This is a genomic window from Arthrobacter sp. Alg241-R88, assembly GCF_900537115.1.
Classification (GTDB): Bacteria; Actinomycetota; Actinomycetes; order Actinomycetales; family Micrococcaceae; genus Arthrobacter.
Genome location: NZ_UNRG01000003.1, coordinates 229,879 through 287,549, shown reverse-complemented (window position 1 = coordinate 287,549; position 57,671 = coordinate 229,879). Strand labels below are relative to the sequence as shown.

The window sequence follows — 57,671 nt, the reverse complement described above, 5'->3', positions numbered from 1 at the left end:
GGCCGTCATCACCAACGGCCTCCCGGCCATCGTTTCAGCCGGGAACAACGCCGTGGACGCTTGCACGGCGTCTCCAGCCCGTATGCCCTCCGCCGTCACGGTAGCGGCAAGCGATTCCTCCGACCGGCAGGCCTCCTTCTCAAACTTCGGCAAATGCGTGGACCTCTACGCGCCGGGTGTTGGCATCCTCTCCGCCTGGCACACTTCCGCCACGGCCACGGCGTCACTCGGTGGAACGTCCATGGCTACTCCGCACGTGGCTGGTGCTGCCGCCCTCCTCTTATCCGGCAACCCTCTGTTAACACCCACCCAAGTGACCGATCGGCTCGTCTCGTCCGCCATCGGAGGAACCATTTCAGGAACTGGAAGTGGAACGCCAAACCGTCTGCTGCACACCGCATCAGCTTCAGTCAACAACTTCTCGGTGGGTGGCGCGATCGGGGCCAAGTACAACTCAATGGGTGGACCGGCGTCGCAGCTGGGCGCGGCCACCAGCCAGGAACAAACCGTTCCAGGCGGGGCGCAGCAACAGTTCCAAAATGGGATAATTTTCTGGTCGCCGGCAGGTGGGGCACACCCGCTCTGGGGTGCCATTGAGAAGAAGTGGTACATCGGCCATGACGCGGGCTACCCCATCCGCGACGAGGAGCCTTTGGGCGGCGGAGCCATAGCCCAGCACTTCACGAACGGAACGATGTACTACACACCGCAAATTGGCCTCCACTACATCGGCGCCGGAATCCGGGAGGCTTGGTGGAATAAGGGCGGCCAGACCGGAGTTGCCGGTTACCCGGTGTCCGATGAGAGCCGCTGGCTTGAGGGGGGTGCGGTCCAGGCTTTCCAGGGTGGAACCTTTTATTTCACACCTCAATATGGAACCAGGCTGCTGCAGGGAGCCATCCGCTGGGAATATGAGCGGAGGGGAGGCTACTCCTTCATCGGACGCCCGGTCACCGACGAGTACTCCTTGAATACGTCCACTCGCGCCCAGCGCTTCGAAAACGGCATCATCTACTGGTCTAACGGGAACATATGGACCGAAAGGTTCTGAGTGAAGGCTTGTTGCGGGTGCGAATTTCAGCACGGCTGACATCAAAGAACCCAGTAAGGCTACCCTTAGCTGAGAGCCCGATCACAAAGTGCCAAGATGTTGCCATGCGCATGGATCACGTCTCTTACGCCTGTGAACACGATGGCCTGGCTGCCACCACCGAACGTATTTCGTCTGCCCTCGGCGTTGAGGCAGTGAAGGGCGGGGTACACCCGCGGTTCGGAACCCGCAATATGATCATCCCCCTCGCGGGGCACAAGTACCTCGAAGTCGTCGAGGTCCTGGACCACCCCGCTTCCGACAAGGCTCCCTTCGGACAGGCAGTGCGTGCACGGTCTGCGGCCGGGGGCGGTTGGATGGGCTGGTGCGTGGAGGTTGATGACCTGCTTCCCTTTGAAGAACGGCTCGGTCGCTCCGCCGTCAACGGAAACCGTAAGTTTCCTGACGGCCGCGAACTGGTCTGGAAGCAGATCGGTATCCTGGGGTTGATTGCCGACCCGCAGGTTCCGTACATGCTGAAGTGGGAGGGCGACCCGTCCCTGCACCCCTCCAACGCGTACGAGAGCAACGTCAAGATGAGCTGCCTCACCATAGCCGGCTCTGCAGCACGGGTTACCGAGTGGCTGGGCGAGCCGGTGGAGAAGCCGCTCGAAGATGTTGCCGTGGAGTGGGTGGCACCGCACGGGACCCCCGGAATCCTTTCGGTGACGTTCGAGACCTCCAGTGGAGCTGTCACTATCTAATCCTGCTTCATAGGCCCGGGCAGTCCTGCCCGGGCCCCGGCTGGGCAGGACTGCCCTTCTAAACTTCGGCCGCCATCAGCTTGTGACAACGGCGTCACCTGCCGATGGCGGCCGAATCCATTTCCATCAGCGCTCTCCGGAATGTCGCACCCCCTTGTCATGATTGGTTTATGGGGAAAGCGGCGGTGGCGAAGGCGTTTGAGGACATCGATGCCGCTCTTGCTGTGCTCAATGCCGAAGCGGAGGGGATGGGTTCCGAGCCATTTTCGGAGGCTGATCCGTTAGCCGGCCTTGCCGATGGCTGCCTGGAAATCCTTGCCGGCGGGGCCAGGGTCCAGGCCCGGGTGTCGGGATTATTGGCCAAGGCCACAGGGACATACGCCGACTCTGCGCGCGCCGCTGCGCCGGACGCGCCCGTGCAGGCACAGGAGATGGCGATCGCGGCCGAAATCGGGTGCGTCCTGGCCCTCAGTGACCGGGCCGCCGGCGGGCTGCTGGCCCAGTCCTACGCCCTGACCACTTCCTTGCCCCGGACGCTGGCTGCCCTGCAGGAGGGAACGATCTCCTGGCAGCACGCCAGAGTGATGGTGGATGAGGCCGCCACCCTGGACCCGGCCGGGGCCGCCGCCTTGGAGGCCCATTTCCTGGACCCGGACACACCGAGACCGGCCGCCGCGGCGATGATCGGGGGGATGCCGGCGTACCGGTTCAAAACCAAGGCCAGGACCTGGCGGGAACGCCACCACGCCGAGTCCATCGAAAAACGCCACGCTCAGGGCCTGGCGGACCGGCGGGTGGAATACCGGCCGGATCAGGACGGAATGGCCTGCATCGCAGCCTGCCTGCCCGCTGACCAAGCGTCCGCCATTTGGGATCGGCTCACGGTGGCAGCGCGGCGCTTGCAAGGCCCGGACGAACCCCGGACCCTCACCCAGTTACGAGCGGACCTCTATAGCAACCTGCTCCTCGGTGGGACCACCAGCGGCGGTCACGACGCGGCGGCAGGAACAAATGCCGGCCCGTCGTCGTCGATCCGGGCACAGGTCCTGGTCACCGTGCCCGTGTTCTCGCTGCTGGGCCTCACCGACGAACCGGCGATGCTGGACGGGTCCGGACCCATCCCACCGTCCATGGCACGCAGACTCATCGCCGACGGCGCCGGCTCGTTCTACCGGGTCCTGGTCGATGCGCGGGACGGGGCGCCGTTGGAGATCGGCCGCACCAGCTACCGGCTGACCAAAGCGATGCGGAACTGGCTGCTGCTGCGGGACGGTAAATGCCCGTTCCCCGGCTGCAGCAACATCTCCCTGGACAACGAAGCGGACCACATCCTCGCCTGGCACAAAGGCGGCACCACCGGCATATCCAACCTCGGCCAACCCTGCCCCAAACATCACAAACTCCGCCACATCAGCGGCTGGAAACCAACACCAGCCACCAAAAACGAATCAGCCGGCTGGATCTCACCCACGGGCCGGCACTACAAAAGCGAACACCAGGACTGGGAACCACCCCACTGGCCAGATTCTGCCGTGCCAGAGAGCATCCGCGCCTTTGATGACCTCCTGGAACTATGGCCCCCACCCGATGACCCGTCAGAGCTGTGGCCATTGCTCGATAACCCTTCAGACTTAAGGCCTGCGCGAGATGGTTCCTTCCAAAGGCCGCCGTCCGATGACGTGCAGATCGCACATACCGGGCAGGGGCACAGGGGGCCGGGCGGATCAGCGCTGTGACACGGGATGAACTGCCGTCGACCGAACCCTTACCGCGTCAGCTTGGCTGTGGCAGCTGCCCTGTTTCAACTCGGCTGAGGCAGCTGAGCCGCATCACGCTGGCCTCGGCACCTGGGCCCATCAGGCTGGCCTCGGCACCCGGGCCGCATCACGCTGGCCTCGGCACCCGGGCCGCATCACGCTGGCCTCGGCACCCGGGCCGCATCACGCTGGCCTCGGCACCCGGGCCGCATCACGCTGGCCTCGTCAGCTTGGCCGCCCTACCCCAGCCCCACAGCCTTGCCGAACAGGCTGAAGCCAACGAATGCGACGATGTCCAGCAGTGCATGGGCAATCACCAGGGGCATCACCCGCCGCGTGCGGGTGTACAGCCACGCGAATACGATGCCCATCACCACGTTGCCGATGAATGGACCGAACCCTTGGTACAGGTGGTACGTGCCGCGCAGCAGCGAGCTCACCATGATTGACAGCGGAATGCTCCAGCCGAACTTTCCGAAACGGTTCAGGAGGTAACCCACCACGATGACTTCCTCCACCACGGCATGGCGCATTGCGGACAGGATCAGCACCGGGACCGTCCACCAGTACGCGTCCAAAGCGCTGGGAATGATCGCCGTCGTGATTCCGAGAGCCCTGCCCGCCGCATAAAGGCCAAGGGACGGTATACCAATCAACGCGGCCAGCCCCAGCCCCTGAAGCATGTCCCGCCCAGGCCGCTCGAAGTTGAAACCGAGTTTGCGGAAAGCCGAACCGGCGTTGCTGCCGTCGCCCGAGGAGGCCTGCCGCTGGTCGGTGAGGAAGTAGATCACCAGCAGCACCGGCACCAGCGCAAAGATGATGTCCAGCAGCTGGTACGTCAGGTCGAAGTACTCGCGTGTGCTCTGCGACCGGTTGAGCGTGGAGGTGCCTTCCGCCAGCGGTGCGCGGGTCATCTTGTCCAGGAGCTGCACCACTGAGTACACGGCAGACTGGCCCAAGGACAGGCCCAGGACAATCCAGACTTCTATCCGCAGTCGACGGCGGGAGGGAACCAGCATGTACCCATCTTGCCTGCAGTTTCTGGATCCGGCCTGATTGCCCTGCAGTGTCCGGCCTGCACAGGCGGACCCTCGCGCCGGATGGCTCGAATCCCAGCTACAACCGGATTCAGCCCGCTGCGACGATCACTTCCGTGCCGTTGGCCTCAAACGCCGCCTTGTCGCGCGCCGAGATCCCCGCATCCGTGATCAAGCGGGTGAAGTCGTAACCGTCCATGGTGGCAAAGGCGCGCACCCCAACTTTGGACGAGTCAGCCAGCACGTAGGAGACACGCGCCCGGCTGGCGAGCAAGGCGTTCACCGAGGCCTCCCCCTCCCCCGTATTGGTTGGCCCAACTTCGGGATCGATGCCGTTGACGCCGATGAAGGCGATGTCCAGCACCACCTTCTGCATAATGATGTCCGTGTACGGCCCCACCAGTTCGTACGACCGCGGATTGAGGATCCCGCCGGTGACCATGACTTTGATGTTGGGCCGCACCGCCAACTGTCCGGCGATGTTGATGGCGTTGGTAACCACGGTGAGGGTGGGCTGGTTGGAAGGCGCGTTGAGGTCCTCGCGGGTGGCCAGGATCTGGGCCAGCGCAGTGCTGGTGGTGCCGCCGCAAAGCCCGATTACGGCGCCGGGGGCAATCAATGCAGAGGCCGCCTGGGCAATCTGCTCCTTCGCCTCGGCGTGATCGTCGCGGTTGTACCGGCCAGGCAGGTCGTAGGCCAACGCACCTGTCGTGGCACCACCCCGGGTCCTGGTGAGCAGCCGCCGCTTTGCGAGGCTGTCCAGGTCGCGGCGGGCGGTGGCCGGGGACACGTTGAGGGTGCTGACGATCTCTTCGACCTCCACCTGGCCGGTCCTGGCCAGGAGATCGAGTATGGCCGTCAGCCGGTCAGTGCGGGTCATGCAGGGGCCTCCAGATACTCCCGCCATCGGGTGAGATGACGCTTTCTGATCATAACAGAACCCTAATGATCAACTAACGTCAGTCTGCCGCCGGATTTACCTGGCCCTCCCACCCGCACGCCAAACAGCGTACGTCAGCGGCATGCCCGGACGGTAAGCCAGATGGGTAGCCGACGGCGCATTGAGCAGGTGAAGATCCGCCCGGTGCCCGACGGCAATTGAACCGACCGCGCGTTCGCCATCGGCGTCGTTTCCCTTGTCCTTGCGCAGTGCAAGGGCGCCGCCGTAGGTCGCCGCCCGAACAGCTTCATGGACACTGAGGCCCATCTGCAGCACCGCGGTGGTGACGCAATACGCCATCGAGCTGGTGTAGGACGTGCCAGGGTTGCAGTTGGAGGCCAGCGCCACCTGGACGCCGGCGTCGAGCAGCGCCCGTGCGGGGGCAAGGGGCTGGCGCGTCGAAAGATCACAGGCGGGCAGGCACGTTGCCACAGTCCCCGTCGCACCCGTTCCGGAAGCGGCATCCCACCCGCTCCAGGTTCCGGCCAGGGCGTCAACATCCTCATCCGCGAGGTAATTCACGTGGTCCACGCTCGCAGCTCCGAGTTCGACGGCGAGCTGCACGCCCGGGCCTTCACCCAGCTGGTTTCCGTGGACGCGCAGCCCCAGGCCTGCGTCACGGCAGGCCAGCAGGACCCGCCGGGATTGTTCAGCGTTGAAGGCCCCCTCCTCGCAAAATACGTCGGCCCACTGCACGTACGGCCGGACGGCGGCGAGCATTGGGCCGCACACGAGGTCGGTGTACTCGTCCGCGTCCTGTCCGGCAGGGACCAGGTGCGCACCGAGGTACGTCACCTGATCTGCCACGGTGGAAGCGATGCGAGCGCTCCGGGTCTCATGTTCGAGGTCCAGGCCATAGCCGGTCTTCGTCTCGATGTAGGTGGTTCCCTGCGAAACGGCTTCGTCAATGCGGGACAGCGCCAGGCGGGTGAGGTCGAAATCGGATGTGGCACGGGTGGCGTTCATGGTGACGGCGATACCCCCTGCGGAGTACGACTCCCCCGCCATCCGCGCCTCGAACTCCGCCGTCCGGTCACCAGCGAAGAGCAGGTGCGTATGGGAGTCCACCCAGCCAGGGATCATGGCCCGGCCGCCGGCGTCTACGGCGTCATCGGCAGCGGGAGCCTCCGCAGCGGCGCCGATCCACGAAATCCGCTCCCCCTCCACCACCACCGCAGCGTCCCGCAGGACCCGGCGCTCCAGATCCTGCGTCATCAGCTCGGCGATATTGGTGATCAGCGTACTCATACGACCATTCTTCAGCGCCGGACTGACCAGCGGGTGGCCGCGAGCGCCTGAGCTGTCCGGGATGCCGGACCATCCTCAGCTGCCTGGGCAACATTGCCGGCAGATTCGAGTCCGGCGAGGATTTGCCCAGCCGCGAGCTCCGCCATGGCGGACGATGTCTGGAAGCCATAGCCACCCTGGCCGGCGAGCCAGTAGAAGCCGGGGGCTTCCGCATCGAAGCCGGCCACGGGGACGCCGTCGGCCGCTTCGGTCCGCAACCCGGTCCAGGCTCGGCGGACGTCCGTGATGCCCAACGTGGTCAACTGGTTGAGCCTGGCCACCAGGCGCTCCACGTCTCCCGGGCGGGGCTTGGCATCCTCTGGACCGCTGGGCACCGATTCGGACGGGGAAATCAGCACGTCGTTACCCTCGCGCCGGAAGTAGAACGTGTTATCCGCAGCCGCCACCATGGGGCTTTGCGGCGGCAAGGGACGTTCGACGGCGGCAATGGCCGCGGTGCGCCGGTATGGCTGCAGCCCGAGCTTCTCCACTCCGCTGATCACAGCCAGCTCGTCTGCCCAGGCGCCGGCCGCGTTAACCAGGACGCCGGCTCCGAATGCCTCCATCCCGGCCCCCACCTGCCAGCCGGATCCAAGGCGCTGCGCGGAGTGGACCCGCGCGCCCGTAATGATGTCCACCCCGGCTGCAAGTGCCCGCTGGCGGTGGTCCGCGAGCAGCAGTGGTGCGTTACAGCCAAAGGATCCCGTGTCCAGCCCGGCGGCGGTGAACGACTCCGGGACCAGGGCCGGGCAGAGTTCCAACGCCTCGGCCGGGGTGATGGAGCGCATGTGGCCGCTGGCTTCCGCCGCCACCGCCTCCTCGGTCCCGATCAGCATAAAGCTGCGGGGCGTGAGCACGGGTTCGGGCAGCCCGGCATCGCGGGCTGCGATCAGTTCCAGGGTGCGGACCGTCAGTTCCTGGACCACGGGCGGGCCGTAGCTGGGGATGAGCTGGCGGGCTGAGCGGGAGGAGGTGTGGTACGCCAGCTCCTGCTCAGCCTCCACCAACGCCACGCTGCAGGTGCCCGCCAGCGCCGAAGCCAGGGAAAGCCCGGCAATTCCGCCGCCGACGATCAGGACGTCATAGTGTGCTGCCATGGCACCATCCTTGCAGAGTTAAGGGCGGGCGGTGACTGCCGTCACGCTGCCACCTCGGCACGGCTGGCGACGAAGGCACGCACGCAGGCTTCGACGTCGTCCGCTGAATGCGCAGCCGAAAGCTGCACGCGGATCCTGGCCGCCCCGCGCGGAACCACGGGAAAGCTGAAAGCGGTAACGAAGACGCCGTGCTGCAGCATCCGGTCAGCCACCTTCGCGGCCAGGACGGCGTCGCCGAACATCACCGGGACGATGGCATGCTCGCCGGGGAGGAGGTCGAATCCTTCCTCCGTCATACGGCGACGGAAGAGTGCGGCGTTGTCAAAAAGCGTGCGGCGCAGCTCCGCCGAGTTCTCCACCAGGTCCAGTGCCTTGATGGTGGCGGCGACGATAGCCGGGGCCAGGGAGTTGGAAAAGAGGTAGGGGCGGGCCTTCTGCCGCAGCATGGCCACCACCTCCGCACGGCCGGAGACGTATCCCCCTGATGCCCCGCCCAGTGCCTTGCCGAAGGTCCCGGTATAGATATCCAGCCGCTGCGACACGCCTGCATGCTCGGGTGTGCCTGCGCCGGTTGCGCCCATGAAGCCGACGGCGTGGGAATCGTCCACCATGACAAGGGCGTCGTGCTTCTCGGCGAGGTCGCAGATGGCCTCCAGCGGCGCCAGGTACCCGTCCATCGAGAAGACCCCGTCGGTGACGATGATCTTGCGGCGGGCATCCTTTGCCTCAACGAGCTTCGCCTCGAGGTCAGCCATGTCCTGGTTGGCGTACCGGTAACGCTGCGCTTTGCACAGGCGGATGCCGTCAATGATGGAGGCATGGTTCAGTGCATCGGAAATGACAGCGTCCTCCGGGCCGAACAGGGACTCGAAAACGCCGCCGTTGGCGTCGAAGCAGCTGGAGAACAGGATGGTGTCCTCGGTTCCCAGGAACCGCGAGACGCGGGCTTCGAGCTCCAGGTGCAGGTCCTGGGTGCCGCAGATGAACCGCACGCTGGCCATGCCGAAGCCACGTTCGTCCATGGCCCCCTTCGCTGCGCTGATAATTTCAGGATGGTCCGCCAGGCCCAGGTAGTTGTTGGCGCAGAAGTTCAGCACGTTGGCATCCTGCTGGCCGATGAGGCCTGCGGTGATGTGGCTGGACTGCGGCGAATTGATGCTGCGCTCGGTTTTGAAGAGCCCCGCGGTGCGGATGTCCTCCAGCTCGGTGCTCAGCTGTTCCTTGATCGAGGTGTACATGGTGTTCCTTAGAGTTGGGTCCAGTCGAGGACAACTTTTCCGCCTGCACCGCTGCGGGCCAGGTCGAAGCCTTTTTCCCACTGTGCGGCAGGGAGCGTATCGGTGACGACGGCGGAGATGCCTGCGTGCAGGACGGGATTGGACGACAGCATGGCGCTCATCGCGTACCAGGTCTCGTACATCTCCCGGCCGTAGATGCCCTTGAGCGTGAGCATGTGGGTCACTACTTTGCCCCAGTCGATGGTGATGTCCTGGCTGGGCAGCCCCAGCATGGCGATCCGGCCGCCGTGATTCATGTTGTCGATCATCTCCGGCAGGGCCGTGGGGTGGCCGGACATTTCCATCCCGATGTCGAAACCCTCGCGCATCCCCAGCTCCCGCTGGGCCTCCCGGACGCGGGTGGTGGAGACGTCAATGGCAAGGTCTGCGCCGAGCTGCCGGGCCAGGTCCAGCCTTGGCCGCGAGACGTCCGTGATGGCGATCTTGCGGGCTCCGGCGTGGCGGGCGACTGCGATGGCCATCAGCCCGATGGGGCCGGCACCGGTAATGAGCACGTCCTCCCCCACCAGCGGGAAACTGAGGGCCGTGTGCACGGCATTGCCGAAGGGATCGAAGATGGCGCCGAGCTCGGGGGTAACAGACGGATCGTGATGGACCCAGACGTTGGTTTCCGGGATCACCACGTACTCGGCGAACGCGCCGTCGCGCTGCACGCCCACACTGACGGTGTGGATGCACATTTGGCGTCGACCCGCGCGGCAGTTCCGGCAAATTCCGCAGACCACGTGGCCTTCGCCGGAGACCCGGTCGCCGACTTTGACGTCACGGACGTCCTCGCCGATGTCGACTACTTCACCGTAGAACTCATGGCCGGGGATCAGGGGAGCTTCGATGATCCCCTGCGCCCAGGAATCCCAGGACTGGATGTGGAGGTCGGTGCCGCAGATGCCGGTGGTCATGACCCGGATTTTCACGTCCGCGGGCCCTGCTGCCGGTTCGGGGCGGTCCACCAGCTCGAAGCCGGCCTGTGGGCCGGCCTTGTACAAAGCCTTCATCGGCTTCCTTACTCTTTGTGCGTCGTTGGCAGGTCCTGCCCTCCTCATTACAGCGAGGAAGAAGCTTTAGCACAACAGCGAAGTTCTCAATCGACGATGTAGCCATGGCTAACGCGTAGACTGGGCCCGTGGAGATACACCAGCTTGAAATCCTGCGTGAACTGGGAGCCCTGGGCAGCGTCAAGGCAGTGGCGGAGACCCTGATGGTCACCCCCTCTGCCGTCTCCCAGCAGCTGGCCCTGCTGCAGCGGAAAGTCGATGTTCCGCTCACCCGCAAGGAGGGCCGCAACCTGGTGCTTACCGACGCCGGGCAGGTACTGGCCGACGCCGGAGCCGCCGTGGTCAGCGCGATGGCTGATGCCCGGGACGCCATCGGCAATTACCACGGCTCCGCGGCGGGCCGGGTAACCCTGTGCGGGTTCCACAGCGCGGGACAGGCGGTGTTCGCGCCGCTGGCCAGGATTCTCGATGCCCCCGGCCAGCCGCGGATCGAGCTCTCGGATGAGGACGTCGCCCAGCAGGACTTCCCCGCCCTGACGGCACGCTACGACCTGGTCCTTGCCCACCGGATGGACCACAGCCCGCGGTGGCCTGCGGAGCGGGTGACGGTGATTCCGCTGGCTCACGAACCGCTGGATGTGGCCTTGCCCGCGGGCCACCCCCTTGCCGGGAAAGCGGCCGTGACGGCAGACGACGTCGGCGGCGAGGCGTGGGTGACCAGCCACACCGGTTACTCCCCCGCGGATGTGTTGTCCGCCGTCGCCGCTGTTTCCAGCCGCGAACTGAACATCGTGCACCGGATCAACGACTACTCCACAGTGGCGGCGCTGGTGGCAGCGGGTGGAGTAGTGGGGCTGCTGCCGAGGTACACCGCAGGACCGGTTCTCAACCCGGACATTGTGCTGCGGCCCCTGGAGGGGATCAGCACCCGCCGCCGGATTGACTTGTTGGCGCGGCCCGAGAATCTGAAGCGCCGTTCCGTCATGACAGTCGCCGAAGCACTGCAGGGCATCATGGCGGGGCTGGTGGAGCAGGGCTGACCCAACTGGGTAGCACTAAGTGCCGTTTTGAGCGTCCAAAACGACACTTGCCGCTACCTACTTTGAGTGGCCCTTGCCGTGGCCGTGCCCGCGGCCCATCCCCAGACCCGGTCCGTCGTCGGCACCCTCAAGGATCCGCTCCGCCGTGACCTGATCCCCGCTTTTCACCCCGGAGATCCGGACAACGTCACCCGTGGCGATGTCCGCAATAGACCCCGCTGCCGGCTTGGGCCGCTTGCCGCCGTCGGCCATCCCCGGGGTGCTGTCCGCCGGCGGCACCTGAGCAATTTTCGTTTCGGCGTTCACGGTGTAGGCCTGCGAGTAGCCGTCCTCGCTCTTGACCGTGATGGACGTACCGCTGACGGCCTGCACCGTGCCGCGCTGGCCAAACTCTGTTACGAACGTGCCGTCGGCCTTCTTGACCACGCTTTCCCCGTGCAGGTGCTGCGGGCGCTGGGCTTTGTCCGGCTTGTTGTGCCCCTGAGCTTTGTCCGGCTTGCCGGACCCCTGCGCCTTGTCCGAATTCCCCGGAGCCGATGACGACGGCGGGGACGGCGCGGGCGGGTCGGCGGCCCAGGCGATGGCGACGCCGGTGCCCGTCAGCGCGAGTGCCACCGCGCCTGCAAGCGCGGCCTTGCGGAGTTTCAACGGTTCCCGGATGGACATACCCATACCTCCCACAGCGACGGCAGGGCCTGTTTCCCGTCAAGCGGCGCCCTTGGAGCTTCAGTGTAGGGCCGGGTGCGCCGCCGCACACGAGTACTCCGCGGCAAGTGGAAAGTGAGTACTACTTAAACCACAACCGGGCCGCAGCCAACGCCGCGAGAAAGGAATTTCGCGGCGCTAACTGCGGCCCGGCCGGGGACGACGGGCTAGACGGTGACGCCCAGCTTTTCCAGGATCAGCTCCCGGACACGGGCGGCGTCAGCCTGGCCGCGGGTGGCCTTCATCACGCCGCCCACGATGGCCCCGATGGCCTGGACCTTGCCGCCGCGGATCTTGTCCGCAACATCAGGCTGCGCGGCCAGCGCGGCGTCAATTGCTTCGAGCAGCGGCCCGTCGTCGGAAACCACGGCCAGGCCGCGCTTCTCCACGATCTCCGACGGCGTGCCTTCGCCGGCCAGGACGCCGTCGAGCACCTCCGATGCCATCTTGTTGTTGATCTTGCCTTCTTCCACCATGCGTGCCAGCTCCACGATGGTGGCGGGCTGGACGCCAAGCTGGCCCGGGTCGACGTCGGCATTCTTGGCGCGGCCGACGATCTCACCCATCCACCACTTGCGGGCAACCGAAGCCGAGGCACCGGCGGCGATGGTTTCCTCAATCTCGTCCATCACGCCGGCGTTTACGACGTCCCGGAATTCGAGGTCTGAGTAGCCCCAGTCAGCCTGCAGTCGCTTGCGGCGCGCGGCCGGCGGCTCGGGCAGGGTGGCCCGGAGTTCCTCAACCCACTCCCGCGACGGAACCACGGGAACCAGGTCAGGTTCCGGGAAGTAGCGGTAGTCGTCGGCGTCGGACTTGGCCCGGCCGGACGTGGTGGTGCGGGTGTCCTCGTGCCAGTGGCGGGTCTCCTGGACAACGGGCTCACCGGCGTCCAGGACAGCAGCGTGGCGCTGGATTTCGTAGCGGACGGCGTGTTCCACGGCGCGCAGCGAGTTCACGTTCTTGGTTTCGGAACGGATGCCGAAACGCTCACGGCCGTGGGGGCGAAGCGAGACGTTGGCGTCGCAGCGGACGTTGCCGCGTTCCATCTTCGCGTCGGACACGCCCAGGTTTTTCACGATCTCCCGCACCGCTGCCACGTAGGCCTTGGCGAGTTCCGGGGCACGCGAACCGGCGCCCTCGATGGGCTTGGTGACGATTTCAACAAGCGGCACGCCGGCACGGTTGTAGTCCACCAGCGAGAAGTCGGCACCCTGGATACGGCCCGTAGCGCCGCCCATGTGGGTCAGCTTTCCGGCGTCCTCTTCCATGTGGGCGCGCTCGATCTCCACGCGGAACACGGTGCCGTCGGAGAGTTCGATGTCCAGGTAGCCGTCGTACGCGATGGGTTCGTCGTACTGCGAAGTCTGGAAGTTCTTGGGGGTGTCCGGGTAGAAGTAGTTCTTCCGGGCAAAGCGGCAGGACTCGGCGATCTTGCAGTTGAGCGCGAGGCCGATCTTGATCGAGGACTCGATCGCAGCCTTGTTCACCACCGGCAGCACGCCGGGCATGCCCAGGTCCACCTCGTTCACATTGGTGTTGGGTTCGTCGCCGAAGACGTTGGGGGCGGAGGAGAACATCTTGGTCTTGGTGTTGAGCTCCACGTGGACCTCGAACCCCAGGACGGGATCGTACTTCTCCATGGCCTCTTCGAAGCTCAGGATTGCGTCAGTGTTCATTATTTTGCCTCCTTGGCTTCGACGAGCTCACCCAGTTCCGGGGCCTGGGCCAGCAGCGGGCCGCCCCACTTGGCCTCAAGAAGCGACTCCAGGACGGCGCCCACCCGGTACAGGCGGGCGTCTTCCCGTGCGGGGGCGAGCAGCTGGATGCCCACGGGCAGCCCGTCCTCGTCGGCCAGGCCGCCGGGCAGGGACAGACCCGGGACTCCGGCCAGGTTGGCCGGGATGGTGGCGACGTCGTTGAGGTACATGGCCAGGGGGTCGTCCAGCTTCTCGCCAAGGCGGAAGGCCGTGGTGGGCGCAGTGGGCGAAATGAGGACGTCGGCCACGGTGAAGGCGGCGTCGAAGTCGCGCTGCACGAGCGTGCGCACCTTCTGGGCCGAACCGTAGTAGGCGTCGTAGTAGCCGGCGCTCAGGGCGTAGGTGCCCAGGATGATTCGCCGCTTCACTTCGTCACCGAAGCCGGCGGCGCGGGTGGCGCCCATGACGCGTTCGATGGTCATGGGACCGTCTTCGGGGAGGACGCGCAGGCCGTACCGGACGCCGTCGAACTTGGCGAGGTTTGAGGACGCCTCGGAGGGCATGATCAGGTAGTAGGCGCCCAGGGCGTACTGGAAGTTGGGGCAGGAGACCTCGACGATTTCCGCGCCGGCCTCCTTGAGGAGCTCCAGGGCGTCGTTGAAGCGGTTTTCGACGCCGGCCTGGTAGCCCTCGCCGTGGAGTTCCTTGATGATGCCGATCCGCATGCCCTCAACGTTGCCGGTTTTGGCCGCGGCCACGAGGTCTGCCAGCGGGTCCGGAAGGGAGGTGGAGTCGCGGGGATCGTGCCCGCCGATGACGTCGTGCAGGAGGGCGGAGTCCAGGACCGTCCTTGAAACCGGGCCGATCTGGTCCAGCGAGGATGCCATGGCGATGGCGCCGTAGCGGGACACGCTGCCGTAGGTCGGCTTCACGCCGACGGTGCCGGTAACTGCCCCGGGCTGGCGGATGGACCCGCCGGTGTCGGTGCCGAGTGCGAGGGGTGCTTCGAAGGCCGCGACGGCGGCAGCGGAGCCGCCACCGGAGCCGCCCGGGATCCGGTCAAGGTCCCACGGGTTGCGGGTGGGCCCGTAGGCGGAATGTTCAGTGGAGGAGCCCATGGCGAACTCGTCCAGGTTGGTCTTGCCCAGGATCGGCATCTTCGCGGCGCGCAGGCGTTCCACCACAGTGGCGTCGTAGGGGCTGTGCCAGCCCTCGAGGATTTTGGAGCCGGCCGTGGTGGGCTGGCCCACCGTGACAATGAGGTCCTTGACGGCGATCGGGACGCCGGCCAGGACGTGCAGGGATTCGGCCTCTGCACCGCCGGCAGCACGGATGGCGTCCACCTCGGCGGCGACGGCAAGGGCTTCCTCGGCGTTGACGTGCAGGAAAGCGTTGACGCCCCGTTCCCCGCCGTCAACAGCAGCGATCCGGTCCAGGTACGCCTGGGTGACCTCGACGGAGGTAACCTCGCCGGCGGCCAGCTTTTCGGCCAGCCGGGCGGCGGAGAGGCGGATGAGTTCGTTGTTGTCAGTCATGCTTATGCCTCATCCAGGATTGCCGGGACCTTGAAACGGTTTTCGTCGGAGTCCGGTGCGCCGGAGAGCGCCTGTTCCGCGGTGAAGGTGTGGCCCACAACGTCCTCGCGGAACACGTTGTTCAGCGGGATGGGGTGGGACGTCGCCGGGACGTCGTCACCGGCAGCCTGGCTCACGGACTTGACCGAATCAACGATGACCGCGAGTTCTCCGGCCATCCTGTCCAGCTCTTGGGCACTCATCTCAATGTGAGCGAGCCGCGCGAGATGCGCAACGTCGTCACGGTTGATCGCAGCCATGGATCTCCCCTGCAAAGTTTGAATTGATTTCCGATCCATTCTAGTGGGGAAACGATGATGCCCGTCTGACGGCCCCCAGCGGGCGTCAGACGGGCACCTTCATACCGGACCAGCGGCCACGAGGGCCAGCAGTACGGCAGCTACAGACTAACCGATTCCGATGGCTCCGGTCAGCATGCCAATTCCCAGCATGACCAGGGACACCACGGCGCTGCGCCACAGCACCTTCTTGTGGTGGTCGCCGAGGTCAACCTTGGCAAGCGACACCAGAAGCAGGATTGCGGGAACCAGCGGGCTTTGCATGTGGAACGGCTGGCCTGTGATGGAGGCGCGGGCCATCTCAGCGGCGCTGATGCCGTAGTGGCCGGCGGTCTCGCTCAGGACGGGGAGAACGCCGAAGTAGAAGGCGTCGTTGCTCATGAAGAACGTCATGGGGATGCTCAGGACGCCGGTGATGACCGCCAGGAACGGGCCCATGGACGTGGGGATGATCTGTACCAGCCACGCGGACATGGCTTCCACCATGCCGGTGCCGGTGAGCACGCCGGTCAGGACTGCCGCGGCCATGACCATGCTGACCACGGCCACGATCGACGGTGCGTGGGCCACGATCTGGGTGGCCTGGTCCTTGACGTTGGGGAAGTTCACCAGCAGGGCGATGGCCGAACCCACCATAAACACGTACGGCAGGGGCACGAGGTCGGCGATCAGCATGCCCATAACGGCGATGGTCAGGCCGAGGTTGAACCACTGCAGCTTGGGGCGCAGGGTCTTGCGGTTCGGGTCAAGGGCGGTATCCGCCATGGCGGTGTCGCTGTCATCCACGAGGTCTTCGGTGCGTTCGAGTACGGCCACGCCGGAGCCGGTTGAACCGCCGACGGCGGGGGCTGCTCCGCCGGGGTTGGTCCCCTTGCGTCCGCGGCCGGTTCCGGAACCACTGGCAACACCGGAAGGGCGCGTGCCGCCGTCGAACCCTTCAGCGGTGAAAGGCTCTGCCGTAGACGGTGCTTCCCAGATTTCCGGGGCAGTGGCGCGGAGGCGGTTGCGCTCCTGCAGGCCAAGCAGCCAGGCAAAGGCCAGGACGACGGCGATGCCGGCGAGGAGGGAGGGAAGCATCGGGACAAAAACATCGTTGACGTCGATCTTCAACGCGCTGGCGGCGCGGGCCGTGGGGCCGCCCCACGGCACGATGTTCATGGTGCCGTTGGCCAGGCCGGCCACGCAGGTAAGGACCACGGGGCTCATCTTCAACCGGAGGTAGATGGGCAGCATGGCCGCGGTGGTGAGGATGAACGTGGTTGAGCCGTCGCCGTCGAGGGACACGGCGGCCGCGAGGATGGCGGTACCCAGCACTACCTTGGCGGGGTCGTTGCCCAGTTTGCGGAGGATAAACCGGACCAGCGGGTCAAAAAGGCCCACGTCGATCATCAGCCCGAAGTAGATGATGGCGAACATCAGCAGGGCGGCTGTTGAGGTCATGGCCTTCATTGAGTCCATCACCATGTCGCCGATGCCAAGGCCGGCACCGGCGAAAAGCCCAAAAACTGTAGGGACGATGATCAACGCCAGCACTGGCGTCAACTTTTTCGTCATGATCAGCACCATGAATACCGCGATCATTGCGAATCCAAGTAATACCAGCACGGCCGGCTCCTTCTTTGTGAACAGCGGCACAGCGTTGTGACGCGTGCTACAGACTGTAGAGTGGCCGCCGTCACGGCCGTGCCTTTGGCTCAATTGATTGGCATACTGCTTATTGCGAGCATTTTGCTCATTCTGCTCACAGCACTCCGCACGCCCCGGCGGGCCACCCGCATCAAGGAGGATCATGCAGCGTTCCAGCCCCCGCGCGCCGTTGCGGTTCTCCACCCAGACGCTCCTGCTCCAACTTGCGGTGGTCCTTTTGGTGGTTCTGCTCAGCGCCGGCGTCCACGCGTGGCTGACCTATGACAGGGTGGGCAGCGAGGCGGAGAACCAGGCGCTGACGCTCGCGCGGACCGTGGCCTCGGACCCCACAGTGCGGGCGGACGTGCTGGCTATCAGCGAACAGGCCGGCACTCCCCCGGCTGCCGAACTGACCGCCGGGCCGCTGATGGCGTCGGCCGAAGCAGCACGGACCCGGACCGGAGCCCTGTTTGTGGTCATCACCGACGAAACGGGACTTCGGCTGGCACATCCGGACCCCCGGCGGCTCGGCGAACGGGTGAGTACAGATCCGTCCGAGGCCCTGTCCGGCCGCGAGGTCACCACCCGGAACACCGGGACGCTCGGCCCGTCGGCCGGGGCCAAGGTGCCCGTCTACGCTCCGGGCAGCACCACTGTGGTGGGCGAGGTCAGCGTGGGCTACTCGATGGAGACAGTAGGCCAGAGCGTGGCCCGTGACATTGGCCCAGTTGCCCTCACCGCCACAGGTGCCCTCATCGCCGGCGTCCTGGGATCCTTCCTGCTGCGCCGCCGCCTCCAGCGCCTCACCCTGGGGCTGGAACCGGAGGAGATCAGCAGCCTGGTCCACGACCAGGTGGCAGTTCTCCAGGGCGTGGACGACGGCGTGATCGGCGTTTCGGCCGACGGCCGGATCAGCGTGTTCAACGCCGCAGCGCAGCGGCTGCTGGACTTGCCGGACCTGACCGGAACCGCGTGGGAGGAGGCGCCGGTACCGGACCAGCTGAAGTCCCTGACCCGGCCCGGCCCCGGCCCGGATGCCGCCCTGGAACTGGTGGCCGGCGGGCGGGTTTTGGTGGCCAACGCCCGCAAGGCACTCCACCGGCGTGAGGACCTGGGCTGGGTGGTGATGCTCCGCGACCGGACGGAACTGCAGCAGCTCACCCGGCAGCTGGATGCCGTGGGCACCATGTCCACCGCGCTGCGGGCGCAGCGCCATGAGTTCGCCAACCAGCTGCACACCATCGCCGGATTGATGAGCATCGGAGAGCACCAGCAGGCACGCGAGTACCTCGCGCGCCTGGCGGCGACCGGACCGCTGAAGTTCCCGGTCGACCAGGCCGAGCTGCTTCAGGACCCTTACCTCCAGGCCTTCGTGGGAGCGAAGGGAGTGGAGGCCGACGAACGGGGCGTGGCCTTGCGCATCGGACCGGAGACCCTGGTCCGCGGCCAGGTCACCGACGCCCAGGACGTCACCACCGTGCTGGGCAACCTGATCGATAACGCAGTCAACGCGGCCGTCGCAGGCTCAGCTCCGGAACGCTGGGTTGAACTGGAAGTCATGGATGACCCGGGCGACGACGGCGGCACCCTCCACGTGGTGGTCGCGGACTCCGGCGACGGGCTGGCTGAGGGGACGGACGCGGAAGCCGTTTTCGCCGAGGGTTTCACCACCGCTTCCGGCCCCGTCCGTGCAGGCGGGGGCCAGGGCTTCGGACTGGCGCTCGCGCGGCAGCTGGCCCGGCGGCGCGGAGGCGACGTCAAGCTGCTGGATCCGGGCGCCCACGGCGGGCCCGGAGCCGTCTTTATGGCCACGCTCCCCGGCACAACAGCAGGACCGAAGAAAGCTGAACACACAGACGCAGGGCTGAAGGATCCAGCCGGAAAGGACAACGATGGCTGAGGACTTTCGCGTGCTGATCGTGGATGACGATTTCCACGTCGCGAAGCTGCACGCCGCCTATGTGGATTCCGTGGCGGGCTTCCTGGCGCTGGCACCGGTGGGAACGGCGTCGCTCGCGCTCCAGGCCATCCACAGCCTTAGGCCGGACCTGGTGCTGCTGGACGTTTATCTCCCGGACGCCTCCGGCCTGGACCTGCTGCAGCAACTGGATGTTGACACCGTGATCCTCAGTGCGGCCTCGGACGCTGCCTCCGTCCGGGTGGCGTTCCGCCGCGGGGCTCTGGGCTACCTGCTGAAGCCGTTCACGTCCGAGTCGCTGTCCCAGCAGCTGCGTTCCTATGCTCGGTACCGGCGCCTGCTGGGCCAGCCCGGCGCCCTTGACCAGGATGCGGTGGAGCGGGCCAAGCGCGCCCTGATCCCCGGCGACGTCACGCCGTCGTCAAAGCCCCGCTCGGCGACGGAGGCAGCGGTGCTTGAATCGCTGGTGCCGGGTGAGCAGTATTCGGCGGCGGAAGTGGCCGGCCGGGTGGGTGTTTCCCGGGCAACGGCGCAGCGGTACCTGTCCTCGCTGGCTGACGACGGCGCGGTGGATATCCAGCTGCGCTACGGGACCACCGGCAGGCCGGAGCACCGCTACGGCCTGCCGGTGGTCCCGTAACCCGAAGGGTACGGAGCTAGCCGGCGCTCTTCTGCGCCACGAGCTCAATTTCCACCAGCATCTCCGGATCCAGGAACGGAAGGACATGGACCAGGGCCAGGGTGGGCCGGATGTCGCCGAAGACCTCGCCGTGGGCACGCCCCGCTTCTTCCCACTGGCTGATGTCCGTCAGGTACAGCTTGGACTGCACCACGTCCTCGAAACCGAAGCCGGCGTCCGCCAGGACCTTGCCGAGCTTCTGCAGGATGAACTGGGTCTGGGTGTAGAAGTCATTGCCCACGATGCCGTCCTCGCCGCTCGCGGCGGTGGCGGAAATGTAAAGGGTGTTGTCCACCTGGACGGCCCGGGAGTAGCCGAGGGTCTGTTCCCAAACGGAGCCGGTGCCGAAGGTTTTGCGCATGGTGGGCCTTTCGAAGCTGGAGTGATTCGGCACCACTTTAGGGCGGCTACAGGTCCAGCCGGTAAACCAGCAGTTTTATGTCAGTCCCGGGCACGAACCAGTCCCGTTCCGGGACCCTGGCGAACCCGGTTTTGTTGTACAGGCCGCGGGCGCTTTCCCAAGTGCTCCCGGTGGTCAGGGACACACCATTGACCCCGTCCAGTTCCCTGGCGTGTTCCAGGATGGCCGCCATCATGGCCTTGCCGGCACCGCTGCGCTGCACGGCCGGGTCCACCACCAGCATGCGGAACTCCAGCTCATCGTGCAGGGCGATGTCCGCGTAGGGCTCCCCGGCGCGGGCAAGCGTGACGGACCCGACCACCTGCCCTGCCCGTTCGGCCACCCACACGGTTGCCTGGCCAGCCCGCAGTGCAACGTCCTGGACCTTGCGCATGTAGGGGTGGTCGGCGTCGTCAAAGTACCCGGCAGCCAGGTAGGAATCCCTGGTGATGCGGGCAACGGCGTCGAAAATCTGTTTCGACGGCGGGACGGACAGTTATCTGCGAATGCACCCGTCAATGGTAGTGCTACCAGCCAGTAGCAGTGTGCAAAACGGGGGTTTCCGTGACTGAACTATCACGCGGGTCCGGCCAGCGGGCCGGGGCCCGGCGGATGCGGCCTCAGAGCGGGAATTTGCCGGACAGCTCCAGGCTCGCTGCGCAGGTCCAGGCGTCGAGCCGTTCCTGGTCACTGGGCCCGCCGTCGAGGGGACTGGTCAGCCGGGGCCGGCGGACCCAGCACCCGGCTTCCTCGGCGATCAGTGCCCCGGCTGCAAAGTCGTGCTCGTTCAGCCCCCGCTCGCCGAACGCGTCGTGGGTGCCGTCCGCCACCAGGCACAGGTCCAAGGCGGCTGATCCCAGCCTGCGGACGTCCGCAAAACCCGCCAGCAGTTCGGCGAACTGGGCGGCCTGCTCGGAGCGGACCTGCGGGTCGTAGTTGAACCCGGTGGCGAGGATCTGGCCCTTGCGCCCGGGGACCGGCCCTTGGAGCCGGGTCAGGGCGCCGTATTCCTCCAGCCACGCGCCCTCGCCGCGGGCAGCGTAATACACGCGCCCCAGCGCAGGGGCATTAACGACGCCGGCCAGCCAGACGCCGTCGGCATCGGCCACTGCCACCGAGGTGCCGTAGTAGACGATATTGCGGATGAAGTTGGTGGTGCCGTCCAGCGGGTCGATGGACCAGCGGTAGCCGGTGGCCTCCGCCGGCCTGGTGGTTCCGTGCTCCTCGCCGGTGATGCTGTCATTGGGACGGGACGCGGAAATGACGTCCCGGACCGCGTGCTCTGCGGCGACGTCGAAGGCGGTGACCCAATCACCCGCGTCACCCTTGTTGCTGGCCTGAAGTGCCTCGGCGCTGCGGCCGGCGAGGACTGCGGCGCCGGCGGCGGCAGCCCGTTTGGCTACCTCCAGCAACCCGGCGGGCGATACCTGGGCACCGGCTCCCCCAACGCCGCCCACAGGATTCCCGCCGCTCACGGGGTTGCCTCCGCCGCGGCTCCGTCTGCCGCATCCGCCAGTGCTGCCGTGTCCCCCAGTGCTGCCGGACCGCCGGCCAGGAGTTGCCTGAAGCCGTCCTCGTCCAAAACGGGAAGGCCAAGCTGCTCGGCCTTGTCCAGCTTGGTGCCGGCGTTCTCGCCGGCCACCACGTAGCTGGTGTTCTTGGAAACGGACCCTGAGGCCTTGCCGCCGCGGATGAGGATGGCTTCCTTCGCCTCGTCCCGGCTGAAGTTCGGTAGCGAGCCGGTGACCACCACGGTCAGTCCGGCCAGCGTGCGGGGCACGGATTCGTCCCGCTCGTCTTTCATCCTGACGCCTGCTGCGGCCCACCGGTCGATAATTTCCAGGTGCCAGTCCTCGGCGAACCATTCCTTCATTGCGGCGGCGATGGTGGGTCCCACGCCGTCCACGTGGGCCAGTTCCTCCTCCGATGCCTGCCGGATCGCGTCCATGGTGCCGAAGGCCGTGGCCAGCGCGCGGGAGGCGCGCGGCCCAACGTGCCGGATGGACAGCGCCACCAGCACCCGCCACAAGGGCTGGGTTTTGGCCTTCTCAAGTTCGCGGAAAAGCTTCTCGGTGGTGGCCGTGGGCTTGGACGGCAATTTCGCGGTGCCCTTGCTAAAGAAGTACGGCACCAGCTCGTATTCCCCGGTGGCCACACCCTTGGAGCGCTTTTCACGCCGGATCCTGACCTCGGCCAGCAGCTCCGGCGTGAGGTCGAACAGTGCCGCCTCGGTGGTCAGCGGCGGGACGTCCGGTTCCGCAGGCTGGGTCAGGGCGATGGCCGCTTCCCAGCCCAGGGCTTCAATGTCGAAAGCACCGCGGCCGGCGAGGTGGAACACGCGCTCGCGCAGCTGGGAGGGGCAGGATTTTGAGTTGGGGCAGCGGATGTCCACGTCGCCCTCCTTGGCCGGGGCCAGGGGCGTGCCGCAGGAGGGGCATTCGGTGGGCATCACGAAGTCGCGGACCGGAGGATCCTGCTGGTCACGCAGGGCCAGGACCGGGCCCACGATTTCGGGGATGACATCGCCCGCCTTCCGCAGGATAACGATGTCGCCGATTTTCACGCCCTTGGCCTTGACCACGTCCTGGTTGTGCAGGGTGGCCATCTCCACCGTGGAGCCGGCGACTTTGACGGGCTCCATCATGCCGAAGGGCGTGACGCGTCCGGTGCGGCCCACGTTGACCTGGATGTCCAGGAGCTTGGTATGGACTTCCTCGGGCGGGTATTTGTAGGCGACAGCCCATCGGGGCACGCGCGTGGTGTAGCCGAGGGCCCGCTGGGTGGCGAAATCGTCCACCTTGACCACAATGCCGTCAATCTCGTGCAGCAGCTTGTGGCGCTTGTCCCCGTACCGTTTGATGAAGCCAAGGACCTCGTCCAGGCTCCCCAGCACTTCGGAATAGGGGCTGACCGGCAGGCCCCAGTCCCTCAATAAGTCGTAGGTTTCGGACTGGCTGCGCGCCTGGAGTCCTTCACGGGCACCGATGCCGTGAACGAACATCTGCAGGGGCCGCTTGGCCGTCTCGGCCGGGTCCTTCTGGCGGAGCGAACCGGCTGCGGCGTTGCGGGGGTTGGCCAGGGGCGCTTTGCCGGCTTCGATCAGGGCTTCATTGAACTCGGCGAACGCCTGCGACGGGATAAACACCTCGCCCCTGATTTCCATCTCCGCGGGAAACCCCTGACCGCTCAACTCCTGCGGGATTTCCTTGATGGTGAGCACGTTGTGGGTGATGTCCTCACCGGTGGTGCCGTCACCACGGGTAGCGGCGCGCACCAGCTTGCCGTCCCGGTACAGCAGGTTGACCGCGAGGCCGTCAATCTTGAGTTCGGTCAGCCACGCCGGCTGCTGCGAGCCGTCACCCAGTTTGGCGATGCCGGCCGATGCTTTGGTGAGCCAGGCCTTGAGTTCCTCAAGGGAAAAGACGTCCTCGAGGCTGTACATCCGCTGCAGGTGCTCCACGGCGGCGAAGGCCGCGGAGACTTCCCCTCCCACCTCCTGGGTGGGAGAGTCGTTGGACACCAGCTCCGGATGAAGGGCTTCGATCTCCTCCAGCCGCCGGAAGAGTCCGTCGAATTCGGCGTCGGAAACCAGGGGGGTGTCCTCCTGGTAATACGCGAACCGATACTTCCGGACGAGATCGACGAGGTTTTCGTATTCCTCGCGGACCGACTCAGTGGGGATGGCTTCCGGTTCGCCGGGGGCGGCGGTCCGGGTGGCGGTCTGTTCTAAGGGGCCTGGTCCTGTGCTCACAGACCTATCTTGCCCTACCCCGGCAGGTCGACGCTGGCAGCGGGGCTGCCTGGCCCCGGGGGGCGCCGTTGATGCCTGGCAGGTCAGTGCGCTCCGATGCGCTGCCTGCCCCACCACGCGAAGGCGGCGCTGGCCACACCCACCAGCAGGACGCCGGCGGTGATCGGGAGGAGTTCCGGACCACCGGGGCCCCGGCCGTCCGCAGGGGAAACGGCGGCCACCTGGGTGGCCTTGGCGGACCTCGTGACCGGGGTGTTCCAGTTCGATGCGCTGGTGGGGCCGTTCGACGGGGTGGGGCCGGCGCCCGCTGTGGAGTCTTCGGGGGCAGCCTGGGCCGGGTCAGTTCCTTCCGGCGCCGGAGCAGCGGAAGGGTCGGCTGGAGCGGGAACAATTGCCGGCGGCGCAGCAGGCGCGGCAGGCTGCTCCGGCGGTGCAGGTGCTGCGGGCTGGGCGGGCGGGGGTGCCTGTTCCTTTGCCTTCCGCGGCCGCTCGGTCTCCGCGGGCGGCGAATCTTCCCCGAGGACAGGCAGGCAGAGAATCAGCTGGCACTCGGCGGGAGCCTGCGTGGAAGATGATGTGGCTGCAGGCGTTGGATCCGGAGAATCAGCTACTGCCGGACCCGCCGGAAAGAGGCCCACGGAGATCGCCAGAACCGTTGCTGATGCCGACGCCGAGGCAACGCGGAGGACCTGTGAGGACGGGGTCATTGCTACCTTTCGATGCGCGCAGTCCCCCCACCGCGGCTTTCTGGTGTTCCCGGTAGTCTTCTACACCGCGCTGCAGGGCCGCAAATCCTCCGGCCCCGCGGCCCTGCAGTTGCGTGCCCGTCAGTCCCTGTTTTCGGGCGGCAATGCCACCTGGATTTTGCGCGCCTTACCGCGTCCCACCACGTACCCCCGGCCAGGGATGAAATCCGGGCTGACCCGGCCCAGGGACGTGTTCAAGAGGCTGTCGCCCTCGATATCGCCAGGGTTCAGCAGCAGTCCCCGGCGGCCCGATTTGAAGGGCTGCGCCAGGGACCAGGCCGAGGACCAGGTGGAGCTTTCGGATTCCCCGATGACCCACTGGTCGGCCTTGATGGAAGCGGTGACCAGTTGGCCCACCCCGGATTCGGCCAGGGTGTCCGTGAACTCCGTCAGCCCCTCGATGAAGATCCCCAGCGCGCCCGGGTTCCCCGAGGAATGCTCCACCAGGTCTTCCACCACCTCAGCCACGTCGTCGGCGCCCACCACCGAGCGGTTCCAGATGGGCAAGGAGGCGACGGCGGACCGGCGGGCCCCGATGTAGATGAGCTCCGTCCCGGGGTTGGACCGGCGGAGGGCGTAGGCGAGGGTTACGAGTGCGACTGTCCGGCCTGCACCGGGAGGGCCGGCGAGGAGCAGCGGGCCCCTTGCCATGATCCCGGCCGGCTGGAGTGTTTCGTCGTCCACACCAATGACGGGCAGGTCGGGGCCGCCGGCAGGAAGGACGTCCAGGTCCACCTGGTCCGGCAACCGCTCGATGCCAGGGGCCACATCCAGGCCCTGGCGCAGCATCGCTTCACTGAGCTTGTGTACCTCGCGGGCCTGCAGGGCAAGGTTGGAGTTCCCGCCCAGGACGGCGAGCTGGACTTCCAGGCCGTCCAGCAAGCCCCGGCCGGGCGGCGATCCGGCCCCGAGCACATCCCGCGGGACGTCCAAGGAAATGTAGTCGTCCTCCGAGGACAGGCGCAGGACCAGGCGGCGCTGGATGGAAGCCAGCAGGGAGGCAGGGACCGCATTGGGCCTGTCCCCCGTGACCACCAGGTGGATGCCCAGGGCCCGGCCGTCGGTGGCCAACTGGAGGAAGATGTCCCACAGTGCGGACAGCCGGCTGTGTTCGTACAGGTCCCGGAAGGCGGACATGCCGTCCACCAGGACAAAGATCCGCTTCTCTCCGGGCTTGTTGGCGAGCTTCCGGTACTCCACGATGGTGGACGCACGCACCTCGGCGAAGGCCGCGGAGCGCTGCTCGGCGATGTCCTGCAGCAGGCGCAGCAGGCGCCCGACGCGTTCGACGTCGTCGCCACTGATGATCTCTCCAACGTGGGGCAGTTCCTCAAGCATCCGCAGCCCCGACGATCCGCAGTCGATCCCGTAGACGTGGACGGGCCCGCCCCGGGGGGTTACAGCGGCGGCAATGGCAATACCCCGGAGGGCTGCCGATTTGCCGGACCCGCCCGTTCCGTAGATGGCCATATTGCCGTCTTTGTCCGGTTCGTAGAAGACGGTGGGCTGGTCCTGGCGGACTGGGTCATCTGCCACCCCAAGGAGCAGTTGTTCGTCGGTGCGGGGGTTGGGCAGCCTGGAGAAGTCGTAGGTCTTGGCCAGTTCGTCCAGCCAGGGTTTGCGCGGCGGCCGGATGGCCAGTGAACCGGCGGCACGGACGATGGTGGCAGTCATCCTGGCGATGTCATTCGGGCCGGCAGGGGCCTCAACTTCCGGCTTTTCAGGGGCAGGCGCCTCCCAGCTGGGTCCGGAGCCGAAGGCCATTTCCACGACGTCGATCTGGGGCCGCTGGGGCCTGTCCGTGGTCCAACCGCCGGCGTAGCCGGTCTGGAAGCCCTGGATCCGGCCGGGTCCGGTCTTCGCTGCGCCGCGGCCCGGAATTGAGGGGTCGAAGTAGGCGGCATCGGGGACGCCGAGGATGTCCGTGGCGTCGTCCTCGTCCGCCATCCGCAGCGCCACCCGCAGGTTGGTGTTGGCCCGCAGGCTGTCCTTGATCACACCGGCAGGGCGCTGGGTGGCCAGGATGAGGTGCAGGCCCAGGGACCGCCCGCGTGCTGCAACATCCACCACGCCATCCACGAACTCCGGAACCTCATTGGCGAGCGCCGCGAATTCGTCCACGATGATGATCAGGTACGGCGGCGCTTCCGGGTCGGCCTCGCGCTGCAGTGCCAGCAGGTCCTTGGCCTTCTTGCGGTTCAGCAGCTGCTCGCGGTGATGGAGTTCGGCGCGGAGCGAGGTGAGGGCGCGGCGGACCAGGTGCGGCGAAAGGTCCGTTACCAGCCCCACGGTGTGGGGCAGGTTGATGCAGTCCGCGAACGCCGCTCCGCCTTTGTAGTCAACGAACAGGAAACTGACCCTGTCCGGGCTGTAGGCGGCAGCCATGCCCATCACCCAGGACTGCAGGAACTCGGACTTGCCGGCGCCGGTGGTTCCGCCCACCAGGGCGTGCGGGCCCTCGTTCTTCAGGTCCAGGTAGAGCGGTTCAATACCCTTGGAGCCCACCAGGGCGCGCAGCGTGCCGTTGTCCTTGCGGTTGGCCACGGCGCTGGCGTGCACTGAGTTGTTTTCCGTCCAGCGCTCGGCAATGGCCTGGGGGTTGTCCAGGAAGTCCTTGCCGATCAGCGTGGCATAGGAGACGGCGCGCGGGAGGTCGGAGTCGTCGGTGACGGGCTTGCCCACGTCCACCACGGGAGTCAGCATCCGGGCCAGCTGGGCGGCAAGCTCCGCGTCCACGCTTTCGCAGCTGACGGGATAGGTGTGGCGGCCTAGGCGCACCTGCCCGGTGGTGGTGCCGTGCTCGCCGTCCACCGCCATAAAGTCGCGGCAGGCAGCAGGCAGTGCTTGGATGCTGGTGGCAACCCAGAGCACGTGGACGCCGGCGTCGGGTCCGCGTTCGGCCAGGCGGGTGAGCCGCCCCCGGTCCACGGGGGCGTCGTCCTCCACGATGACGAGCACCGCAGGAACCACTGGCTCCTCCACCTCGTGCTTGGCCGGGTCCAGCCCCGGGCGAAGGTCCGGGCCGGCCCGCTTCGCGGCGGCCTCCCTGGCCTCCACCAGGTCCTCAAGCCGGGCCACCAGGGATGCGCCGCCGGCAGAACCGGCAGCAAGGTGGTCACCGGACAGGGGGCTGTGCCCGGAACCTACGTGCGGCAGCCACTGCAGCCAGTTCCAGCGTTCCCGGGACTGGGCGGACGTGATGGCCGTGAGCACCACTTCGGCCGGCGAGTGCAAACCGGCAAGCTGGAGCACCATGCCGCGTGCCACGTCGTCCACCAGCCCGCGGGCACCGGCGATGCCCAGCGAGCCGGCCGTCCGGAACTGGGACACCACCGGAACGCCCTCGATGTCCCGGAACTGTTTGAGGCAGTCCTGGATTTCGCGGGCGTACTCCGCCTCGGTGTCATTGTTCGGCGGTTCCTCCATGCGGATGCGTGAAGGGGCAGTACCCAGGCCAAAACGCAGGCCCAGGAACCCGTGGTGTTCGGGCCGGTGGGTCCAGAGCAGCGGACCCAGTTTGTAAATGGCGTCAACGGTGTCGCTGACGGAAGGTGCTTCCTGCAGCCGGACGGCGCGTTCCACATGCTGGAGGTCGGTGATGTCCTCCCGGAAGGCGGCCATGGAAGCGCGGAAGTGCTTGAGCTGTTCCTTCTGCTGGCGCCGGGTCCGCATCTTCTGGTCCACATAGTGGCCCAGGATGAACAGCGGCATCATCATCATGAACAGCACCGAGAGCGGGTTGCTGGTAACGGCGAAGATTACGGCGCCCATCAGCAGCGGAGCGATCATCATGATGTACGGGAACGGATTGTCTTCCGGACGCTTCGGTCCGGCCGGCACTACGCGCTTGGGTTCCTCGAACCGGGGAACGACGCGCGGTGACCGGTTGAAGTCCACCAGGGGCGACGTCGGCGCTGCCGCCCGGTTATGGCCCAGCGGAACCACGGTGATGGTGGTGTCGCCCAGCGTCACGGTGTCCGAGGAGTTGAGCGTTGCACGGGTCACCGCAAGGCCATCCATCAGGAGCCCGTTCGCCGAGTTGGTGTCCACGATTTCCACGGTCTCCCCTACCGTGAGGCGGGCGTGGCGTTTGGACGTCAGTGGATCCGTCAGCCGGATGTCCACGTCCCTGTCCCGGCCAATGTAGCTGGTGCCCGAAGGCAGCGGAAATTCGCTGCCGACGTCGGGCCCGGAGAGGACGCGCAGGGTGGCGGCCGCCGGGCCGCGGTTCGCCCCCGGGGCACCGAAGTGCTCGCTGACCTGTGCCAGCGACACCACGGAGCCGGGGCGCAGCCCGGATTCAAGGAGGTTCTCTTCGCGGGCGAGGATATTGCCGCGCACGCCGCCGCCTACAAACGCTTCTTCGATGCGCAGCGAGAGGTTCTCGGGGGGCAGCGTTCCCTTGCGGGCAGGGTCCGCCGCCCACAGCACTGTTGCCACGTCGGCCACCGTTGCGAGGCCGTCGACGGTGATGGCGAGGTCCTTGGCCTCGGCCGGATCCCGGCGGAGTGTCAGCCGGATCCTCATCCTTCGTCCACGCCCCTCATCTTCTCGAGGAGGTACAGGTCATCGGCCGTGACGAGGTGCGAGGTGACGGCATGTTCAACGAGCCGGGCGCGTCGGTTGGTGGCAAGTTTGCCCCCGCCGCCGCGCAGGCCTGCGACGCCCACCCGGTCCAGCTTGTCGCACACATTGTCGAGCTTGCGGTTGAAGCGAGTCAGCGCCCAGCCAAGCGTCCTGGCGGCCGCGGCCGAGGAGGGGATGGCGCTGAACCCGGTCCCCTCGCGCCGGAGCATGGGTTCGGCGAGCGCTACGATGAGCGCCTTTTGCGAGTCGGTGAACACCACGGGACCGATGGTGGTATCGCCGTTGCTGTCCTCGTCCCGCGCCTCCTGGCGGAAGGACGGCGTTTTCAGGTGCACGGCGAATTCGTAAGTGGTGGGCCCTGCCGTGAAGATGATGTTGGTGTGGCTGAAGACCAGCGGGATCCGGGCACCGGGCGAGAGCCAGGCCTGCATGCCGCCAGAACCGTCCGCCACAGTGGCCGAGAGCATGCTGCCCACGTTGCTGAGCCACCAGATTCCGTCGTAGCGGGCCACCTGCAGGAACTGCCGGTGCAGGTACGGGTTGTCGTCCACCTCAAGGTCGCCTTCACGGCCGATGTTGAAGACGTCCTCGTCCGATGGCTCGTACCACTCACCACAGAAATCTATTGCCAGATCCCCCATTTTCCGTGCCTCCTCGTCGGGCAGAACTTTGCGTATCGTCGTCATGCTGCTGCTGGTTGTGCTGGTGCTGGTTCCCGCTTCTGCTGTTTGCCCGGACGGACCGCGGCTCATGTGCCGGTGCAGGCGATGGAGCCCGCTTCCAGCGGGGAGAAGGCTCCATCCGAGCGGACGATCATCACCTGCACGCAGGTCTCCCCCGACGGGTTGGTTTTCACGCGTACCGGAGGCTGCGCGATGGACTGGTATTCCCCGCCGCCGCCGATGGTGTAGACCCGCCATTTGTAGGTGTCGCCCTCTTTGGGCTGGGGGTTAACCCAGGTGAAGGAGGCGTCGCCGTCGCCGCCCACGGTCCCCGTCAGGCCTTCCACGTCCGGCACGGTGCCGTTGTCCAGGGCATCGGCGGGCTGCCTGCTGGCTTCCTGGCTTTGAACTGCCTTGGGTGCCTCCGGTGCGGCGTTGGCCATCACGATGCCCACCACCGCAGCGAGGGCCAGGAGGGTTCCACCGGCGGCAGCCAGCCAGAGGTTGCGCTTTCCGTGGTCCGCGCCGGGAGCCGGAGCCTCTGCCGGTTCCCCGGTGCTCGACGGGCGGTGGACGGTAGTGTCTGCAACGTCAGCGCCCTCCTGGGGACCGGCGTCGGGAGCCTTCCCGTGGGCGGCTGCCGTGGTGCTGCCCGAAGCACCGCGCAGGACTGTGGACTGCGCCCACTCCTGGGGCTGAAGTGAGGGAGCAAACGGAGCCACGGGTGCAAGGGCGGCGGGCGGGGTAAACCGCGACGGCGGGGCTTCCGCTGCCGGGGCTTCCGGCCGCGTTCGTGCCGGGAAAGTGGGGGCACTGCCCGTCCGTTCAGGATCGATGGCCGCGATGCTTCGGACGCGGGTTTCCTCGAAGCCGTCGTCCGGGTGGCTCTCCTCCTGGTGCGGCTCTTCAAGGACTTCGAAGGGCGTTACCGAGAGGTTAAGCTCAGCCTGGATGCGCTGCAGGGCCAGGGCGAAGGCGTGCGCGGACGAGTAGCGGGACTGCGGGGACTTCGCCATGGCCGTTGACAGGGCAAGTTCCAGCGATTCGGGGACGTCGGCCCGGCCCAGCTGCGGCACCGGGATGTTGCTGATCCGGTTGATCAGCTCCCGCTGGGAATTGTCCGCGCCCGGCATCACAAAGGGCGACCGGCCGGCCAGCAGGGTGTACAGCGTTGCGCCGAGGGCCCACACGTCCACCATGACGCCGTCCACGTTGCCGTCGGAGAACTGTTCCGGCGGGGACCAGGGGATGGACATCCCCGAATCGTCGTCGCTGTCACCGGCGAGGGTTCCGGAGATCCCAAAGTCGGTCAGGGCGGGACGGTTGTAGTCGGTCACCAGGATATTGGCGGGCTTGATGTCCCGGTGGGCGATGCCTGCGCGGTGGGCTGTTTCGACGGCGGATGCCACCTGGATGCCGACCGCCAGCACTTCGTCCACACTGAACCGCTGCCGCCGGTACCGCACGTCCAGGCTGGGCCGGGAGCAGTACTCCATCGCCAGGTAGGAATGCCCGGCGTCGGTCACCTCAGCTTCGAAGATGGTGACGATGTAGGGGTGGGAGGACAGCTGGGCCATCAGGTTGGCCTCGGACTCGAACCTGCGGCGGGCGCCCTCGGTCTTTAGGTCCGAGAGCAGCACTTTGACGGCCACCTTGCGCCGGGGCCTGTCCTGCTCGTAAAGGTAGACGTCGGAGAACCCGCCGGAACCGAGCAGGCTGATATACGTGAACCCCGGAATGTGGGGTGGCGGCGCAGGCGGCCGTTTGGAACTCAAGGAATCTCCTCAAAGCGCAGGGAGATGTTGTCTCCCAGTTCAGCGATATCACCGTCAAGCAGGATGGCCATCTCGTTCTGGGCCAGGCGGCGCGGGGCCTGGCCTTCGCGGACGAGGACGGTTCCATTGGTCGCCTTCAGGTCGCAGAGCATCACGTGCCAGCCCTCCAGCCGGACTTCGACGTGAGAGCGCGAAATGTCTCCGCCGGGGCTGGCGACCTGGACCAGCCGGGGCATCACCCCGCCCTGGACCCGGGAAACCGATGGCTGCCGGCCGATCACCAGCGACTGGTTAAGGTCCACCAGTTCTCCGGTGGAGATGCGCATCCGTCCCAGGCGGGGCCGGGCAACCTGGACGGCGTCCGGCAGCAGTGCAGCGCCGCAGGTGGCGCAGTGGGCGCTGGTCGGTGGATTCGCATGGTCCTGCGGGCAGACCCGGGCCAGGACCAGGGGTCCTGCAGCGGATGCGTCACTCACTGCTGCTGCAGGACGCGGGGACATTCCCGGCAGTTGGCTTTTTATGACCGTCTGCCCGTCGTGGTCTGTGTCGTAGTCACCGATCACGGCCTGCGGCGCCGGTTTCGCGGGGGCTCCCTCGCCGGCCGCAGGGACTGCTGCCAGCATCGGTGACAGGGCTGCCGGTGCTGGTGACAGGGCTGCTGGTACAGGTGACAGCGCTGTCGGTACAGGTGCTGCCGATGCGGGCAGGGGTGGCAGGGCTGCCGCCGGTGCCTGTTGGCTGTCCGTTCCGCCTGTCCGCCAGGGGACGGAATCGATGAGGCCGCCGGCAGCGGCCGGCGTGGAGGGTTTGCCGGATTCGCCGGCGGCAGGAACGTGCGGGGCAGCGGCCTCGGCTGCCGCCGGCACCTGGTCCATTCCCTCCTCCGGCGGGTTGCTTCCCTGCACGGAAGGCGCGGAGCCAGTGGCGTCTGCCGGTGGCTCCGCTTCCTCCACGATGTCAGCGTCGGGATCATCGCGCACTGCGGCGTCTTCAATAGTGCGTATAACGGTCCGCTCCCACAGGTGGTCGTAGGAGCTGGTCACGTCGCTGGCCGGGAGCGTGCCCTGATCGGAAGAGCTGCCCTCCGGCATTGCCGCGGCGTCCGATCCTGTGGCGCCGTGGGATGCTGCGCCGGCGGAACTTGTGGCGCCGTCGGATACTGCGCCGGCGGAACTTGTGGCGCCGTCGGATACTGCGCCGGCGGAACTTGTGGCGCCGTCGGATACTGCGCCGGCGGAACTTGTGACGCCGTCGGATACTGCGCCGGCGGATGCCGCCACGCCATCGGCTGCCCCGGATTCCTCGAAATCCTCGTCAATCACCGCGTAAACCGTCTCAGCCGAGGCGCCGTGCTCGGGTGCGGCGGTTAGCTCTGGAAGCTGTGCGGCTTCCCCTTGTTCCGCAGGTCCAGGCGCCGGCCGGGGCACCTGGTGAGTCCCGGCTTCCTGCTGAGGCTGGACTTCCTGCTCAGGCAGGACCGAAACGTCGTCGTCCAAGGCTTCAATGGCTACGGCTTCAACGGCTGCGGCACCGGTGGTGGCAGCGGCACCGTGAGTTCCGTGCTCTTCCGGAAGCAGCAGGGACTGCAGCAGCACCACGCCTTCGGTCAGCGGCAGCTCCGGGAGGCCGTCGTGCGCGGTGCCGCCGGCAGCCGGAATCGTCAGTTGGCACAGTCCGGGCAGGGCGAGGCGCCGTTCGGTCCAGGTGGTGACGTCCCGGCCGTTAAGCTCCACTACGCCGTCGGGCGACCGGACTGTCACGTCCAGGTCCCCGCGCAGGAACACGCGAAGGGGGCCGTTGAAGTCGAGGAGGCCGAACGAGGGGATGTTCGCGAGGGATCCCCCGTGACTGTTCGTCACTGCATGCAGTACCTCGTGCACCTCCGGTCGGGTTGCCAGCAGGTCCCAGAGTGCCGAAACCAGGGCGGGCGGGGTGTCCGGTCCCAGGAGGACGGCGGTGCGGGAGCGGATAATACCGAGCCAGCTCCCTGGAAGGTATCGGGTCCCGGGGATGTAACTAGTGGCTGCCATCGCCTGGGTCCCCGCTTTCGCTTGCAGGGGCGGCATCCGGCGCCGGCTGTGCAGATGGCGGGGCTGCTGGTGATTGGGCCGTCTGCTGGGACGGCTGCGACCGGGGCAGCGTCACTTCCTCCTCGGCTGCGTCCGGGCGCGGGGCTGTGGCGGCTGCACCGGCATCGTTCAGCACGTTTCGGGCGTCCACGACGATCGCGGTCACGTTGTCCCTGCCGCCGCTGCGGAGGGAGGCCTGGATCAGTTCATCCACGGCGTCCTGGGGATGGCCCACGGTGCTGAGGATCCGGAAGATATGCTCGTCCGTCAGCTCGCCGGTCAGCCCGTCGGAGCAGATGAGGATGCGGTCCCCCTCCTCCACCGGCAGAAGCCAGTAGTCCGCTTCCGTCTCGTCACCGGTACCCAGTGCCCGCGTCACCACATGCCGCCGCGGATGGACGGTGGCTTGCTCCGCGGTAATCTCCCCGGCGTCCACAAGCTCCTGGACCTCCGAGTGGTCCACGCTGATCTGTTCGAACCTTCCCTGGCTCAGGCGGTAAGTCCGGGAGTCCCCGATGTTCATGACCAGCCAGTAGGGCACGCCCATCTGCTCCACAATGACTGCACCGGCCAGGGTGGTGCCGGCCCGGGCGCCGGTGGCCTCGCGGATGGAGCTGTCCGCCCGGACCAGGTACTCCTGAAGGACGGCTGCCGTGACGCTCCGCTCGCCCGTGGCGAGCTGGGGAATCGCGGCGAGGGCGCGGACACACATTCCGCTGGCTATCTCGCCGGCTTCGTGGCCGCCCATCCCGTCCGCCACGGCGAACACAGGGTCAGAGGCGATGTAGGAATCCTCGTTCAGCTCGCGGCGGAGTCCCCGGTCCGTCCCGTAACCGACGCTCAGGCTTGGCCCCGCCCCCGGTTCGACGCTGGAGGGAACGCTTGCGGGTTGTTGGTTCATGCCTGTCCTAGGTAAAAAGTACGGTCTCCAAAGTGGACACTGGATCCCGGGGTAACAAATGCGGGGACTCCCGGCTGCAGTGGCGTGCGGTGGCCGTCGGGGGTGGTCACGGCGCTGCCGTTGGTCGAATTCCGGTCCGTCACCCAGATCCCGGCTCCGTCCGTCAGCAGATGGAGGTGGGTCTTGGAGATGGAGCGGCCGGGGTCGTCGACGGCGAGCAGCTGGGCCTGCTGCTCGCCCGCCTGGCCCACGGGGTTCCGGCCGACCAGCACGCTGCGGTCCAGCTGGAAGTCGCGGCCGTCGTCCAGCCGGATCCGAAGGACTGCGACCGGCGCAGGGGCGGCCGCTCCCGGGCGGACCTGGGTGCGGTCAACATCCTCGTCCGGATGGTGGAGCCGGGCCTGCGGTTCCGGAGCGTGAATTCCAGGGACCTGCTGCGGGGCCTGGGCCGGTGGGGTCTGGAACTGCGGGGCCTGGACCTGCGGAGCCTGGACCTGCGGGACACGGGCCTGCGGTGCCTGTGCCTGCTGTGCCTGGGGCGTTCCTGCAGGGCTGGACACCGGCACGTGCTGAACCGGGGTGTGGGCCGGCTGGGCATTAATCACCTTAGGCACGTTGGCACCGGCCACCGGCGATAAGACCTGCTGCACGGGCGGCAAATCCATGGGCGCGAAGCTGTAGGGTCCCTGGATTCCGCCGGTTGTGATCGGGTTCCGCCCGGCCTTGACGTCAAAGACCAGCGTCTTGGCTGCGGCATCGTGCCAGCCACGCAATGTGCCGTTTTTATCCCAGGTGTTGGAAATCACCACCAGCACGGCCCAGACCGCGCCCGCCAGCACCAGCGGGGCGAGGATCAGCAGGGCCGCCTCGAACCATGTGAAGACCACCACGAGGACCGCGGCGAGCAGCGCCAGGAGGATGCCTGCACCCGTGATCAAGCCACGCAGGAAAACGGCACCGGCACCGGGGGCGTAGCCGTCATTGTCGGCGCTGCGGATTCCCATGAGCAGGTTCCCCGGGGTTTTGCCCGTCCGGGCTTCCATGCCCATCACAGCCATCAGGTAGACAAAGGTGAGTCCCAGGCCAATGCTGCCGAACAGCACCAGGGACGCTGTGTCGTAGATGATGAACCCGCCGCTTCGGGTGCGCGTTATCCCGGCGAAGCCAAGGGCAAACGTCACCACCAGCACTGCCAGGGGCGGCAGCCAGTCAATGACGGCAGCGCCAAGCCGCTTGCCCGCCGCCGCCGGAACAAGCTGAAGATTCACTGCCATTCCCGTTCCTCCCCCTGGACCGGATCCCACCTGCACGATGGACCCGCCGGCGCTCCCCTGGCCCGTGCCCGCATTCACGGTGCACGGAGCCTGAAGCGCCCGGGGCCTTTCCACTACCGGGATAGTACCGGGAATCCCGGACGGGCGCGCGGCGGCAGGCGGTGCTTGCGGGTCCGCCACCGGCTCAGCCCTGCCGAGGCTGCGCGCTGCCCGGTTGGGCAGCGGCGCCCCGCAGGCAGTGCAAAAGGCGGCTCCGCCGCGGACCAGTTGCCGGCAGTGCGGGCAGCGCACGGTGTCACCTGTCACTGGTTCTGCGTCCCTGGATCCGGGATTCCTGGACCGGGGCTTCCGGTGTTGGAGATTCCGGTGACCCGGAGAGCGGAGCCGTGGTGTCCGGCGCCGGCACTTCGCCTGTGGCACTGCCGGAACGACGACTGCGGCCAGTTCCCTTGAGCAACGGCCGAACCGGCAGTGCCAGCCTCGTCCCGCGGAGGTTAAGGACATGCCGGGCGTCGGCGAGCAGTGAGCGGGGAGAGAACCTCGCCTGCTGCCGGCGCCAGAACCCCACGGTGGAGGTCATGTCCCTCAGCGAACCGTCAACAATGGTCCAGTATTCGCGGACCTCGTCCTCGCTGGGCTGGCCGGCGCCAAAGATCGATGCGTCGGCGCGCCGCGCGAGCATGGTGGTGGTACCGCCACTGGACGGGAATGCCTCGGCGAGCACGGCGGCGCTTTCGCGGCGCGTTGAACGGGTATCGACGGCGGCTCCCATGTCGGTGGCAAGGCTCACCACTTCATTCCAGCCTCCGCCAACCCGCTGCGCGGGGTCGCCGTCCCTGAAACGGGCCTTCCGTCGTCGTGATTTCATCAGGGCAATCAGCAATAGCGGCAAGGCGAGGATCGACAGCGGGATCAGGGCAATGCCCAGCACGCCCAGCAGGGCGCCCCAGAACAGCCAGGGGTTGTTCTTTTTCTGGTCCGCGTCCAGGGCATCGGGTGAGGAGTCCGGCGGCAGGTCAGCAGGTTCCTGCGGCGGTGGCGGCGGCTGCAGGACCTGGGGCTTGGGCTTGGACTTGTTCTCCGGGTCCGGCGGAATGGGGACGTTGTCCTTGGGCGGCGTGGGGTCGAAGCTGACCCAGCCCACGCGCTCAAACGCGACCTCTACCCAGGCGTGCACGTTCTTGCCGGTGATCTTGACCTCGCCCGCCCCGTTTTCGGGGCTGGTGGGATCAGGATAGAAGCCCATCACCACGCGGGACGGAATGCCCAGGTGGCGCAGCATCAGGGACATCGCCACGGCGTACTGTTCATCGTCGCCGAGCATCTGCTTTGCCGTCAGGAGGTTCCTGATCCGGGCCGAACCGTGGCCGGAGACGCTGGGCAGCTGGCCTTCACTGACCAGTCCGTTGCTGAAGGCGCCCGTCTTCTGGAAGTGGGCTTCGATCTGGCGGACGCTGTCAATGGCGGTGGGGGCATCTGCTGACAGGTCGTTGGCCTGCGATCCCACCACCGGCGGAACCTCGACGGCTTCCGGAAGGGACACCGGCGCGAAGTCGTACTGCGTCAGCTGCCCGTGTTCGAGCTTGACCGGATCGGACACCTGGACGCTGTACGTATCGCCCCGGGACAAGCCGTTGGTGGTGACGGCAGTATCGGTGCCGGAATTGAAGTAGAGGCCCTGGGCCGCCGCCGAACCGCTCCGGTCAAAACTGAGGCCGGTGGTTTTCCGGCCGCCGGGAACGAAGAAGCCCTGGTAGTCCTCGATGGTGATGCCGATGGAGTAGTCGTTGGTGGGAACCCCGGCGGAGGTGTCAGCGAGGGTGTTGATGGACTGGGTGTCCCCCACCTTGCTGAAGTTGCCGGAGCCGTTGGGGTCCATGGTGTAGTTGGTGCCGTTGAAGGCGTCCAGGGCGCCCAGCCTTACCCGGGCGTCGCGCGGAAGGCCCTTGACCACAAACAGGGTGTCATCCTTCTTGTCCTTGACGAACGTCCGGAAGCTTGCGAGGGGGGTGATGTAGTCCTTGGGATCGAACGGCGGGACCACAACGTTCCGGAGGACCTTCCGGTCTCCCCCGGCGGTCACCAGCGGGGCGGACAGCGCGGTGACGGCCACGCTGACGGCGATGACGCCTGCTGCCATACCCAGCCTGCGGATTTTGGCCCGCCGGACCGTGGCGGAATCCGCCTGCGGGTTGTTGACCGCGACTTTCCCGGACGTGTTTCTCCGCAGGGCATCCCGCCGGAACGTTGCCCACGCGATGCCCAGGACCGTGAGGCCAATCCCACGCTCGAGCGTGAGGAATGCTGCGTTCGTGCTGAAGGCGATGCCCGTCACGAAGAGGACCAGTACCGGGATCAGCGGGAGGTAGGGGGTCCTGGCCCGCCAGGTGAGGACGGCTGCCACGAGTCCGGTAACCAGGGAACCCAGGAACGGGACAATGAGGACACCACCCGCTGTTCCCACCGGGACGCCCACGGTCAGCATGTCCTTCCAGGCGAACACGATGCCCAAAAGCAGGGTTCGGAGCGAGTCCAGGGTGGGGACAAAGCCGGCGATGGCCGAGTCGGGCACCGCCAGCAACGTCCCGAAGACGAGGTAGGCGCCGAGGGCAAGGGCGGTGGTGATGAGCAGGCCAAGGCGCAGGTGCGCGTTGAGGACGCCGATGGCCAGGCCCAGGATGATGCCGCCGAATCCCGACAGGAGATAGTAAGGATCGCCGCCGAAGCTGAGTCCGAACCCGAGCAGGCCCAGCCCCAGGAGGGCGGTCAGGGCGCCGGCGTCGAGCAGGAAATGCCAGAGCGGCTGGCCGTCTGCAAAGGCTGATTCCGGCGCGTTGCGCGATGGCTGCCGCGCGGACGGGGTGCGTGGGCGCAGGCCTGGTGCCGGGGTCATGCTGCCGCCTTCCGCAGGACCATGCCGAGATCGTCGAGGTCGCCCAGGGTGAGCACTGTCAGGTCGGCGATGTTGGCCCTGCTGGATGCCGCGCCGGCCTCGACGCGGACGGCGAGGCTGCGGACCCCCGGCGGGACGGACGCGGCGGCGGACCGGAGCTGGGTGGCGGTGATGTTGCTGCCCACAACAAAGAAGACCACGGAGGCGTTGGGAACGGTGTCGGCCAGCGTCCTGGCGAGATCGACGGCGGTGCGGCGCATCGGTGCCCCGACGATCCTGGTCATGTCATCGAGCATGGTCCGGCCGGTTTCGCAGCGCAGCGGGCCTTTCTGGGTGAGGACGTCCAGCTCGCGCTGCTCGCGGATTGCCTGGCGTCCAATGGAGGCCGCCGCGGAAATGGCCATCTCGAACTCCGCCTCCGACGCGTATTCGTCAGTGTTGATGGACAGCGAGACGGCAAGGTGCGCGCGGCGGGTCTCTTCGAACTGGCGGACCATCAGCGTGTTGGTCCGTGCGGTTGTTTTCCAGTGGATGTGCCTCCTGTCATCGCCGGGGACATAGTCCCGCAGCGCGTGGAAGGACACATCGGCGCTGGAAAGTTCGGTGGTGGGCATGCCTTCCAGGTCCCGGATGAAACCGGCGGCGGAGCCGGCGAGGGCCACGGTGCGGGGGTGGACAAAGAGGTCTTCCGGTTCGGTCCACAGGACCTGCCGGCGCAGGAGGTGCAGTGGGTCCGCCCGCACCGAGCGCACGGGCCCGACGACGATCACGGCGCGGCGTGCGGTGGGAATGGTGAAGAGGTCCTCATGGACCTGCTGCGGCTTCATGCGGGGCAGGTGGAAGACGGCCGTGACGCCGCCCACCGGCAGCTCCACCGCTGCGGGCAGCAGCGGGCGGTTGGAGGTGTTGGTAACCGCGATGCTGCCCACGGCGCTGTCGCCCACGGCAACGCGGGTCCGGGCGAGGTCCAGGACCACGCCGTAGGTGGACCGGCCGAGGATGAATCCCACAGCGATGACGAACATCACAAAGGCTGCGACCGCTGCTGCTTTTGCTTCCTGCCATCCGTAGGCCTGCCCGGCTGTCCAGAGCAGGACGGCGGCGGCCAGGACTGAGCAGCCCAGAACACTGACCACCGAAAGTACAGGCCAGGCGTACTTCAGCCAGGCCGCGCGGACAGCACGCCAGGCCGGCGCCAGGGCGAGTCCTGCAGTTGTGCTGGCCTCGCCCCAGACGGACGAGGGGTGCAGGGCCTTGGGGTAGCCGTTCCTGGGGAAGGGGTGCTTGAGACGCGCCGCGAGCCGGGTCAACGGGGTGCCGCTGGACATATGTGTGCCTTCGTTGTTGCGCTGGGTTGGGTTGTGCCGGGTTGGGGCTGCGGCGTCAGGCGTTGGTTCGCTGCTGCGGAGCAGTGACGTCCGCCAGGATGCGGGTCAGGACGGCCTCTGCAGTGGCTCCGGAGAACTCGGCTTCCGGGTCCATCACAAAGCGGTGGGTCCACACCACCGGTGCAAGTTCCTTGACGTCGTCGGGAAGGACAAAGTTGCGTCCCTGGGCTGCTGCCCACACCTTTGCGGCCCGGACCATGGCCAGCGCGCCCCGCACCGAGACTCCGAGCCGGGTTTCCGGCGCGCTGCGGGTCTCTTCGCAGAGCCGGGAAATGTATTCGAGGACCGCTGTGTCCACGTGCGCCGTCGCGGCCAGGTCCGCCATATCCGCGATTGCCTGCGTGGTGATGACGGCCGAAAGCTCCTTGGACCGGTCCTTCAGGTTGGATCCGCCCAGGAGCCGGACGGTGGAGGCGTGGTCCGGGTAGCCGATGGAGGTCTTGATCAGGAAGCGGTCCAGCTGTGCTTCCGGCAAACGGTAGGTGCCTGCCTGTTCGATGGGGTTCTGCGTAGCCATCACCATAAACGGGCGGCCGGCGGAGTAGGTGACGCCGTCCACGGTGACCCGGGATTCCTCCATGACCTCCAGGAGTGCCGACTGGGTTTTGGGCGAAGCGCGGTTGATTTCGTCGGCCAGGACGATGTTGTTGAAGATCGGGCCCTTGTGGAACTCGAACTTCTGCGTCTTCTGGTCATAGATGGTCACGCCGGTGACGTCCGAGGGCAGCAGGTCCGGGGTGAACTGGATGCGGTTGTTGGAGCCCTGCACCGTGGCGGCCAGGGCCCGGGCGAGGGAGGTCTTGCCGGTGCCCGGCGCGTCCTCGAACAGGACGTGCCCCTCGGCAAGCATGGCGGTGAAGGTCAGCCGGATGACGTGTTCCTTGCCCAGCACAGCCTGGCTGACATTGGCAACAAGCTTCTCAAAGGTGCCTGCAAACCATTCGGCCTGCTCGGTGGTCATGGTCATGAAGTAAGTCCTTTTCAGTCTTGGTGGTGCTCGAAGTGGATCGGTATGCCTAGCGTTGCGGCATGCCTGCGGGCGGACCCTGGCCGTCCCGGTTGGTGGTGTCGTGCCGGACATAGTTACCGGCGGCAGGGCCGGTGGTCAGGTGGTACCAGATGCCCGAGGGGTTCTCGGACGTCTTGTACCAGACCACGTAGAAGTCAGATTGCGATGGCGTGTTCTCCGGCAGCCACTTGCCGCCGCCGACGCAGGACGACGGGTTGCCCGCCCGGAAGCTGTCGACGCCGTAACCGGGCTCGGTGCAGCTGCGCACCGGTGTTGCCGTGATGGTCCATGACGTGGGGACGGGGGGCGGTGGTTCTGCCCCGCTGCGGGAGGTATCGCTGCCAATGCGACCGGCCTGGCCGCCACTGACAGCGCGGACCTCAAGCTTGTGGGTCTCACTGAAGCCCACACTCTTGGAGAAGGAGCGCTGCTCGGTGTTTTGCCACGGTCCGTTGTCCAGGCTGTACTGGTACCCCGTTACGGCGCGGCCGTTGCCGTCCGGCTGGTTCCAGGTCCAGGACACCGTTTTGTCTCCAACGCCGCTGCTGTTGCTGCCGGTGACATTGGGAGCGAAGGCGAGGCCATATGGATTGACGGAGTTGGACGGAGCGCTTGCGTCACCTGCAGCAGAACTGCGGGAAGAAACCGCCCAGACCACAACCGCTGTATTCGTTCCATTTTGGGCGGGCACCACGCCTCCACCGGCAGGAATGCTGCCGGTTCCACCCCCTGACGTCAGGCTGTAGCGATAGGAAATTTCGTCGGCGGTGGAGCCGTTCCGCTGCGCATCCGTTAGTTGGGGGAAGCGCACATCGATCTTGCCGCCATTGCCGTTTGTTTCCACCAGTGATGCCGTGGGAGCGGCCACGGTTCCGGGCTTGCCTACGGCGCGGATGGCCGCCGACTGCGCGCTGGTCCCGCTGGTTCCGGCCTTGTTGGTGGCGGACACCGTGAAGGTGTAGTTGGCCTCGGAGTTGTCCACCGTGACGTTTTGCGAGGTGCCGGCGACCTGCTGGCTGGACACCACCGCGCCGCCGCGGAGGGTGGTGAGGGTGTAGGCCGAGACGGCGTCGCCGTTGTTGTTTGGCGCCGCCCAGGTGACCTTCAGCTGGCTTTGCGCTCCAAGGGAACCTGCCTGGGACGCCGTGGGGGCTCCAGGCGTTGCCGGCACGCCGGCCGGCACTTCGGCAGCCGAGTACGGGCTCCACTCGGAGGGCTCCTTGGCATCGTTGCGCGCCAGGACCCGGACTTTGTAGGAGACGCCGTTCTGCAGGCCCTTCCAGACGTAGCTGACAGCGGTCAGGTTCTGGATCTGGGCATTCTGGCCGGCCGGCGGCGGAGAGATCTCCAGGTCGTAGGACTTGACCGGTGATCCCTTGCTGGCCGGCGCGGTCCAGTTGACGGACAGTTCCTTGTCGCCGAACTTCAGCGACGGCGCAAGGGGGGTATCCGGCTTCACGTCCGGACGCACCTCTGCTGAGGCGGGTGAACGGTCGGATTCGCCGAACTCATTGGTGGCCGTCACCTGGAAGTGGTACTTGGTGTTGTTCACCAAGCCGTTGAGGGTGCAGGTGTTGGCCGGGCAGTCCTGCTGGAACCCGCCCTCGCCGTACACCGTGTACTTGGTAATGGGTGAGCCGCGGTCCGCCGGCGCCGTCCAGGTGAGAAGCGCCGTCTGGTCCCCCACGCTTTGCGCCTGCGCGGTGGCCGGGGCCTGCGGCTTATCCTTGACGGTGAGCCGGATGCGGGCCGTGGCCTGCCGGGACGGGTCTTCCGTTTTGTCGGCCACCGTGTAGGACACCACCATGGTTCCTGTGAAACCGGGTGCGGGGGTCACGGTCACCGAATCACCGTTCACCTCAACGTTGCCGCTGCCCGTTTCGGCGCCGGCCGCGATGATCTTCAGCGCGGTCTCCGGGAACGGGTTTGCGTCGTTGGCCAGGACGTTGACCGTCACGGGCTTGCCGGCCGCCGCATTGGGTTCCAGGTCGTCGTTGGCCACCGGCTTGGCCCGGTTCGAAGCGGTCACCGCCAGCTGGTACGTTGCGGTGGCTTCGAGGCCGCGCGGGTCCCTGGCCTTGACCTGGAGGGCAGCGGTGGTTCCGGTGCCGCTGGAATCGGCAGCCGAGACCTTCAGGTTTTTGCCGTCCACACTGGCGTTGAATCCGGCGGGCGAACCGCCCACCAGTTCGTACTTCATCTTCCCGACGTCGTCGCCGTCCGGGTCCGAGGTCAGCTTGCCCAGGTCAATGCTGGCGGAGTCGCCCTTGGGGACGTCCACGCTGGCGCCCAGCAGTTCCGGCGGGTTGTTTTTGTTGGGATCGGGCAGCACCTTGGTGCGGATGCTGAGCGTGGACTTCAGCCCGGCAGGATCATCCGGTCCGGTTCCGTCCGTCACCTCAAAGGTTAGTGAACCCGGGCCCACGTAGTCGGTGCCGGCCGTGTACTTCAGGCCCGTGCCGTCACCGGTCACCGGGTCACCGCCGCCCGCCCCGATGAGTTTGATCCGGTCAGCCTGGGTCAGTCGCGGAGAGCGGCCTTCCCGGACCTTGACCCATTCGTCGAGGTCAACGTCCACGGACTGGCCGGCGACAACCTCGATGACCTCGTCCTTGGCCAGGGTGGGAACCTGCTGGCCGAGGCCCGGTACCCAGATGACTGCCGTCGACTGCTGGCCGTCCACATCCTCGACTGTGTACGGAATGAGCTGTGGCTGCTCGGTGAGGTCCACGATCATGGTGCCTTCGGCGCCGGGCCGGGCAGTGGTGGCTTCGGTGCTGATCTTGAGGTTCTCGCCCACGCCGTCGGGGTCCTCATCGTTTTTCAGGACCGGGACGTCGACGGCGGTCCTCCCCATCGTCTGGGCTGATGTCACCCTGTCGTCCCTGGCGATGGGAGCCTTCAGGGGCACGTCGTTGTCCACCACAACACGGATGGTGGCCTGCGCGGAGGCATCCCTGTCGTCGGCGATGGAATAGCGGACGTTGACGGTTCCGGCTTCACCCGGCGCCAGCAGGATGATCCGGCCGCTGGCCTTGCTCACCGTGGCCTGAAGTGCCGGATCAGCTTCGATACCGTCAGTCAGGATGCGGATGAGGTCGCCGTCAGGGTCAGTGTCGTTTCCGGTGGCGTCGACGGCGATCTGCCGGCCGGGCCGGACCCGCACCTCGTCGTCGACGGGAGTTGGTTTCTGGTTGATCTCGCCGCGGGGCGCGATGCCGACAGTGACTGTTCCGGTATTAACGGCGCCTTGCCGGTCCACCACTTTGTACCGGAACGTGTCCGTGCCGGCACCGTCACCGGCGGCGGTGAAGTCGATGAAATTGCTGCCGACGGTCGCCGTGCCCATGGCCGGAGTGCTGTCGATCCCGGTCAGCTGCACCGAGTCGCCGTCGGGGTCAATACCGTCCAGCGGGACGGGAATCCGGACAGTGCCGGCGGCCACCACACGGGCAGTGAGGTTGCGCGGCTGGGGGCGCGAGTTCTCGGCGCCTTCCAGCGGCAGGATATGGATGGTCACGGCGGCGGCGCTCTTTTGGCCCTGCGGGTCCACTGCGTTGTAGATGGCCCGGACCGTCTTGGGCTGGCTGCCGGCAATAAAACGAAGGGTGTTCTCCGAGACGAAGCTTTTCCCGTCCGCCGGGTCCACACCCTGCGGCAGGACCGGGTCCACGGTCAGTTCCTGGCCCTGCGGATGGGTGTCGTTGTCCAGCACAGGGATGGTCACGACGTCGTTGACGCGGACGTTCACCTCGTCCGGCTTCGGCTGGGGTGCTTCCACCACGGCTGGCGCCGGAACCGGCACCACGGAGACGCTGCCGGTGGCCGACTTTTTTCCGTTGGACATCGTGTATTCGAAGAGAATCGGGTCCTTGGTTCCCAGGATGTCGGTGATGCGCAGGACGCTGTGGTTGATCACGCTGACGGACGCCGTCGAATTTTCCGGCAGCTTCACGGACTGCAGGACCAGCACACCGCCGGAAGGATCCGAGTCGTTCGCCAACGGATCCAGCAGCACGCTGCCGCCCGTGGGCATCAGCGCGACGTCGTGGACGGCAACCGGGTTGCCCGTATCGTCACCGGATTCCACGTCGACGCGGATCAGGCCCTGGCTGCTTTGCGGACCGTTGCTGGCGATATACGTGAGATAGACCGGACCGGGGGTGGTGCTGCGGAACGTAAAGGTGCCGCCGTCGGTGACAGGGCCCAGTTCCGCGGGGCCGTTGGCTTCCACCTGGGCAAGCCGGAGTGCACCTCCGTTGGGGTCCACGTCATTTTTCAGCGGCGCGATGACCAGGTCCTGGCCCACCACGGCGGTGACGTGGTCGGCGTTGACTACCGGTGCCAGTGCTCCGGGCGGCTGGACGTTGACCACGACTTTTCCGCTGACGGTGGCGCGGCCGTCCCAGATGGTGACTTCCACGTTCTTTTTCCCGGCTGTTGCGCCGGAGTCCTGGAAGGTGAGCAGGCCGTCGCGGCGGACCTTCACCTGGTCCTGCTCGTTGTCAGCCTTGGCATCGAGGAGGACCAGGTCATCGCCGTCGGGGTCGATCCAGTCCGTGAGGATGTTCTGGCTGACGGTTTTGCCCTGCTCCACGAGCATGGTGGTTGAGTCGCCGCGCTTAAACTGCGGCGGCTTGTTCTCCTCCGGAGCCATCACGCTGAGGGTCACCTGGCCGGCGGCGGAGAGGCCGCGGCCGTCCGAGGCGTTGTAGCTGAACGTCTCGGTCCCTGGCTTGGCATCGGCAGGTACCGAGACCTGGAAGGCAGTGCCGCCGTAGATGCTTTCCAGAGATCCGGTTTGGGGACCGGAGCCTGCTATGGCTGCGGTAAGGACGTCGCCGTCCGGGTCGGAATCGTTGTCCAGCACACTGAGGATGGTGGTTCGTCCGGGACGCACGCCGACGGCGTCGGGCTTGGTTTCCGGCGGACGGTTGGGCTTGGTGCGGTCCGGCAGGACGTTGATGGTGTTGTTGTCCGCCGATTCCTGGTCCTGCTCGTCGGACTCGTTCTTGGGCGGGACAACGTCGTCCCAGTTGTTAACCAACTGCATGTTCTGGTTGACCAGCCACACGTTGCCCGAGTTCACATCGTTCAGGACCACCAGGTCCCGGTTCACCCGGAAAACATACGACGGCGAAGCACTCGCCTTGGGCACGTCCACATTCTTGTCATCCGCGTCGTTCGTGCAATCACGGACGTACTTGTTGGCACCGGACCAGGCAGCATGGACACACCCGCCCAGCTGGACGGGCGCGGCCGGGACGCCTTCACCGTCGAACGCCACCGTTTTTGCCGTGCCGCCGTCGAGGGGCTGCTTCAGCAACGCCTTCTGCGTGGAAATCGCGACAAAATCACTGGTGGGACCGCCCTGCTGCAGTTTTGCCTCGCGGGCGTTATCCAGCTGCAGCCGCTTGCCGCCCGGCAGCAACAACTTCCCCGCGGCCGCGTCCAGGACAACCGGTTTGTCCCCCACCACGGTCAGCTGCAGGTCGCCCGCACCCTTTAGCTCCCCCCAGGTTTCGGACTCTGACGACGTGACTTCACCGTTTGCGTTAACACCGGTGACCGTCACCACCCCGGACTTCGGATCCGCCGAGTAGATCCGGTCATCCTCCCCCACAGCCGAAACCGTACCTTCGGAGCCCACCAGCACCGGCTCGGTGGCCTCCTCGTCAAAACCGTTGACCGTGGACGGCGACACCGCCCACACCTTGCCCGATGCCGCGTCCGTCACCGAAATTACCTCTGAGCCGAAACTGACATCGGCCGCCCCCGGCAACTGCTTGTCCCCACCCAGGCGCATATTCGCAGGCGACACCTGGTTCAACGTCGAACCGCTCTCGTCATCCACAAACACGTCCCCGGCATCCTGCAGGATGTCGAAGGTGGTGGACGCGGGTGTCACGGCACCGTCCAGGACCCGGGACGGGTAGTTCAGCCGGCCCACGGCATTCTTGGACTTGGAGACTACCCAGACGCCGCCGTCGTTCAACTCCACCTCGGTAGTCTTAAACCCCGGGTACAGGACCGCACCTGTCACCAGGACGGCAACGGCGGCACTGAAGGCAGTGCCGGTGACGACTTTTTTGTGGCGCCTCTTGAGACCCAGCTTCCCCAGCATCGTTGTCACAGCTTTTCTATTTCCCTGAAGTTTGTGGCGGCCCCCCGGCCGAACCGTCCAGCGACCCGGTACCGGGCTCCCTGTTCCCGCGCTAGCCTACCCAAGCGTGGCCGGGGCCGCGATGGGCAGCGCTCCCCCAGAGCCTCACCTGCGGCGATGTCCGTGATCAGCATTGCGGGATCCCGTGGCCCTCGGGCTCACCCAAGGTGGTGTTGCCCACCTGGACGGTGCGGCCCACGTATCGGCCGTCGGGATGGGAATTGATGCGGTACCACTTGTACGTACCGCGGGCGTCGGGCACTGTACGCCACATGTAGCAGTTGACTGTAAAAGCCGGACCTGAGCCGTAGATCCAGGGATAGTCGCGGATAACACCGTCGCAGGTATGTTCCGCGCCCGTCGGCGACCTCCATGAAGTTTGGCCTGAGGCAGCCGCGTCCGTGCACGTGCGGTACCCAACGATCGAGTTGTCCCAATTAGTCTTGGCCGGCCCGGATCTGGCAGTCGCTCCGGCAACGGCTCCGCCGGTACCCATGGAGTTCACGGTCTGCACCTGGATGGAGTGAGGCTCGTCGAAGCCGCCTGTGTTCACCGTCCGGCTTCCCGACGCCGCGACCCTTTCCCAGCCCCGGCCGTCAATGTTGATCTGTGTATAGGCGACGTCGTTCGTCGCCGTCGATGGCGAGGTCCAACTGAAGGACAATGACTTCTGGTTCTGTCCGCCGTCCTGGCCCGAGGCGGAGGGCGTGCCCGGCGAACCGTATGGCGTGGCGTTGGCGGGGGCGCTGGCGTTTGAACTTGGCGCCACGCTGGAGTTGGCCACCACAGTGATGGAGGTGGCCGTACCGTTCGTGAAACCACCCACAGTCTGCCCGGGCCGGATGGGACCGCTCTGACCGGTGCTGGCGTTGTAGGTGTAGCTGACCTCGCCATACGCCGAACCGTTGCGTTCAGCCGCTGTAAGTTCCTTGAAGTTGATGGTCAGCTGGCGCCCAGCCCCTGCAGTATCCGCAGCGGTGGCACTCACGCCTGAAACCTGGCCCAGCTTGCCGGTGGCTCGCCGGGGCGCGGAATTGGGGCTGACAGCCCCCTTGCCTGCCTTATTCTCGGCCTGGACCGTGAACGTGTACTCGGCTTCGGAGTTGTTAGCCGTGAAGTTGGCCGTGCGCACGGTGCCCGCGATGGTCTGGGTCTGCGGCGCCCCGCCGCCACCGGCCATAGTGACGTAGTAGTTCCTGATTGCGTCCCCGTTGGTATCGGGTTCGGTCCAGTTCACACGCAACTGGTTGGTGGTCCCGACGGAGGAGGCCACGGCTGAGGTCGGCGCTGCCGGTGCAGCCGGCACCCCGGCCGGGTTATCTTCGGAGGAGTAAATCCCCCAGTCGGACGCGCCCAGTTCGTTGACTGCCTGGGCGCGCACCTTGTAGCGGACGCCGTTTGTCAGGCCGGGCCAGGTGTACGTCAGGCCGGTCACGCCGTTCTTCACGGCGACGCCGTTGGCAGGCGGCGGCGAGATCTCCAGGTTGTAGCTCTTGACGGCAGAGCCCTCGGTCCTGGCAGGTGCCCAGTTAATGACCATGTTGGTGTCGCCGGCCTGCACCATGGGCGCCTCGGGCGGGGACGGCTTTTCGTCGGGACGGATTTCGTTCGACTGCGCAGACGGCGGGGAGTCGCCCACCTCGTTGGTGGCAATCACCGTGAAGACATACTTCACATCGTTGGTGAGCCCGCTGAGCGTGCAGGTGGTGGTGGCGCACTTTTGCTCGAAACCATTGTTGGACCGGACCGTGTATCCGGTGATCGTTGCTCCGTTATCCGACGGCGGGGCCCACTTGAGCACCGCAGTCCGGCTGCGCACATCTGTGGCGGTGGGAGCCGAGGGCGCATCCGGCTTGTCCCGGACCGTGATCCTGACGCGGCCGTTCGCCTGGCGGGAGGGATCGTCAGTTTTGTCCGAGACGGTGTAGCGGAGCACCAAAACACCCTTGAATCCATCGGCGGGCGTCACCGTGACGGAATCTCCGCTACTGACCGGCTGCCCGGCGGCGGAGCCCGTTTCGACACTGACCGAGACGATCTTCAGCGGGGTGTCGCTGAAGGGGTTGAAGTCGTTGGCAAGGACGTTGATCGTCTCGGCCCGGCCCGCGTTTGCCTTGTCGACAGTGTCTTCACTGGCTGTGGGGAGCGGCCTGTTGGAGGCCACAACCGTGGCCGTTACCGAAGCCTTGACCGGTTCCGAGCGGCCGTCCGTGACCTTCAGCGGGATGCTCCCCTTACGGCCTGCGGACAAGCCCGCTGCGGCACTGACTTTGAGCGTCTGCCCCTCAATGGATGCGGTAAAACCTTCGGGCGTGGTCCCGTCCAACTCGAATGTGAGCTTCTCCTGGTCTCCGGCGTCCACGTCCTTCGCCAGGTTGCCCAGTTCCAGGCTGGCCGTTTCGGCCTTCGGCACCTCAAGGTCGGCTCCGCTGAATGTGGGCTCATGGTTTGCTGCCGGGTCCGGGATGACCCGGGTAATGATGGTCAGGGTGGATTTCAGGCCCTGCGGATCTTCCGGGCCGGACCCGTCCGTCACTTCGAACGTCACGGAGCCCGGGCCCACGTAGTCCTTGAGCGCCGCGTAGCGCAGGGCGTCGCCGTTTCCGGCGATGACGTCCAGGGTGTCAGCGCCCTGGACGCGGACCTTGTCCGCCTGCGTGATCCGGGGTGAACGCCCTTCGCGGACCTTGACGTACTCACTGAGGTCGAGGTTGATTTCCTTGCCGGCCATCACTTCCACAGCGTCGGTACGGGCCAGGCTGGGGTGCTGTTCACCTTGGCCGGGCACCCAGATGACAGCCGTGGCGCTCTGTCCGTCAACGTCGGTGACGGTATACGGGACCAACTGGTCTCCCGGCGCCAGGCTGACCACAACGTTGCCGTCGCCGCCCAGGCGCGCATTCGGGTTGCCGTCCGGCAGGCTGATTTTGAGATCCGCGGCCACGCCGTCGGGGTCCGAATCGTTCTTCAGGACCGGCACGTCAACGGCGGACTTGCCCAGCGTCTCAGCTGGAGTGATGACATCGTCCTTTGCCAGCGGAGCTTTGAGGGCGGCGTCGGGGCTGACCCTGACACGGATCACTGCACCGCCCTGGGCTTTTTTGTCGTCCTGGATCTTGTAAGTGACGTTCTGATTGCCGGCGGTGCCGGGAGCCGTGAGCACTACCCTGCCGTCAGCAGTCCCGACGCCGAGTTCGGCCGGGGCTTCGAGAGCGTTGGAGACGAGCCCGATGGGGTCGCCGTCGGGGTCTGAATCGTTGGTGAGTGCGTCGACGGCGATCTTGCGTCCGGGGCGGACGTCAACGGAATCGTCCACGGCGATGGGTTTCTGGTTGTTGGCTTCGGGAGGTGCGATTCCCACAATCACCGTGCCGGTGTTCTCGGCGCCGATCCGGTCCCGGACGCGGTATGTGAAGGTATCTGTCCCGGCCGCCGTGCCCGTGGCGGTGAATTCGAGGTAGCCGTCCTTCGCCACGGCCGTGCCCATGGCGGGGGCTTTGTCCACCCCGATCAGCTGCACGGAATCGCCGTCCGAATCGATGCCGTCCAACGGCACCGGGATCCGGACCACCATTCCGGAGACCACACGGGCGGTGAGGTTCTTCGGCTCCGGACGGGTGTTCCGCTCGTCGTCGCGGGCGCTAATGCGGATGGTCACCTGTTGTGAATCCGACTGGCCGGATTCATTGGTGACCTTGTAAATCGCGTAGACGGTCTTGGGCACGTCTCCGGCGATGAAGCGCAACGTGTCCCCGGACTGGAACATCCGTCCGTCGGCTTCGTCGGGCTTCTGTGCCAACGCCGGATCAAGCGCGAGCTTTCCGCCGTTGGGGTCGGAGTCGTTCTCGAGGACAGGGATGGTCACCACGTCGCCCACCCGGACCGACGCTTCATCCGGTTTCGCTTGCGGAGCCTGGAGCTTTGCCGGGGCCGGCACCACCAGGACTGCGATATCGCCGCTGGCCGAGGACCTGCCGTTCGAGATTGTGTACTTTACGTTAAGTTGGCCCTGAGCGCGCACGTCGGTAATCCTGATCACGGAGTGGTCCAGCACCGAAACACTGACCGGCAACCCGTCAGCAGCAGTGACGGACTGCACCACCAGCACGCCACCGGAGGGGTCGGAGTCGTTGCCGAGGACGTCCACCAGTACGGTTCCGCCGCTGGGCAGCAGTGCTACGTCGCGCACCGCCACGGGGGCGCTGTCCCCGTCCCCGGAGACCACGTCCACCCGGACCAGCTGCTGCGCGCTGGCGGGGCCGTTGGTCACAAGGTAGGACACATAGTGCGTGCCCACGGATGCGGAGTTGAAGGTGAAGGTCTGCTGGTCCGCCCCCATGGTGGCTGTGGAGTTGCCATCCGGGGTGACTTGGGCGAGGCGGAGCGCACCCCCTTGCGGGTCCGAGTCGTTCTTCAGTGGTGCAATCACCGTGTTGACGCCTGCGAGGGCCACCACGTGGTCCGCATTGGCGACCGGCGGCAAATCGCCGGGGCCGCGCACGTCTATGGTCACTTTGCCTTCCGTGGTGGATTCGCCGTCGGAAACTGTGATGGTGACCACCTTGCGGCCGGGCTCTGTGCCGGCGTCCTGGAAGGTGAGCAGTCCGTCGGGCCGGACTTTGACCTGGTCCCGGGGGTCGCTGCCCGTAGCGGCGACTACATACAGATCGTCGCCGTCGGGATCGATCCAATCGGTGAGGATGTTCTGAGTGACACTTTTGCCGGCCTGCACCACCAGGGTGGTGTTGCGGTTGGGCTTCTGCCGCGGAGCTGAATTCTCCCCCGGCGGCACAATATTGAGCGTGACGTCGGAGGAAGCGCTGAGGCCCCGGCCGTCGTCCACCGTGTATTTGAAGGTCTCGGAACCCGTCCTGTCCGCAGGCACTGTTACTTGGAAGCCGGTGGAGCCGTAGATCGGAGCCAGCAACCCCGAGTTGATGGGCTCGGCGCGGACGGTCAGGATGTCGCCGTCCGCGTCGGTGTCGTTGTCCAGCACAGGCAGGATCACCGTCCTTCCGGCGCGAACGCCGAAAGTGTCCGGGTTCGCCACCGGAGGAGTATTGGGTTTGGTGCGGTCCGGCAGCACCGTCTGCTGGACTTCGTCGGCGGAGTCCTTGTCTGCGTCATCCGAGGTTTCCTTGGGCGGGATGACGTCGTCCCAGTTGTTGACCAGCTGCATGTTCTGGTTCACCAGCCAGACATTGCCCGAGTTCACATCGTTCAGGACCACCAGGTCCCGGTTCACCCGGAAAACATACGACGGCGAAGCACTCGCCTTGGGCACGTCCACATTCTTGTCATCCGCGTCGTTCGTGCAATCACGGACGTACTTGTTGGCACCGGACCAGGCCGCGTGGACACACCCGCCCAGCTGGACGGGCGCGGCCGGGACGCCTTCACCGTCGAACGCCACCGTTTTTGCCGTGCCGCCGTCGAGGGGCTGCTTCAGCAACGCCTTCTGCGTGGAAATCGCGACAAAATCACTGGTGGGACCGCCCTGCTGCAGTTTTGCCTCGCGGGCGTTGTCCAGCTGCAGGCGCTTGCCGCCCGGCAGCAACAACTTCCCCGCCGCCGCATCCAGGACAACCGGCCTGTCCCCCACCACGGTCAGCTGCAGGTCACCCGCGCCCTTCAGCTCCCCCCAGGTTTCGGATTCCGAGGTGACCTCACCATTGGCGTCCACCCCGGTGACCGTCACCACGCCTGACTTCGGATCGGCCGAGTAGATTCGGTCATCCTCCCCCACTGCCGAAACAATGCCCTCGGAGCCCACCAGCACCGGCTCGGTGGCTTCCTCGTCAAAACCGTTGACCGTGGACGGCGACACCGCCCACACCTTGCCCGATGCCGCGTCCGTCACCGCAATAACCTCGGAACCGAAACTCACATCAGCCGCGCCAGGGAGCTGCTTGTCCCCGCCCAGGCGCATGTTCGCCGGCGACACCTGGTTCAGGGTCGAACCGGCCTCGTCATCCACAAACACATCCCCGGCATCCTGCAGGATGTCAAACGTCGTGGACGCCGGCGTCACCGCACCATCCAGGACTCGGGACGGGTAATTCAGCCGGCCCACCGCATTCTTGGACTTCGAGACCACCCAGACGCCGCCGTCGTTCAACTCCACCTCGGTAGTCTTCAACCCGGGATAGACCACCGCCCCAACCACCAGCACGGCGAGAGCCAGCCCGAGGGCGGTACCGCTGAAAAGACGCGATTGCAGGAGCGGACGGCGAGGTGCCAGCGTGATTGAGGCGCGTTTTGAACGCGCTCGTCCGCGAAAATTCATGGAACGGTTCCCCCAGGTAGACCCCGGCAACGGCCGGCTTCCGGCATTCACAGCCGGGCACAACAAATATAACGGCAAAAACCAACAAATGGATAAATGTGTGCCGCTAGTCCAGGACCAACCCTTTGCCAAGCCCGCGGGTGAGACGCACCGGCCGGATCTCGCCGAAACCACGGACGTTCTCGGGCGGCTGCGGCACCATCACAAACCGTTCGTCGTGCTCCAGGGCCGAGGCAGTCATGGAGTCCACGAGCACCGTGCCCGGGTCCGCCAGCGTGGTGAGTCGGGCCGCAAGGTTCACGGTGGGGCCGTAGATATCGCCGAGCCGGGACAGGATCCTTCCCCAGACCATTGCCACCCGGGCTTCCGGCAGAATCTCGTCCTCGGTGAAGGCCTGGGCGAGTGCCAAGGAGATTTCAGCACCGGCCGCGGGCGTTTCCGCGATGTAGAGGACTTCGTCGCCCACGGTCTTGACCAGGCGGCCACCGCCAACGGAGATGATTTCCGCGCACTTGTTTTCAAACCGCTGGACCAGCCGGGCCAGGGTCTTTTCGTTCATCCGGCGGGACAGGCTGGTGTAGGAAACCAGGTCCGCGAAGCCGACAGCACGTGCCAGGGGCAACGGGGCGTCGTCCTCGTCGCCTTCGCGGCCTTCCTCACTGGCCTGCAGGCCGGCTTCCGCGCGGACGGCGAGCCGCTGGACGCCAGCGTTGAGCTGGCGGCGCCAGGAGTAGACCAGCATTTCTTCCAGCGCGTCCACCAGCGCCGGAAGCTCGTTCACCAGGCGCTTGCGGGCAACGGCATCGGTGACGCCCTGTTCGTGCACCATGTCTTCCACCAGGGCCTCGATCTGCCAGACCACCATGCGGTCGGTCATTTGCCCGATGGAGCGGGTGACGGAGATGGCCGCTTCCTCCGTCAGCTTCCCTGAACGGACCAGGTCCACCACGTTGGAGAGTGCTGCCTGGTCGCGCTCCGTGAAGGCAACATCCTCGTCGCCGAAATTGGGAAACCCCAGGGCACGCCAAAGTTTGCGTGCCGACAGCAGCGACAGCCCCGCACCGGCGGCGACTTCACGACGGCGGAGCTTGCGTTCCCCGCCCAGCAGGCGGGCTTCCAGGGCCTTCATAGCCAGCCTTTCGGCGGACATGGTGCCGGTGGCCGGGTGGGCGTCAGGGGCAGGAGTGGGCGCAATGGATTCGACGCGTTCCTGCTGGTGCTCATCGTTCATCTGGTCCACCTTCTTTCATTTCCCACGGCAAAGCCCCGGCGGGGTAATCCGTTGTTCGGCCCGGCTGGGCATCGTCCTCGTCCGGCAGGTCCTCGATGGCATCAAGGATAAAGTCCCGGAACCTCGCCACTTCCGGCACATCCTGGAGAGTGACCACTCCCTGGTGTCCGGTTTCCAAGGATATATTCCCCGAACGGAAGAGGCGTTGCAGGACCGACTCATGGACAGTCAGGTTTCGGACCGATGCCAGGTTCACCTGCCGGTCCTGCCGCTTCCACATACCGGACCTCGCCACCATCCTCCTGCTGGTCAGCGTGTAGCGGGTCCCGTGCCACCGCAGGAGCCGGGGCAGGCAGAAACCCAGCCACACCGAAGCAGCCGCGAGGATGCAGCCCGTCACAAGCCAAGGAGTCCACCGGCCGGAAAGAGCAGGGACTGCCCGCCCGGCTTCGCCCCGGATCACCCACGCCGAAAAATAGGCCGCAATTGCCGGCGAGAGGATAAAGGCAGCCGCGGCACCTGAGAGTTTCCTCGGCTGCGGGCGGGTGGAAACAATCACCTGTTCGCCCGGGACAAGGCTTCTACGCATAACCGCCTTGGCCGGAGGCGTCCGGGGAGGTCCACGGCCGCAGGTGCACCACATCCCCGGCGGTGACCACGTGCTCGCGGGAGTCGCGGTCCACCACCAGCAGCGACCCGTAGTCGTCGAGCCGGGACGCGTGGCCGATGATTTCGTGGTCCCCCGGAAGCTGGGCGCGCACCTGCTTGCCCAGGGTGACCATGGCCGCCTCCACGCGCTTGTGCAGTGAAGTGCCGCCTGCCATCCCTGCCGCCGGGTCGCCGTCGGCATTGCAGAAGCTGCGGTACAGGACAGCAAACTTCGAAAGGTATCTCTTCAGGAGCAAGGTCCGGTCCACCGTGGTGGCGTCCTCCAGCATCACGGAGGTGGCGGTGGGGACCGGAAGGTCCGCTGCAGCGAGGGTGACGTTCAGGCCGGTTCCCAGGATGACGGGCGGCACGGAACCGTCCACCATGGGACCAAGTTGCGCCAGGATGCCGGCGATCTTCCTGCCCCGCACCAGCACATCGTTGGGCCACTTCAGTTCGGCGGGGATACCGGCCGTTTCCAGGAGGGTTTCGCGCAGGGCCAGGGCGGCAACAAGCGACAACCAGGAATAGGTCTGCGTGGGCAGCGGCCGTCCTTCTGCGTTGGCGGGCCGCAGGACAACGGAAACGGAAATGGAGCTCAGCGGCGGCGCTTCCCAGTGCCGGTCCAGCCGGCCGCGCGCTGCCGTCTGATACTCGGCTGTGAGCACGGATAAGTCGGGCCAGGCAGCAGGCTCGACGGTGACGGACCGAAGGAGGTCAGCGTTGGTGGACCCGGTGGAGTCCACTACCTCCAGCCGGGGGATGCCGGTGGCGGACAGGAAGTCCTGATCCGCCAGGTCCCTCCGGTTCAGGGGCGTACCGGGGGTGTGTGCGTCATCCATAGCTAAATCCTACCGAGCTAAATCCTCCCGATACGCGTAGTGCTGCCGCCTACAGGAAGATGTCCGGGACCAGCCGGTCCTCCGCTGCCCCCAGGCTGTAGGGGCGGAAGTCCTTCACGCCGGCTGCGGCAAGCACCTCTTCATCGGTGTAGAAGTTGCCGCTGGCGGCACCGCCGGGGCGAAGATTGGCGCCGGTCAATACGGCGTGGGCGGCATCAGCCATGATCTGCGGCCCGCGGGCGGCCTGGACCATGTGGTCGCCGCGGGGCATGTTGCGGATGGCTGCTGTGTCGATCAGGGTGCACGGCCACAGTGAGTTGACGCTGATACCGTCGCCCTTCAGCTCCTCGGCGAGCCCCAGGGTGGTCAGGCTCATCCCGTACTTCGCCATGGTGTAGGCCAGGTGCTTTCCGGCCCAGTGCGGATCAAGGTTCAGCGGGGGTGAAAGCGTGAGGATGTGACCGCTGGCGGAGGCGCGCAGCGCAGGCAAGGCCAGCTTGGACAGCAGGAACGTCCCGCGGACATTGATGTCCTGCATTAGGTCGTACTTTTTCATGTCCACGGCATCAGTGCCGGACAGGTCAATGGCAGAGGCGTTGTTCACAACGATGTCGATGCCCCCGAACCGGTCCAGGGCGGCAGAAACAGCTCCCGCCACGTCCTCGTCACGCCGGACGTCGCCAACCAGCGGAAGCGCTTGGCCGCCAGCCGCCTCCAACTGTTCGGCAGCCGTGTAGACGGTGCCTTCAAGTTTCGGATGCGGCTCCCCGGTCTTGGCCAGCAGCACAATGTTGGCGCCGTCCTGCGCCGCCCTCGTGGCAATGGCCAGCCCGATTCCACGGCTTCCGCCGGAGATCAGGATGGTGCGGCCACGGAGGGTACCGGTGGGCTGGTAGGGGCTGGCAGGCGATCCCGAAGCGTCGTTGCTCAAAGTCATAAAATCCACTGTAACCCAGTTATGTTACTGGCGAGTAACATAGTGCGCCGGGCGGCGGCACGGCAGAAAATTGTAGGTTTTCTACAGCGGCGGGCGTCAGAAGCGTCACTAGACTAGCCAGCAAGGTTCGTTTTTTGTGTGGATGCTACTTAAGTCCCGCATCGGACCTGCCACGAAGGACAGCGCCACAGGACCAATCTGCTACAGAGCCGGAGATATTTTGATGAGCCACGATCTGACAACGACAGCGGGAAAGATCGCCGATTTCCGCGACCGCCAGGCCCGTGCCGAACAGCCCTCCGGCCCCGAAGCGATCGAAAAGCAGCACGCCCGCGGCAAGAACACCGCCCGGGAACGCATCGCCCT

The 57,671-nt window shown here is 66.4% G+C and carries 37 protein-coding genes and 1 pseudogene (2 of these 38 only partly in view); 7 read left to right on the top strand and 31 right to left on the bottom strand.

Annotated features, from left to right (window positions below; translation table 11 throughout):
* The 3 genes from G6R19_RS09820 to G6R19_RS09810 form a co-directional block, all read left to right on the top strand.
* On the top strand, nt 1-1,051 hold the 3' portion of the coding sequence (locus G6R19_RS09820) for a S8 family serine peptidase (RefSeq protein ID WP_163164371.1). The gene continues 776 nt to the left of window position 1, outside the view; 1,051 of the gene's 1,827 nt are visible here — the last part of the coding sequence; its start codon lies beyond the left edge, outside the window; it ends in the stop codon at nt 1,049-1,051.
* Between the two features lie 104 nt (nt 1,052-1,155).
* Nucleotides 1,156-1,794 (top strand): VOC family protein, encoded by a 639-nt coding sequence (locus G6R19_RS09815; RefSeq protein ID WP_163164370.1) that lies wholly within the window; start codon nt 1,156-1,158, stop codon nt 1,792-1,794.
* A 170-nt stretch (nt 1,795-1,964) separates the two neighbouring features.
* Entirely contained in the window at nt 1,965-3,530 is a 1,566-nt protein-coding gene (locus G6R19_RS09810; protein ID WP_163164369.1) for an HNH endonuclease signature motif containing protein, read from the top strand.
* 260 nt (nt 3,531-3,790) lie between these two features.
* Here G6R19_RS09810 and G6R19_RS09805 read toward each other — a convergent pair whose 3' ends face one another.
* The 6 genes from G6R19_RS09805 to tdh form a co-directional block, all read right to left on the bottom strand.
* Entirely contained in the window at nt 3,791-4,570 is a 780-nt protein-coding gene (locus G6R19_RS09805; protein ID WP_163164368.1) for a CPBP family intramembrane glutamic endopeptidase, read from the bottom strand.
* A gap of 109 nt (nt 4,571-4,679) precedes the next feature.
* Nucleotides 4,680-5,468, bottom strand: coding sequence for a DeoR/GlpR family DNA-binding transcription regulator (locus tag G6R19_RS09800; RefSeq protein WP_163164367.1), 789 nt, complete (start codon nt 5,466-5,468; stop codon nt 4,680-4,682).
* Nucleotides 5,469-5,564: 96 nt separating this feature from the next.
* Nucleotides 5,565-6,776 (bottom strand): imidazolonepropionase, encoded by a 1,212-nt coding sequence (gene hutI, locus G6R19_RS09795; protein ID WP_163164366.1) that lies wholly within the window; start codon nt 6,774-6,776, stop codon nt 5,565-5,567.
* A gap of 11 nt (nt 6,777-6,787) precedes the next feature.
* Nucleotides 6,788-7,912, bottom strand: a complete 1,125-nt coding sequence (locus G6R19_RS09790) for an FAD-dependent oxidoreductase (RefSeq protein ID WP_163164365.1) — start codon at nt 7,910-7,912, stop codon at nt 6,788-6,790.
* A 41-nt stretch (nt 7,913-7,953) separates the two neighbouring features.
* A complete protein-coding gene (locus G6R19_RS09785) occupies nt 7,954-9,150 on the bottom strand; it encodes a glycine C-acetyltransferase (protein WP_163164364.1) in 1,197 nt (398 codons plus the stop codon).
* Between the two features lie 8 nt (nt 9,151-9,158).
* The gene (gene tdh, locus G6R19_RS09780) at nt 9,159-10,205 is read right to left on the bottom strand and encodes an L-threonine 3-dehydrogenase (RefSeq protein WP_163164363.1); all 1,047 of its coding nucleotides are present in this window, start codon (nt 10,203-10,205) and stop codon (nt 9,159-9,161) included.
* Nucleotides 10,206-10,333: 128 nt separating this feature from the next.
* On the opposite strand from tdh, the gene G6R19_RS09775 reads away from it, so the two are divergent.
* Nucleotides 10,334-11,245, top strand: coding sequence for a LysR family transcriptional regulator (locus G6R19_RS09775; RefSeq protein ID WP_163164362.1), 912 nt, complete (start codon nt 10,334-10,336; stop codon nt 11,243-11,245).
* Nucleotides 11,246-11,302: 57 nt separating this feature from the next.
* On the opposite strand, the gene G6R19_RS09770 is transcribed toward G6R19_RS09775, so the two are convergent.
* The 5 genes from G6R19_RS09770 to G6R19_RS09750 all read right to left on the bottom strand — a co-directional run bounded on the left by G6R19_RS09770 (nt 11,303) and on the right by G6R19_RS09750 (nt 17,125).
* The gene (locus G6R19_RS09770; protein WP_163164361.1) at nt 11,303-11,911 is read right to left on the bottom strand and encodes a DUF5666 domain-containing protein; all 609 of its coding nucleotides are present in this window, start codon (nt 11,909-11,911) and stop codon (nt 11,303-11,305) included.
* Nucleotides 11,912-12,117: 206 nt separating this feature from the next.
* Complete coding sequence (gatB, locus tag G6R19_RS09765) at nt 12,118-13,626, bottom strand: Asp-tRNA(Asn)/Glu-tRNA(Gln) amidotransferase subunit GatB (protein ID WP_163164360.1); 1,509 nt, start codon at nt 13,624-13,626, stop codon at nt 12,118-12,120.
* Nucleotides 13,626-15,182: an Asp-tRNA(Asn)/Glu-tRNA(Gln) amidotransferase subunit GatA gene (gatA, locus tag G6R19_RS09760; protein ID WP_163164359.1), complete on the bottom strand. Its 1,557-nt coding sequence runs from the start codon at nt 15,180-15,182 to the stop codon at nt 13,626-13,628. Before gatA ends, gatB begins: the two co-directional genes overlap by 1 nt.
* Before the next feature lie 2 nt (nt 15,183-15,184).
* Nucleotides 15,185-15,481, bottom strand: coding sequence for an Asp-tRNA(Asn)/Glu-tRNA(Gln) amidotransferase subunit GatC (gene gatC / locus G6R19_RS09755; protein ID WP_163164358.1), 297 nt, complete (start codon nt 15,479-15,481; stop codon nt 15,185-15,187).
* Between the two features lie 147 nt (nt 15,482-15,628).
* A complete protein-coding gene (locus G6R19_RS09750; RefSeq protein WP_163164357.1) occupies nt 15,629-17,125 on the bottom strand; it encodes a CitMHS family transporter in 1,497 nt (498 codons plus the stop codon).
* Between the two features lie 184 nt (nt 17,126-17,309).
* Between G6R19_RS09750 and G6R19_RS09745 the strand changes: the two genes are divergently transcribed.
* Entirely contained in the window at nt 17,310-19,046 is a 1,737-nt protein-coding gene (locus G6R19_RS09745) for a sensor histidine kinase (protein WP_240341821.1), read from the top strand.
* Nucleotides 19,039-19,704 carry a response regulator gene (locus G6R19_RS09740; RefSeq protein WP_163164356.1) on the top strand — a complete coding sequence of 222 codons (666 nt, stop codon included), beginning with the start codon at nt 19,039-19,041 and terminating at the stop codon, nt 19,702-19,704. The genes G6R19_RS09745 and G6R19_RS09740 overlap by 8 nt, the downstream gene beginning before the upstream one ends.
* Before the next feature lie 16 nt (nt 19,705-19,720).
* Here G6R19_RS09740 and G6R19_RS09735 read toward each other — a convergent pair whose 3' ends face one another.
* From G6R19_RS09735 to G6R19_RS09640, 20 genes and pseudogenes are all read right to left on the bottom strand, one after another.
* Complete coding sequence (locus G6R19_RS09735; protein WP_163164355.1) at nt 19,721-20,104, bottom strand: RidA family protein; 384 nt, start codon at nt 20,102-20,104, stop codon at nt 19,721-19,723.
* A gap of 46 nt (nt 20,105-20,150) precedes the next feature.
* Nucleotides 20,151-20,655, bottom strand: a pseudogene (locus G6R19_RS09730) (GNAT family N-acetyltransferase).
* Between the two features lie 108 nt (nt 20,656-20,763).
* Complete coding sequence (locus tag G6R19_RS09725; protein WP_163164662.1) at nt 20,764-21,600, bottom strand: inositol monophosphatase family protein; 837 nt, start codon at nt 21,598-21,600, stop codon at nt 20,764-20,766.
* Between the two features lie 14 nt (nt 21,601-21,614).
* Nucleotides 21,615-23,894, bottom strand: coding sequence for an NAD-dependent DNA ligase LigA (gene ligA, locus G6R19_RS09720; protein ID WP_163164354.1), 2,280 nt, complete (start codon nt 23,892-23,894; stop codon nt 21,615-21,617).
* 83 nt (nt 23,895-23,977) lie between these two features.
* The gene (locus G6R19_RS09715) at nt 23,978-24,601 is read right to left on the bottom strand and encodes a hypothetical protein (protein WP_163164169.1); all 624 of its coding nucleotides are present in this window, start codon (nt 24,599-24,601) and stop codon (nt 23,978-23,980) included.
* Between the two features lie 120 nt (nt 24,602-24,721).
* Nucleotides 24,722-29,167: an FtsK/SpoIIIE domain-containing protein gene (locus tag G6R19_RS09710; RefSeq protein ID WP_163164353.1), complete on the bottom strand. Its 4,446-nt coding sequence runs from the start codon at nt 29,165-29,167 to the stop codon at nt 24,722-24,724.
* On the bottom strand, nt 29,164-29,868 hold the full coding sequence (locus G6R19_RS09705) for a hypothetical protein (RefSeq protein WP_163164352.1): 705 nt from the start codon (nt 29,866-29,868) through the stop codon (nt 29,164-29,166). Before G6R19_RS09705 ends, G6R19_RS09710 begins: the two co-directional genes overlap by 4 nt.
* 107 nt (nt 29,869-29,975) lie before the next feature.
* Nucleotides 29,976-31,664, bottom strand: coding sequence for a serine/threonine-protein kinase (locus G6R19_RS09700; RefSeq protein ID WP_163164351.1), 1,689 nt, complete (start codon nt 31,662-31,664; stop codon nt 29,976-29,978).
* Nucleotides 31,661-33,694, bottom strand: a complete 2,034-nt coding sequence (locus tag G6R19_RS09695; RefSeq protein WP_163164350.1) for an FHA domain-containing protein — start codon at nt 33,692-33,694, stop codon at nt 31,661-31,663. Before G6R19_RS09695 ends, G6R19_RS09700 begins: the two co-directional genes overlap by 4 nt.
* A complete protein-coding gene (locus tag G6R19_RS09690; RefSeq protein ID WP_163164349.1) occupies nt 33,681-34,634 on the bottom strand; it encodes a protein phosphatase 2C domain-containing protein in 954 nt (317 codons plus the stop codon). Before G6R19_RS09690 ends, G6R19_RS09695 begins: the two co-directional genes overlap by 14 nt.
* Nucleotides 34,631-35,908 (bottom strand): RDD family protein, encoded by a 1,278-nt coding sequence (locus tag G6R19_RS09685; RefSeq protein ID WP_163164348.1) that lies wholly within the window; start codon nt 35,906-35,908, stop codon nt 34,631-34,633. The genes G6R19_RS09690 and G6R19_RS09685 overlap by 4 nt, the downstream gene beginning before the upstream one ends.
* A 295-nt stretch (nt 35,909-36,203) precedes the next feature.
* Complete coding sequence (locus G6R19_RS09680) at nt 36,204-38,801, bottom strand: transglutaminase domain-containing protein (protein WP_163164347.1); 2,598 nt, start codon at nt 38,799-38,801, stop codon at nt 36,204-36,206.
* Nucleotides 38,798-40,129 (bottom strand): DUF58 domain-containing protein, encoded by a 1,332-nt coding sequence (locus G6R19_RS09675; RefSeq protein WP_163164346.1) that lies wholly within the window; start codon nt 40,127-40,129, stop codon nt 38,798-38,800. The genes G6R19_RS09680 and G6R19_RS09675 overlap by 4 nt, the downstream gene beginning before the upstream one ends.
* Nucleotides 40,130-40,184: 55 nt before the next feature.
* Nucleotides 40,185-41,156, bottom strand: coding sequence for a MoxR family ATPase (locus tag G6R19_RS09670; protein WP_163164345.1), 972 nt, complete (start codon nt 41,154-41,156; stop codon nt 40,185-40,187).
* Nucleotides 41,157-41,205: 49 nt separating this feature from the next.
* Entirely contained in the window at nt 41,206-47,331 is a 6,126-nt protein-coding gene (locus G6R19_RS09665) for an Ig-like domain-containing protein (protein ID WP_163164344.1), read from the bottom strand.
* Between the two features lie 157 nt (nt 47,332-47,488).
* Nucleotides 47,489-53,647 carry an Ig-like domain-containing protein gene (locus tag G6R19_RS09660; RefSeq protein ID WP_163164343.1) on the bottom strand — a complete coding sequence of 2,053 codons (6,159 nt, stop codon included), beginning with the start codon at nt 53,645-53,647 and terminating at the stop codon, nt 47,489-47,491.
* Between the two features lie 106 nt (nt 53,648-53,753).
* The gene (locus tag G6R19_RS09655; protein ID WP_163164342.1) at nt 53,754-54,878 is read right to left on the bottom strand and encodes an adenylate/guanylate cyclase domain-containing protein; all 1,125 of its coding nucleotides are present in this window, start codon (nt 54,876-54,878) and stop codon (nt 53,754-53,756) included.
* The gene (locus G6R19_RS09650; RefSeq protein WP_163164341.1) at nt 54,868-55,467 is read right to left on the bottom strand and encodes a PH domain-containing protein; all 600 of its coding nucleotides are present in this window, start codon (nt 55,465-55,467) and stop codon (nt 54,868-54,870) included. Before G6R19_RS09650 ends, G6R19_RS09655 begins: the two co-directional genes overlap by 11 nt.
* A complete protein-coding gene (locus G6R19_RS09645; protein WP_163164340.1) occupies nt 55,460-56,368 on the bottom strand; it encodes a biotin--[acetyl-CoA-carboxylase] ligase in 909 nt (302 codons plus the stop codon). Before G6R19_RS09645 ends, G6R19_RS09650 begins: the two co-directional genes overlap by 8 nt.
* 49 nt (nt 56,369-56,417) lie before the next feature.
* Complete coding sequence (locus G6R19_RS09640; protein WP_163164339.1) at nt 56,418-57,305, bottom strand: NAD(P)-dependent oxidoreductase; 888 nt, start codon at nt 57,303-57,305, stop codon at nt 56,418-56,420.
* Between the two features lie 223 nt (nt 57,306-57,528).
* On the opposite strand from G6R19_RS09640, the gene G6R19_RS09635 reads away from it, so the two are divergent.
* On the top strand, nt 57,529-57,671 hold the start of the coding sequence (locus tag G6R19_RS09635) for an acyl-CoA carboxylase subunit beta (RefSeq protein WP_163164338.1). Its footprint extends 1,441 nt past the window's final position; the window shows 143 of its 1,584 coding nt (coding positions 1-143); the start codon lies at nt 57,529-57,531; its stop codon lies off the right edge, out of view.

Bases quoted from the DNA above. Each gene is read 5' to 3' on its own strand.
- G6R19_RS09815 (WP_163164370.1), top strand. From the start codon at position 1,156: ATGCGCATGGATCACGTCTCTTACGCCTGTGAACACGATGGCCTGGCT.
- G6R19_RS09810 (WP_163164369.1), top strand. From the start codon at position 1,965: ATGGGGAAAGCGGCGGTGGCGAAGGCGTTTGAGGACATCGATGCCGCT.
- G6R19_RS09805 (WP_163164368.1), bottom strand. From the start codon at position 4,570: ATGCTGGTTCCCTCCCGCCGTCGACTGCGGATAGAAGTCTGGATTGTC.
- G6R19_RS09800 (WP_163164367.1), bottom strand. From the start codon at position 5,468: ATGACCCGCACTGACCGGCTGACGGCCATACTCGATCTCCTGGCCAGG.
- hutI (WP_163164366.1), bottom strand. From the start codon at position 6,776: ATGAGTACGCTGATCACCAATATCGCCGAGCTGATGACGCAGGATCTG.
- G6R19_RS09790 (WP_163164365.1), bottom strand. From the start codon at position 7,912: ATGGCAGCACACTATGACGTCCTGATCGTCGGCGGCGGAATTGCCGGG.
- G6R19_RS09785 (WP_163164364.1), bottom strand. From the start codon at position 9,150: ATGTACACCTCGATCAAGGAACAGCTGAGCACCGAGCTGGAGGACATC.
- tdh (WP_163164363.1), bottom strand. From the start codon at position 10,205: ATGAAGGCTTTGTACAAGGCCGGCCCACAGGCCGGCTTCGAGCTGGTG.
- G6R19_RS09770 (WP_163164361.1), bottom strand. From the start codon at position 11,911: ATGTCCATCCGGGAACCGTTGAAACTCCGCAAGGCCGCGCTTGCAGGC.
- gatB (WP_163164360.1), bottom strand. From the start codon at position 13,626: ATGAACACTGACGCAATCCTGAGCTTCGAAGAGGCCATGGAGAAGTAC.
- gatA (WP_163164359.1), bottom strand. From the start codon at position 15,182: ATGACTGACAACAACGAACTCATCCGCCTCTCCGCCGCCCGGCTGGCC.
- gatC (WP_163164358.1), bottom strand. From the start codon at position 15,481: ATGGCTGCGATCAACCGTGACGACGTTGCGCATCTCGCGCGGCTCGCT.
- G6R19_RS09745 (WP_240341821.1), top strand. From the start codon at position 17,310: ATGCAGCGTTCCAGCCCCCGCGCGCCGTTGCGGTTCTCCACCCAGACG.
- G6R19_RS09740 (WP_163164356.1), top strand. From the start codon at position 19,039: ATGGCTGAGGACTTTCGCGTGCTGATCGTGGATGACGATTTCCACGTC.
- G6R19_RS09735 (WP_163164355.1), bottom strand. From the start codon at position 20,104: ATGCGCAAAACCTTCGGCACCGGCTCCGTTTGGGAACAGACCCTCGGC.
- G6R19_RS09715 (WP_163164169.1), bottom strand. From the start codon at position 24,601: ATGACCCCGTCCTCACAGGTCCTCCGCGTTGCCTCGGCGTCGGCATCA.
- G6R19_RS09710 (WP_163164353.1), bottom strand. From the start codon at position 29,167: ATGAGGATCCGGCTGACACTCCGCCGGGATCCGGCCGAGGCCAAGGAC.
- G6R19_RS09705 (WP_163164352.1), bottom strand. From the start codon at position 29,868: ATGGGGGATCTGGCAATAGATTTCTGTGGTGAGTGGTACGAGCCATCG.
- G6R19_RS09695 (WP_163164350.1), bottom strand. From the start codon at position 33,694: ATGGCAGCCACTAGTTACATCCCCGGGACCCGATACCTTCCAGGGAGC.
- G6R19_RS09690 (WP_163164349.1), bottom strand. From the start codon at position 34,634: ATGAACCAACAACCCGCAAGCGTTCCCTCCAGCGTCGAACCGGGGGCG.
- G6R19_RS09685 (WP_163164348.1), bottom strand. From the start codon at position 35,908: ATGGCAGTGAATCTTCAGCTTGTTCCGGCGGCGGCGGGCAAGCGGCTT.
- G6R19_RS09680 (WP_163164347.1), bottom strand. From the start codon at position 38,801: ATGACCCCGGCACCAGGCCTGCGCCCACGCACCCCGTCCGCGCGGCAG.
- G6R19_RS09675 (WP_163164346.1), bottom strand. From the start codon at position 40,129: ATGTCCAGCGGCACCCCGTTGACCCGGCTCGCGGCGCGTCTCAAGCAC.
- G6R19_RS09670 (WP_163164345.1), bottom strand. From the start codon at position 41,156: ATGACCATGACCACCGAGCAGGCCGAATGGTTTGCAGGCACCTTTGAG.
- G6R19_RS09660 (WP_163164343.1), bottom strand. From the start codon at position 53,647: ATGAATTTTCGCGGACGAGCGCGTTCAAAACGCGCCTCAATCACGCTG.
- G6R19_RS09655 (WP_163164342.1), bottom strand. From the start codon at position 54,878: ATGAACGATGAGCACCAGCAGGAACGCGTCGAATCCATTGCGCCCACT.
- G6R19_RS09650 (WP_163164341.1), bottom strand. From the start codon at position 55,467: ATGCGTAGAAGCCTTGTCCCGGGCGAACAGGTGATTGTTTCCACCCGC.
- G6R19_RS09645 (WP_163164340.1), bottom strand. From the start codon at position 56,368: ATGGATGACGCACACACCCCCGGTACGCCCCTGAACCGGAGGGACCTG.
- G6R19_RS09640 (WP_163164339.1), bottom strand. From the start codon at position 57,305: ATGACTTTGAGCAACGACGCTTCGGGATCGCCTGCCAGCCCCTACCAG.